This is a genomic window from Parafilimonas terrae (assembly GCF_900115755.1).
Lineage (GTDB): Bacteria > Bacteroidota > Bacteroidia > Chitinophagales > Chitinophagaceae > Parafilimonas > Parafilimonas terrae.
This window is the reverse complement of the sequence record NZ_FOXQ01000001.1, coordinates 115,344-173,014: the sequence shown is the minus strand read 5'-3', so window position 1 is coordinate 173,014 and position 57,671 is coordinate 115,344. Positions and strand designations below refer to the sequence as shown.

The 57,671-nt window shown below is 39.0% G+C and carries 50 protein-coding genes and 2 tRNA genes (2 of these 52 cut by a window edge); 11 read left to right on the top strand and 41 right to left on the bottom strand.

Features of this window, described 5'->3' with window-relative positions:
* The 3 genes from BM015_RS00685 to BM015_RS00675 form a co-directional block, all read right to left on the bottom strand.
* Positions 1 to 341, bottom strand: partial view of a VOC family protein gene (locus tag BM015_RS00685; RefSeq protein WP_090653492.1) — the 5' portion only. It extends 55 nt beyond the left edge of the window; the window shows 341 of its 396 coding nt (coding positions 1–341); the start codon lies at positions 339 to 341; its stop codon lies beyond the left edge, outside the window.
* Between the two features lie 33 nt (positions 342 to 374).
* Positions 375 to 740: a DUF2200 domain-containing protein gene (locus BM015_RS00680; protein ID WP_090653490.1), complete on the bottom strand. Its 366-nt coding sequence runs from the start codon at positions 738 to 740 to the stop codon at positions 375 to 377.
* Positions 741 to 1,046: 306 nt separating this feature from the next.
* On the bottom strand, positions 1,047 to 1,916 hold the full coding sequence (locus BM015_RS00675) for a hypothetical protein (RefSeq protein ID WP_090653488.1): 870 nt from the start codon (positions 1,914 to 1,916) through the stop codon (positions 1,047 to 1,049).
* Here BM015_RS00675 and BM015_RS00670 point away from each other — a divergent pair.
* Positions 1,910 to 2,320: an OsmC family protein gene (locus tag BM015_RS00670; protein WP_090653486.1), complete on the top strand. Its 411-nt coding sequence runs from the start codon at positions 1,910 to 1,912 to the stop codon at positions 2,318 to 2,320. The two genes, BM015_RS00675 and BM015_RS00670, sit on opposite strands and share 7 nt — an antisense overlap.
* A 247-nt stretch (positions 2,321 to 2,567) precedes the next feature.
* On the opposite strand, the gene BM015_RS00665 is transcribed toward BM015_RS00670, so the two are convergent.
* Positions 2,568 to 2,642: transfer RNA gene (locus BM015_RS00665), tRNA-Val, on the bottom strand.
* Positions 2,643 to 2,897: 255 nt separating this feature from the next.
* On the opposite strand from BM015_RS00665, the gene BM015_RS00660 reads away from it, so the two are divergent.
* The 4 genes from BM015_RS00660 to BM015_RS00645 all read left to right on the top strand — a co-directional run bounded on the left by BM015_RS00660 (position 2,898) and on the right by BM015_RS00645 (position 6,301).
* On the top strand, positions 2,898 to 3,413 hold the full coding sequence (locus BM015_RS00660) for a KdsC family phosphatase (protein WP_090653485.1): 516 nt from the start codon (positions 2,898 to 2,900) through the stop codon (positions 3,411 to 3,413).
* Complete coding sequence (locus BM015_RS00655) at positions 3,414 to 4,385, top strand: geranylgeranylglycerol-phosphate geranylgeranyltransferase (RefSeq protein ID WP_317040517.1); 972 nt, start codon at positions 3,414 to 3,416, stop codon at positions 4,383 to 4,385.
* Entirely contained in the window at positions 4,378 to 4,962 is a 585-nt protein-coding gene (locus tag BM015_RS00650) for a Maf family nucleotide pyrophosphatase (RefSeq protein ID WP_090653483.1), read from the top strand. Before BM015_RS00655 ends, BM015_RS00650 begins: the two co-directional genes overlap by 8 nt.
* A gap of 64 nt (positions 4,963 to 5,026) precedes the next feature.
* Positions 5,027 to 6,301 carry a DUF2851 family protein gene (locus BM015_RS00645; protein ID WP_090653482.1) on the top strand — a complete coding sequence of 425 codons (1,275 nt, stop codon included), beginning with the start codon at positions 5,027 to 5,029 and terminating at the stop codon, positions 6,299 to 6,301.
* Between the two features lie 957 nt (positions 6,302 to 7,258).
* On the opposite strand, the gene BM015_RS00640 is transcribed toward BM015_RS00645, so the two are convergent.
* The 24 genes from BM015_RS00640 to BM015_RS00525 all read right to left on the bottom strand — a co-directional run bounded on the left by BM015_RS00640 (position 7,259) and on the right by BM015_RS00525 (position 35,506).
* Positions 7,259 to 9,808 (bottom strand): heavy metal translocating P-type ATPase, encoded by a 2,550-nt coding sequence (locus tag BM015_RS00640; protein WP_245751157.1) that lies wholly within the window; start codon positions 9,806 to 9,808, stop codon positions 7,259 to 7,261.
* A gap of 11 nt (positions 9,809 to 9,819) precedes the next feature.
* A complete protein-coding gene (locus BM015_RS21775; protein ID WP_245751156.1) occupies positions 9,820 to 12,447 on the bottom strand; it encodes a multicopper oxidase domain-containing protein in 2,628 nt (875 codons plus the stop codon).
* Between the two features lie 183 nt (positions 12,448 to 12,630).
* The gene (locus BM015_RS21455; RefSeq protein WP_090653481.1) at positions 12,631 to 12,999 is read right to left on the bottom strand and encodes a hypothetical protein; all 369 of its coding nucleotides are present in this window, start codon (positions 12,997 to 12,999) and stop codon (positions 12,631 to 12,633) included.
* 103 nt (positions 13,000 to 13,102) lie between these two features.
* Positions 13,103 to 15,577, bottom strand: coding sequence for a heavy metal translocating P-type ATPase (locus BM015_RS00625; RefSeq protein ID WP_090653480.1), 2,475 nt, complete (start codon positions 15,575 to 15,577; stop codon positions 13,103 to 13,105).
* Positions 15,578 to 15,587: 10 nt separating this feature from the next.
* Entirely contained in the window at positions 15,588 to 16,796 is a 1,209-nt protein-coding gene (locus tag BM015_RS00620) for an efflux RND transporter periplasmic adaptor subunit (RefSeq protein ID WP_177191769.1), read from the bottom strand.
* Between the two features lie 16 nt (positions 16,797 to 16,812).
* Positions 16,813 to 18,156 carry a TolC family protein gene (locus tag BM015_RS00615; RefSeq protein ID WP_177191768.1) on the bottom strand — a complete coding sequence of 448 codons (1,344 nt, stop codon included), beginning with the start codon at positions 18,154 to 18,156 and terminating at the stop codon, positions 16,813 to 16,815.
* Positions 18,149 to 21,298 carry an efflux RND transporter permease subunit gene (locus tag BM015_RS00610; protein ID WP_090655092.1) on the bottom strand — a complete coding sequence of 1,050 codons (3,150 nt, stop codon included), beginning with the start codon at positions 21,296 to 21,298 and terminating at the stop codon, positions 18,149 to 18,151. The genes BM015_RS00615 and BM015_RS00610 overlap by 8 nt, the downstream gene beginning before the upstream one ends.
* A gap of 74 nt (positions 21,299 to 21,372) precedes the next feature.
* Positions 21,373 to 21,684: a DUF6660 family protein gene (locus tag BM015_RS22030; protein WP_090653477.1), complete on the bottom strand. Its 312-nt coding sequence runs from the start codon at positions 21,682 to 21,684 to the stop codon at positions 21,373 to 21,375.
* Positions 21,685 to 22,376: 692 nt separating this feature from the next.
* Complete coding sequence (locus BM015_RS00600) at positions 22,377 to 22,982, bottom strand: hypothetical protein (RefSeq protein WP_090653476.1); 606 nt, start codon at positions 22,980 to 22,982, stop codon at positions 22,377 to 22,379.
* Between the two features lie 36 nt (positions 22,983 to 23,018).
* Positions 23,019 to 23,957, bottom strand: a complete 939-nt coding sequence (locus BM015_RS00595; RefSeq protein WP_090653475.1) for a relaxase/mobilization nuclease domain-containing protein — start codon at positions 23,955 to 23,957, stop codon at positions 23,019 to 23,021.
* A complete protein-coding gene (locus BM015_RS00590) occupies positions 23,954 to 24,307 on the bottom strand; it encodes a plasmid mobilization protein (RefSeq protein ID WP_090653474.1) in 354 nt (117 codons plus the stop codon). The genes BM015_RS00595 and BM015_RS00590 overlap by 4 nt, the downstream gene beginning before the upstream one ends.
* Positions 24,308 to 24,504: 197 nt before the next feature.
* Positions 24,505 to 24,876, bottom strand: coding sequence for a hypothetical protein (locus BM015_RS00585; protein WP_090653473.1), 372 nt, complete (start codon positions 24,874 to 24,876; stop codon positions 24,505 to 24,507).
* A 74-nt stretch (positions 24,877 to 24,950) separates the two neighbouring features.
* Positions 24,951 to 25,268, bottom strand: a complete 318-nt coding sequence (locus BM015_RS00580) for a helix-turn-helix domain-containing protein (protein WP_090653472.1) — start codon at positions 25,266 to 25,268, stop codon at positions 24,951 to 24,953.
* A gap of 849 nt (positions 25,269 to 26,117) precedes the next feature.
* Positions 26,118 to 26,522 carry a hypothetical protein gene (locus BM015_RS00575; protein WP_090653471.1) on the bottom strand — a complete coding sequence of 135 codons (405 nt, stop codon included), beginning with the start codon at positions 26,520 to 26,522 and terminating at the stop codon, positions 26,118 to 26,120.
* 215 nt (positions 26,523 to 26,737) lie between these two features.
* Entirely contained in the window at positions 26,738 to 27,400 is a 663-nt protein-coding gene (locus tag BM015_RS00570) for an ATPase (RefSeq protein WP_090653470.1), read from the bottom strand.
* A 5-nt stretch (positions 27,401 to 27,405) separates the two neighbouring features.
* Entirely contained in the window at positions 27,406 to 27,621 is a 216-nt protein-coding gene (locus tag BM015_RS00565) for a hypothetical protein (protein WP_090653469.1), read from the bottom strand.
* Between the two features lie 31 nt (positions 27,622 to 27,652).
* Positions 27,653 to 27,901, bottom strand: coding sequence for a hypothetical protein (locus BM015_RS00560; RefSeq protein WP_090653468.1), 249 nt, complete (start codon positions 27,899 to 27,901; stop codon positions 27,653 to 27,655).
* A gap of 12 nt (positions 27,902 to 27,913) precedes the next feature.
* Positions 27,914 to 29,170 (bottom strand): site-specific integrase, encoded by a 1,257-nt coding sequence (locus BM015_RS00555; protein WP_090653467.1) that lies wholly within the window; start codon positions 29,168 to 29,170, stop codon positions 27,914 to 27,916.
* Between the two features lie 258 nt (positions 29,171 to 29,428).
* Positions 29,429 to 29,502, bottom strand: a tRNA-Pro gene (locus tag BM015_RS00550).
* Positions 29,503 to 29,619: 117 nt separating this feature from the next.
* A complete protein-coding gene (gene gap / locus BM015_RS00545; protein ID WP_090653466.1) occupies positions 29,620 to 30,633 on the bottom strand; it encodes a type I glyceraldehyde-3-phosphate dehydrogenase in 1,014 nt (337 codons plus the stop codon).
* A 145-nt stretch (positions 30,634 to 30,778) separates the two neighbouring features.
* A complete protein-coding gene (locus tag BM015_RS00540) occupies positions 30,779 to 32,659 on the bottom strand; it encodes a M1 family metallopeptidase (protein WP_090653465.1) in 1,881 nt (626 codons plus the stop codon).
* Positions 32,660 to 32,772: 113 nt separating this feature from the next.
* On the bottom strand, positions 32,773 to 33,813 hold the full coding sequence (locus BM015_RS00535; protein WP_177191767.1) for an SMP-30/gluconolactonase/LRE family protein: 1,041 nt from the start codon (positions 33,811 to 33,813) through the stop codon (positions 32,773 to 32,775).
* 22 nt (positions 33,814 to 33,835) lie between these two features.
* Positions 33,836 to 34,783, bottom strand: coding sequence for a 2-dehydro-3-deoxygalactonokinase (locus BM015_RS00530; protein WP_090653463.1), 948 nt, complete (start codon positions 34,781 to 34,783; stop codon positions 33,836 to 33,838).
* A 96-nt stretch (positions 34,784 to 34,879) separates the two neighbouring features.
* Positions 34,880 to 35,506, bottom strand: a complete 627-nt coding sequence (locus BM015_RS00525; RefSeq protein ID WP_090653462.1) for a bifunctional 4-hydroxy-2-oxoglutarate aldolase/2-dehydro-3-deoxy-phosphogluconate aldolase — start codon at positions 35,504 to 35,506, stop codon at positions 34,880 to 34,882.
* 117 nt (positions 35,507 to 35,623) lie between these two features.
* Here BM015_RS00525 and BM015_RS00520 point away from each other — a divergent pair, with 117 nt between their 5' ends.
* Positions 35,624 to 36,982, top strand: coding sequence for a M16 family metallopeptidase (locus tag BM015_RS00520; RefSeq protein ID WP_090653461.1), 1,359 nt, complete (start codon positions 35,624 to 35,626; stop codon positions 36,980 to 36,982).
* 34 nt (positions 36,983 to 37,016) lie between these two features.
* Positions 37,017 to 38,399: a M16 family metallopeptidase gene (locus tag BM015_RS00515; protein WP_090653460.1), complete on the top strand. Its 1,383-nt coding sequence runs from the start codon at positions 37,017 to 37,019 to the stop codon at positions 38,397 to 38,399.
* 76 nt (positions 38,400 to 38,475) lie between these two features.
* Here BM015_RS00515 and BM015_RS00510 read toward each other — a convergent pair whose 3' ends face one another.
* A complete protein-coding gene (locus BM015_RS00510) occupies positions 38,476 to 39,246 on the bottom strand; it encodes a pentapeptide repeat-containing protein (protein WP_090653459.1) in 771 nt (256 codons plus the stop codon).
* A 37-nt stretch (positions 39,247 to 39,283) separates the two neighbouring features.
* Here BM015_RS00510 and BM015_RS21310 point away from each other — a divergent pair, with 37 nt between their 5' ends.
* Positions 39,284 to 39,556, top strand: a complete 273-nt coding sequence (locus BM015_RS21310; protein ID WP_143075711.1) for a hypothetical protein — start codon at positions 39,284 to 39,286, stop codon at positions 39,554 to 39,556.
* A 27-nt stretch (positions 39,557 to 39,583) separates the two neighbouring features.
* Here the strand turns inward: BM015_RS21310 and BM015_RS00505 are convergent, their stop codons facing one another.
* The gene (locus BM015_RS00505) at positions 39,584 to 39,784 is read right to left on the bottom strand and encodes a hypothetical protein (protein ID WP_090653458.1); all 201 of its coding nucleotides are present in this window, start codon (positions 39,782 to 39,784) and stop codon (positions 39,584 to 39,586) included.
* A 161-nt stretch (positions 39,785 to 39,945) separates the two neighbouring features.
* Between BM015_RS00505 and BM015_RS00500 the strand changes: the two genes are divergently transcribed.
* Positions 39,946 to 45,492 (top strand): alpha-2-macroglobulin family protein, encoded by a 5,547-nt coding sequence (locus tag BM015_RS00500; RefSeq protein WP_090653457.1) that lies wholly within the window; start codon positions 39,946 to 39,948, stop codon positions 45,490 to 45,492.
* Between the two features lie 175 nt (positions 45,493 to 45,667).
* On the opposite strand, the gene BM015_RS00495 is transcribed toward BM015_RS00500, so the two are convergent.
* The 5 genes from BM015_RS00495 to BM015_RS00475 all read right to left on the bottom strand — a co-directional run bounded on the left by BM015_RS00495 (position 45,668) and on the right by BM015_RS00475 (position 49,761).
* A complete protein-coding gene (locus BM015_RS00495) occupies positions 45,668 to 46,108 on the bottom strand; it encodes a DUF3592 domain-containing protein (protein WP_090653456.1) in 441 nt (146 codons plus the stop codon).
* A 95-nt stretch (positions 46,109 to 46,203) separates the two neighbouring features.
* Positions 46,204 to 47,274 (bottom strand): 1,2-phenylacetyl-CoA epoxidase subunit PaaE, encoded by a 1,071-nt coding sequence (paaE, locus tag BM015_RS00490; protein WP_090653455.1) that lies wholly within the window; start codon positions 47,272 to 47,274, stop codon positions 46,204 to 46,206.
* A gap of 10 nt (positions 47,275 to 47,284) precedes the next feature.
* Entirely contained in the window at positions 47,285 to 47,875 is a 591-nt protein-coding gene (locus tag BM015_RS00485; protein ID WP_090653454.1) for a TetR/AcrR family transcriptional regulator, read from the bottom strand.
* Between the two features lie 126 nt (positions 47,876 to 48,001).
* Positions 48,002 to 48,643, bottom strand: a complete 642-nt coding sequence (locus BM015_RS00480) for a 3-keto-disaccharide hydrolase (protein ID WP_090653453.1) — start codon at positions 48,641 to 48,643, stop codon at positions 48,002 to 48,004.
* A gap of 149 nt (positions 48,644 to 48,792) precedes the next feature.
* Complete coding sequence (locus BM015_RS00475; RefSeq protein WP_090653452.1) at positions 48,793 to 49,761, bottom strand: 1-acyl-sn-glycerol-3-phosphate acyltransferase; 969 nt, start codon at positions 49,759 to 49,761, stop codon at positions 48,793 to 48,795.
* Between the two features lie 186 nt (positions 49,762 to 49,947).
* On the opposite strand from BM015_RS00475, the gene BM015_RS00470 reads away from it, so the two are divergent.
* Positions 49,948 to 50,820: an alpha/beta fold hydrolase gene (locus BM015_RS00470; protein WP_090653451.1), complete on the top strand. Its 873-nt coding sequence runs from the start codon at positions 49,948 to 49,950 to the stop codon at positions 50,818 to 50,820.
* A 29-nt stretch (positions 50,821 to 50,849) separates the two neighbouring features.
* Here BM015_RS00470 and BM015_RS00465 read toward each other — a convergent pair whose 3' ends face one another.
* The 6 genes from BM015_RS00465 to BM015_RS00440 all read right to left on the bottom strand — a co-directional run bounded on the left by BM015_RS00465 (position 50,850) and on the right by BM015_RS00440 (position 56,892).
* The gene (locus BM015_RS00465) at positions 50,850 to 53,096 is read right to left on the bottom strand and encodes a Tex family protein (protein ID WP_090653450.1); all 2,247 of its coding nucleotides are present in this window, start codon (positions 53,094 to 53,096) and stop codon (positions 50,850 to 50,852) included.
* 323 nt (positions 53,097 to 53,419) lie between these two features.
* Complete coding sequence (locus BM015_RS00460; RefSeq protein ID WP_090653449.1) at positions 53,420 to 53,860, bottom strand: carboxymuconolactone decarboxylase family protein; 441 nt, start codon at positions 53,858 to 53,860, stop codon at positions 53,420 to 53,422.
* An 88-nt stretch (positions 53,861 to 53,948) separates the two neighbouring features.
* The gene (locus BM015_RS00455; protein ID WP_090653448.1) at positions 53,949 to 54,524 is read right to left on the bottom strand and encodes a Crp/Fnr family transcriptional regulator; all 576 of its coding nucleotides are present in this window, start codon (positions 54,522 to 54,524) and stop codon (positions 53,949 to 53,951) included.
* 347 nt (positions 54,525 to 54,871) lie between these two features.
* Entirely contained in the window at positions 54,872 to 55,453 is a 582-nt protein-coding gene (locus BM015_RS00450; protein ID WP_090653447.1) for a hypothetical protein, read from the bottom strand.
* A 144-nt stretch (positions 55,454 to 55,597) separates the two neighbouring features.
* Entirely contained in the window at positions 55,598 to 56,143 is a 546-nt protein-coding gene (locus tag BM015_RS00445) for a lipocalin family protein (RefSeq protein WP_090653446.1), read from the bottom strand.
* Positions 56,144 to 56,265: 122 nt separating this feature from the next.
* Positions 56,266 to 56,892 carry a DUF4159 domain-containing protein gene (locus tag BM015_RS00440; protein ID WP_090653445.1) on the bottom strand — a complete coding sequence of 209 codons (627 nt, stop codon included), beginning with the start codon at positions 56,890 to 56,892 and terminating at the stop codon, positions 56,266 to 56,268.
* A 246-nt stretch (positions 56,893 to 57,138) separates the two neighbouring features.
* Between BM015_RS00440 and BM015_RS00435 the strand changes: the two genes are divergently transcribed.
* Positions 57,139 to 57,671 carry the 5' portion of an AAA family ATPase gene (locus BM015_RS00435; protein WP_090653444.1) on the top strand. It continues 472 nt past the right edge of the window, so only the first 533 of its 1,005 coding nucleotides appear in the window; it begins with the start codon at positions 57,139 to 57,141; its stop codon lies off the right edge, out of view.

The following is a 57,671-nucleotide window of genomic DNA, read 5'->3' as shown; positions in this document are numbered from 1 at the left end:
TGCCTGTATCCGTAATCATAGTCTTGTGCAGGTTTAATTTCAGTTGCTCCGGCCTGCATTGCTTTTTCCATTACTTTATCCACATCGGGAACAAATAATCCGATAACAGAAGTTACCCCTTTGGCACTTATTGGCTCCAGTGCATTAAACCAGGTCATTGTTTCATGCAAATGGAAAATGGCCCCGGCAATTTCCAGTTCCACAACGTGAATACTTCCGTCATCGTTACAAAAACGGAAATGTTCTATTGCTCCGAATTTGATGTAGAAATCAACATTGAACGTTCCTTTAGGAATGTGTAGTTCCGGTGCAAAATGTGTTGCAGCATCTTTTGCTTCCATCTTTATGTCATTTGAGTTTCAGAGAAGGTTTTTTCAGGCGGTTCTTAAAATCTTTTCCATCTTCCGGCCTTTCGCCAATTCGTCTATCAGCTTATCCAAATATCTTGCCTTTTGTGTCAGTGGATTTTCAATTTCTTCTATCCGGTAACCACATATCATACCTGTAATAAGATGGGCATTGGGGTTTAATTCTGCACGTTCAAAGAAAGTTTCAAAGGTTACTTTCTCTTCAATAAGTGCCTGCAGTTTTTTCTCATCAAAGCCGGTCAGCCATTCAATCACCTGATGCAGTTCTTCTTTTGTCCTGCCTTTGGTTTCTACTTTTTTTACATAGTGCGGATAGACCGATGCAAAAATCATTTTGGCTATCCGGTTGTTATGTTCCTCAGTAGCTTTCATACTATTGTTTTATTATTTGTTTTGCCAATCCGATTAGTAACCTCTCTGTTCCATGAATGATTTTGTCAGTTGAATATGCTTGTCACATTTATCCTGTATTTCGGTTATTTTGTAATGTTCCGGCAATGGAACAGAAGAAAGAGCGGTGCTGAGCGATGTACAAAATTCAAATGAAGCTATGGAAATGCAATTGGATTTTACCTCATTCAAATTTTTGCTTTTGCAGCATGTTTTTACTTCATCCTCAATAATGAAAAATCTCTTGGCACCTTTGTAGAACCTTGCGTTTCACCGTTCTTACCTGCTTCATTTTCGAAATCCGAATTCAATGGCTATATAGGCATTGTAAAAGAATTTCTTTGCTTCGGCATCAACCATAATAGGCATGTCTTTGGTATAAAATTCTGCGCTTACGCCAATTTCGAGTGCAGATAATAATTCATTATACCGGCCGTAATCAAAGCGCAGGCCTGCGTGGGCCACAAGGCCCGGCATAAATTTCATTTCGCCAAAACCTTTGGTTAAACCAGCACCGGAGATAGGATAGTTAAGAAATACAGTATCGGAAGGCCCCTGGTATTTTACGTCCTGTGTTTCACCGGTATTAGGATTGTACACCGTTACGTAATAGGGCTTTAATAATCCTGCAGAAAAGCCGCCGCCATAAATAGCAGAAACAGCCACGCCATTCTTGGTGCCTTTGCCGCCAATAAGCCTTTGCTGACCAATGCCAATATTTACATTGTAAAAAACATTGCGCTTGCCATAAATAAAGGAATTACCAACAGGGTAACCTGTGTATGGATCGGAAGGAGTTATTCGTTCTTCTTTATGGCTTTTGCGTTCACCTATTTCAACAAACCAGGTATTGGTTGTATTGATGGTTTTGTATTTGCCGTGTTCATATATGGCAGTCCATCCATCCGTATTCAGTTTAAAGCCAAAAAGAGATTGCTTATTATAAATTAATGCACCTTCTTCTTCGCGTTTAATAAGGTCTGCTATATGCTGCCTGCGTTCCTGTCTTTTAATATCTTTTTCACTTTCTGCTTTTTTTTCTTGTTGCTGCGCAAAAATTTGTCCTGTAACAATAAAGCAGAGTGAAAGCAAAATTATCTTGCGGTACATGTGTAAATTGATAATCGTAAATTTATAATAAATATTGTGTAATGACATCTGAAATAATTTATAAAGGCTCGTTAAGAACAGAAGCAAAACACCTGCAAAGTAATACTATAATTGAAACGGATGCGCCAACAGATAACCAGGGTAAAGGCGAAAGGTTTTCACCTACCGATTTGCTTGCTACTTCATTGGGCAGCTGCATGCTTACCATCATGGGGATTAAAGCAAGGGATATGAATATTTCGCTTGAAGGAACTGAAGTAAGCATTCAAAAAAATATGAAGTCTGAGCCAAGGCGTGTTGGCGGTATTGATGTACGTTTTAATTTTCCTGCATCGCTTACATTAGATGATAAAGAAAAGGCAATTCTTGAACGTGCGGCGCTTACCTGCCCTGTTGCTAAAAGTATTCATCCCGATATTGAAATGAATGTGGATTTTGGATGGAAAAATTAAGCTTCCAAAGTTTTTTGCACAGGAAAATAAATATCCCTGTTAGCTCAGTGTGTTCTCTGTGCGATATATTTAAATCGCTCCTAAAAATATCTGATGTATTAAAACCGGTGGTCACTGTTTTTTAAAACTGATCCGGTGTTTGTTTTCACTGAGACAAAATCTAATAAGTTGGGTTCAATTAATTATCCTATTGTTTTAATAATACCCAATAAAAAAGGCTCACTTTCCTGTGAACCTTTTTCTTTAGTGGGAGTTGACGGGATCGAACCGCCGACCCTCTGCTTGTAAGGCAGATGCTCTAAACCAGCTGAGCTAAACTCCCTTTATTCCCCTAAAGGGCTGCAAAGATAGGCGCTGTTTTTTTCCACCCAAATTTTTTAATAAAAAAATCCCGTCGGGGAACCGATGGGATTTGTTATGAGCAAGCAACCGATTGACTTTTAAAACGTCAAAAGCAAACGCAAAATATAAAGATTTTATAATCCGAACAAATGTTAGTTTGACTTTTTTTTATTTTTCTTTAACCCGCTTTCTTTTATAAAAATTTGCAGGCATAGCTTTGAACAAATTTTTTTAAATGCTAAACATCTTTAAAAGTATTAATGCATTTGTATTTGATGTTGACGGAGTTTTAACCGACGGCACTTTATTAGTTTTGGAAAACGGGCTTATGGCAAGAAAAATGCATGTGAAAGATGGTTACGCGCTGCAACTTGCTGTGAAGAAAAATTATAAGATATTCATTATTTCAGGCGGAAAATCGCCGCAGGTAAATAACAGGCTTTCAAACCTTGGCATATCAGATGTGTATATGAATGTAGAAAATAAACTGGAAAAATTAAAAGAGCTCGAAGCCGCTTTCAACCTTAAAAAAGAAGAAATCCTATACATGGGCGATGATATTCCTGATATAGATGTAATGCAATATTGCGGCCTCGCCTGCTGCCCCGCCGATGCAGTAGCCGAGGTGAAAACCATTTCAAAATATGTTTCTTCTTTTAAAGGCGGCGAAGGCTGTGTGCGCGATGTGATTGAAAAAGTAATGAAACTGCAGGGCAAATGGCGGCCCGACACTAACATACAGTCCGCTTAAATACTTTTAATTTATTTTGCAGCCAAAGCATTCATCCTGAAAAAAGTAATTGCATTTTTTCGCCTGGTAAGATGGCCTAATTTAATATTTATAGCCATTACACAATTGCTATTTATGTATTGTGTAATGCAGCCATTACTGGCTGCTGCCGGCCGCAGGCCAAGCCTTAACCCGCTGCACTTTTTTTTATTAATACTGTCGTCTGTTTTAATAGCAGCCGCCGGTTATATTATCAATGATTATTTCGATTTGAATATTGACCGCATCAATAAACCCGAAAGGCTCATTATTCAAAAAATAATCAAGCGGCGTTCAGCCATTGCCTGGCACCTGGTTTTAAGTTTTATTGGTGTTGCTATCGGTTTTTACCTCGATTTCAGTACACATGTAACCCTGCTCGGCCTTTCTAACCTAATATGTGTTTTACTGTTATTCGTTTACTCAATCTCGCTTAAAAAGAAACTGCTTTCCGGTAATATTATTATATCTGTTTTAACCGCATGGACAGTGCTTGTGGTAACCTGGTGCGAAGCCCGTTTTTTCCTTTTTAATCCCGGTGATGCAAATATTCATAAAATAATACGCGTTACTTTTTTATATACAGGTTTTGCCTTTATCATATCGCTTATCCGCGAAGCTGTTAAAGACATGGAAGATGTGGAAGGCGACATGCGCTATGGATGTAAAACCATGCCCATAGTCTGGGGCTTTAATGCCGCTAAAATTTATCTCGCTGTATGGTTCATTGTGCTGGTGCTGGCATTAATTGTGGTAATGATTTACATGCTGCAATTGCGCTGGTGGTTTGCCATTGCTTACTCTTTCGTACTTATTATACTGCCGTTGATAAACATATTTCAGAAATTATTTAAAGCATCAACGCCGCAGGATTTTCATAAGCTCAGCACCATGGTAAAACTGGTAATGTTTACCGGCATTCTTTCTATGATATTCTTTAAAATTTATGCCTGATAATAAACCGAAAATTATTCTCGCTTCCCAATCACCGCGCAGAAAGCAATTGCTTGAATGGGCCGAAGTAAAGTTTGAGGCAGTAACAAGCGATGCAGATGAAAGCTTCTCAACGAATATGCCGGTTGAAGAAATTCCCGTTTTTATTGCACGTAATAAAGCCAAAGCTGTTCAGCAAAAACTAAACAGTGATGCTATAATACTGGCAGCCGATACCATTGTTGTTTTAGACAATAAAGTAATTAACAAACCTGCCAGCCGTGATGAAGCTATTGAAATGCTGCGTTTGCTTTCAGGTAATGAACATCGGGTAATTACAGGCGTTGTATTATTAAGAGACAATAAAGAAGTAAGCTTTGCAGATGTTACGCATGTTGTTTTTCATAAGCTTACAGATGAACAGATAATTTTTTATGTTGATAAATACAAGCCTTATGATAAAGCCGGCGCGTATGCCATACAGGAATGGATCGGCGTTACCGGTATAAAATCCATTAATGGAGATTTTTATAATGTAATGGGCCTGCCTGTAAGCCGTGTATTGCAGCAATTAAAACATTTTACGGCAACATTATAATTACAAAGTTTATTTGCTTTTTGCATAATGATTTTTGTAACTTGTTCAGCCAATTGTAAACCCCATGAACGAAAGGCTGCTGCAATTCATCTGGCAATTCAGGTACTTTAATCAATCCAACCTTCAAACTGCAGATGGAAAATCATTGCAAATAATACACCCGGGCAATTTAAACAGGAATGCCGGCCCTGATTTTTCTGAAGCCAAAATAAAGATTGATAATACACTCTGGGTTGGAAACGCAGAGCTGCATGTTTGTGCATCGCACTGGCATCTTCATAATCATTCATCAGATAAGAATTACAGCAATATTATTTTGCACGTAGTATGGTTAAACGATGAAATAATTCTTGATGCCCGCAATCAACCTTTTGCTACATTGGAACTTCAATCACTTGTTCCAAAAATCACACTTCAGCGTTTTGAATATTTGATGCACAGTGCCGATGAAATTGCATGTGCATTTTCTTTACCCGTTTTAAGTGAAATGGCCTGGCTGGGATGGAAAGAAAGATTAATGACGGAACGGTTGCAACAGAAATCAAATACAATAACACATTGGCTCAGCGATAACAATAATAACTGGGAAGAAGTTTTTTGGATAAGTCTTTGCCGCAGTTTTGGAATGAAAGTGAATGCAGATGTGTTTGAGCAAATTGCAAAATCGTTACCTGTAAACTTACTGGCAAAACATAAAAATCAAATTCACCAGCTGGAAGCATTACTGCTTGGCCAGGCCGGTCTGCTGAATGGTGATTTTGAAGATGCCTATCCGGCTTTATTGCAGAAAGAATATAATTTTCTTGCAAAGAAATACAAGCTGCAGCCTGTAAATAAGACGCCTGCATTTTTAAGAATGCGGCCCTCTAATTTTCCAACATTGAGGTTGGCGCAACTGGCAATGCTCATTCATCAATCAAGCCATTTATTTTCCAAAATAAAATCAGCCAAAAAGCTTAGTGATATTTTTCAGTGGTTTGATGTTACGGCAAACGATTTCTGGCATTACCATTTTACTTTAAAAGATGAAGCTGTTTATATTAAAAAAGCGGTTGGCAAAGCTCTTATTCATCATATTGTCATCAACACTATTATACCCGTAATGTTTGCTTATGCTATCAACAAAAATGATAATGCCTGGAAAGAAAAATCACTCAACTGGCTAATGGAATTAGAGCCTGAGCAAAATACAATTACAAGGCAATGGAAAAGTTACGGTATCACTAATCAAAATGCTTTGCACAGCCAGGCGCTGCTTCATTTAAAGCATTTTTATTGCACAAAAAAGAAATGTCTCGATTGCGCTGTTGGCGTTAAATTGTTGCGCGGGGAAAACTAATGGTATTTACCTTCCGCATAAGCATTAAAATCCTGATGCGATTAAAGCAATATTGGACTTACAAATAAATTGCAGCGCAGGCTAATGATGAAGAAAAAATCCTGTACTGCTTCAGGCGATAGAAGTGAATGAGCTTGCGGGAAAATAAAAACGGGACAAAGGTAGATTTCTACACTTTGTCCCGTTCAGTCGGGATGACTGAACGTTTTTTTAATTTCTCAAAACTCTCAAAATCAATTTTTCTGAATCTTTGAAGAACTATCTCTCATTGTTTTACTCAAAATAATACTGAGTAAAGTTTGGTAAAGTTAAAAAATCTAATTTTTCAGCATAAATTTTATGCCCCATAAAACATTTTTTATTATTATATCATTTTTGAAAATCGCAGCGACAACAAAACCCAAACTAAGATCGATAAACAATATATTCAATCTCGCAATTCTTTACACCTATTAAAACTTTATCAAGTCTTATTCAGAATATAAAAAACAAAAGTGCAGATAATTTTATAGATAAACGTTTCCTAACAAATGCAATCCCTGGTTGTAAAACTTGCCGACGATAACTGAATAAACTTCAGCCTTCTTATACCAGATGTCTCCGCTTTTTATAGTAGTATATTCCTGTGTTTTTTCTTAGCCTCCTCCCATGTGAACAAAAATGGATTTCTCATAAAACAACTCATTTAAAGAATTCCATTTTTGTCTGTCAGTATTAAATAAAGATTGATTGCCTTTAGCACCTTCTTCAGATAATATCGGGTATTGCTGCTCGTCATTTTTTTCAAAAATAAGTTCATACCCATCTACGATAATATAGAATTATACACATAGCCCAAATGTTGCCAGCCTTTCTTTAAACTGTCTCTCTTCTTCATTTATAGTGACGAGCAACTCAAAATAATGTTCCATTCTATTAATTTCTGCGCCGCAATTAATCGTTCTGTCTATACATAATTTATAGGCTTGCTTGTTTTAGCCGCAGTGAATTGATAATTACCGAAACGGAGCTGAAACTCATAGCCAGTGCCGCTATCATGGGCGAAAGCAACAAACCAAAAAACGGATATAAAACACCTGCGGCAATTGGAATGCCAAGCACGTTATAACCGAGGGCAAAGAGAAGGTTTTGTTTTATGTTACCCATTACTTTATCACTTAATGAACGCGCCTTGGCAATACCTATAATATCTCCTTCAACCAATGTAATTTCAGCGCTTTCTATAGCTACATCTGTCCCTGTGCCCATGGCAATACCAATGTCAGCCTGCGAAAGTGCCGGGGCATCGTTAATGCCATCACCAGCCATAGCTACCTTTCGGCCCTCATCCTGCAGCTTTTTTACTTCCTGCAATTTGTTTTCTGGCAATAGTTGGGCTTTAAAACCATCGAGGTCAATGGCCTCACTTACTGCTTTGGCGGTATCTTCATTATCACCGGTAAACATAATTACTTTTAAACCTTCATCATGCAATCGCTGCACCGCTTCTGTAGCGGTAGACTTTATTTTATCGGAAATCATCACAAAGCCTACGGCTTCTTTTCCTAACGAGATATAAGAAACGGTTTTGCCCTGTTGCTGTGCAGCGCCTGCTTCCTGCTCCAGTTCAGGTGCAATGGTTGCGCCTACCTGTTCCATCAGCTTTTTATTGCCGAGGGCTGCCTGCTGGTTATTTACAGTACCGGTAACGCCTTTGCCCGTAACAGCTTCAAAGCCGAAAACCTGTTGCACCGGTATATTTTTTTCTTTGCCATAGTTTAAGATAGCTTGTGCCAGCGGGTGCTCACTGTTGCTGTTAAGTGCAACGATTATTGTTAAAAGGTCATTTTCTGAAAGGCCATTTTTAATACTGTTTATTTTTTCCACGGAGGGTTTGCCTTCGGTAACAGTGCCGGTTTTATCAATCACCACTACATCAATCGTATTCATTTTTTCCAGCGCTTCAGCATTCTTAATAAGCACGCCTGATTTGGCGCCTTTGCCTACACCAACCATTACCGACATGGGTGTTGCAAGGCCCAACGCACAGGGACAGGCAATAATAAGCACAGCGACCGCATTTACAAATCCATATACATACGAAGGCTGCGGGCCCCATACGGCCCAAACAATGAAGGTGGCTACCGCAATCAACACCACTATTGGTACAAAATAACCGGAAATTTTATCCGCCATTTTCTGAATGGGCGCTTTTGAGCGGCTGGCATTGTTCACCATATCTATGATCTGCGCCAGTACGGTATCGGCGCCCACTTTTTCGGCAAGCATTACAAATGTTTTATTGCCATTAATGGTGCCTGCTTTTACCTTATCGCCGGCCTTTTTTTCAACGGGAACAGGTTCTCCTGAGATCATCGATTCGTCTATCACCGTTTCTCCTTCCTTGATACTGCCATCCACCGGTATTTTTTCACCGGGTTTTACCCGCAGCAGGTCGCCGGCATGAATGCTGTCAATATCCACGTTTTCTTCTTTTCCATCTTTAATAATTGTAGCTTTATTAGGCGCCAGTTTCAATAATTCCCTGATGGCGCTGTTGGTTTTGCCATGCGCCCTCGCTTCAAGCAACTGTCCTAATAATACCAGTGTAAGTATAACGGCAGCCGCTTCGAAATATACATATACCGTTCCGTGATGGGTTTTAAATTCATCCGGGAAAATACCGGGCATCAATAAAGCAATTATACTAAACACCCACGATACACCAGCGCCAATTCCAATAAGCGTGAACATATTCAATTTCCAGGTAACGATGGAACGCCATGCCCTTTCAAAAAACATCCAGGTCGCATAAAATACTACGGGCAGTGAAAGCACGAATTGCACCCAGTTCCAGTATTTCAAAGGCATAAGCCTGAACAAAGGGTTATTTGGGATCATTTCGCTCATGGAAATAAGAAAGATCGGCAGTGTGAACAATACAGCTATCTTAAACTTTTTTAAAAGGGTCTGGTAAGTTTTATCCTCTTCTTCCACATTGCCATCCATAGGTATCAGTTCCATACCGCAGATAGGGCAGGCGCCCGGCTCATCCCTTATGATTTCAGGATGCATCGGGCAGGTATATTTTGTTTTTTGATGAAGCGATGGCTGCTGTACCAGGTTCATGCCACAAACAGGGCAGTTGCCGGGCTTATCATAAGTTTTATCGCCTTCACAATGCATGGGGCAATAATAGACACCGGAAGCATGTTGTGCTGTATTATCTGTTTTGTGCTTGTGTTCATGCGGCACAGACATTGCTTGATGGCCGTTTTCTGACTGCACGGTGTGATGATCATGCACCATACTTCCAGGCATGTCCATTTCAATAGTATAATTGCCCGCCTTTGATACTGCCTGCTGTAATTGACCCGTGGGAATATGTTTTTCCATTGAAATAATGGCCTGTGGCGGATCCAGCGTTACCTTGGCTGAAACACCGTCAATTTTGTTTAATTCACATTCAACTTTTTCCCGGCAGCCATTGCAGTGCATGCCGGTTATTTTATAAATATGTTGCATCATGATTTTTAAATTTAATAAGTAAATGTCACACCAGCTCCCCAACCCATATCGCTGTCGTAATGGGTGCTTGCAGAAAGATATTTGGTAAGAATATAACTGCCGCCAACGCTGTATTCCCTGTCTGAATTCACCATAAACGATGCCCGCAACCGTGGCGCAAGCGGAATATCTTCCCTGGATAGCTGCATCCTTACATTGCCCGTATAATCTATGCTTGCATCGGCCACAATAAGAAAGGGCAAGGTGTATTGAATACCGGCATGAAAAACTTTCCTGTTGTCTTTGGTATTCTTCTGCCCGAAAATATTTTTTTCACCGGCGGCGCCGTTCCGGTAGCGCCAGTCAATGCCAATATAGGGAAACAGCCATTGCATTTTACCGATGTATCTTCCAAAATGCGTTTCCACTTCGTAGCCGCGGTTATCATTATAACCCAGCCGCCATTCGCCCTGGAAACCCCAGCGTGTATTGGAATACAGCAGCGAGCCGTCATTGCCGTTGCTGGCAAAATCGTTCTGTGCAGTAAAATGAAACATGCGGTCGTCCATTTTCAGCATCCTGTACATCATTGCAGGATCGTGTATTTCAGGATTAGGCGGGCTGTTTTCATAACTAAATATACGGCCCATACCGCTCATCATATGGTAAAGGATATGGCAATGAAAAAACCAGTCGCCGCTTTCCGAAGCGCGGAATTCCAGAGTGTCGGTTTCCATCGGTAAAATATCCACTACGTTTTTCAGGGGTGAATATTCGCCATACTGGTTCACCAGCCTGAAATCGTGCCCATGCAAATGCATCGGGTGCCGCATCATGGAATTATTGTATAAAACAATGCGCACGTTTTCGCCTTGCTTAATCAATATTTTATCGCTTTCCGAAATGGTTTTGTTATCCAGCGTCCACACATAACGGTTCATGTTACCGGTAAGTTCAAACTTTAGCTCCTTCCATGGCCCTGCGGGAAGCGTGGTTTTTTCAGGCGCTTTCAGCATATCATAATTCAAGGTAACCATACCGCCAGCATCATGCATATCCATGCCGGCCATTGAATGTGCCATCTGCTCCTTTTTTTCCACTGCGGGTTTTTTTTCAAGCGCCATTCCGCATTTAGGGCATTTGCCGGGCTTGTTGCTGGTAACTTCCGGGTGCATAGGGCACTCATACTTTGCTGGTGCATCCATGTTTTTTTCCTGCCGGTGCATTTCATTCATTTCACTGTTATTTTCTTTCTTCACCAGCTCCATTCCGCATTTGGGGCATTTGCCGGGCTTATCGCTTGTAACTTCCGGGTGCATGGGACATGCGTATCCTGTTTGGGTGTTTGCATGTTCATGCATGCTGCCCGGTTTTACTTCAGGATACATCACCTTGTTCATATCCATCTGTTGCAAAGCCATACCTGCCATCGGTTCCATATTCCCGTTCATCTTCATCATCTTATTCATCATGCCCATGCCTTCAAAATATTTAAGGCGCGGAAGTTTAGCGGCCGGCATTTTCATACCGCGGCCCAGCCACACCGAAGCATATCCAACCCTGTCTTCCGAAGTTGCCAGGAGCTGGTATTGCATATTTTCAGGAACCGTAACTATCACATCGTACGTTTCTGATGGGCCTATAATAAACCTGTCCACATCAACCGGCATTACATCGTTGCCGTCATTTGCCACTACGGTAATTCTTCCGCCACTGTAACTCAGCCAGAAGTATGAAGATGCGCCGCCGTTAACTATCCTCAACCGTACTTTATCGCCGGCTTTAAATGCAGGAAATGATTGTGCTGTATCGCCGTTGGCAAAAAAACGTTCATAATACACGTCGCTTACGTCCATGGCATTCATACGCTTCCATTCATTGCCCAGTTTAACGCCCAGCTTTCCTGCGCCAATAGCTTCTGAATAGCTTTGTACGGAATGTTTTTTTATGGAAAACCAGTCATTGGCCGTATGCAGCCTGCGGTCTATTTGTGCTGGTTTCATATCGCTCCAATCGCTCAATACCAAAGGAATGGTTGGGATGCCGGGTTCGGTTCTTTTATTAAAAACCAATGCGCCGTATAAACCTATTTGTTCCTGTAATGAAAAATGGCTGTGGTACCAGTACGTTCCCGATTGTACCACGGGAAATTTATATACATATACGCTATGCGGCGGAATGGGATGTTGTGTAAGATAAGGCACGCCATCCATGCGGTTGGCCAATTGCACGCCATGCCAGTGCACTCCGGTAGGCTCATCAGAATTATTGTGTACAAAAATTAGCGCCGTATCACCTATTGTAAAAACAAGTGTTGGCGCAGGAATGCTGCCGTTAACAGCAATGCCTTTTCTTTTTTTGCCGGTATAATTCACTGTACTGTCTGTTATGTAAAGATCATACCTTACTGTTTTAGCGCCAGGCGTTCCCGCAGGGAAATGGATGCCGGAATTGGACGCTTCCATTTGTTTTGTTATGATGTCTTTTTCGTGGTTGGCAATTTGCTGCGGCAGCGGGGCATTTAAAAGTGTAGGTTTTGCCACCGGCGCCGCAAAGTTGTTGAATGACGTATAATTATTGTTATCGCCACGATTAAACTGCTGGGAAAAACTGTATAATCCCATCAATAATAATCCTGTTAAACAGGCTATATATTTCATGTGTTATATGCTTTAATTACGCGATACAAACAAACGGGAGTGCCATATTTTACATCGCATAATTTAAAATGACTGAAAGTTTACTGCATACCACTATTCGTTAATCTGGTATCCGTTCTCGAATGATCAAAAATTTTTAATGCAGTAAACCCGTTAAAAAAATGAAAGCTTTAATATAGAAGATCAGCCTATTTTAGGCGGCCGCCAGATGGAGCAGAAACCCGGAGTTATAGCAGCTTCAGGGAAATGATTATGTTCGTTTTTGCTTATAAACAAATCACAGTTCAATTCCTGTTTCGCAGAAATTACCACAGCAGCACTTGCCGAAATAAGATAACAGGCACAGCGGCCGCAATTATTCCCACAGTCATTTTTTTCATCTTTTTTTGAGGATGAATGATGCCTGCAGCATGGCATGTTTTGTTCACCACATATTTTAGCCATTTTATGATGAACGGAAGGTTTGGCTGTTGCACTGGCGGCCAGCGAAGCAACGGGTAAAAAACCTGCTGCATAAATGATAAGGAGTAATATGCAAAGAAATTTTTTCAAACATTACAAAGGTAAGATATTGAAAATTGAAGCCGGCCAAATTAAGATTGGTTCACCAGTAAAGCTTCGATACACTTTATTGTTTGCGAAAAATGGATATTCTTTACTTTTTATAAGCCAGCAACCTTAGTGCATTAAATACCACGATCAATGTTGAACCTTCATGCCCTATTACTGCAGGTCCGATATGTGCTATGCCCAAAATAGTAAGCGGAATAAGTATTACAACCATGCCAAGGCTGATAACAAGGTTTTGTTTTATAATGCTTTTTGCTTTTTTACTTAAACCAATTGCAAACGGAAGATTGCTTAGCTGGTCTGCCATCAGTGCTATATCTGCAGTTTCCAATGCTACATCGCTTCCGGCTACACCCATTGCAATACCGACGGTACTTTTTGCCATTGCGGGCGCATCGTTCACACCATCGCCAACCATGGCAACTTTCTTCTCACTGCTTTTTAATTTTTCTATAGCCTCAACTTTTTGTTCGGGCATTAAATTGCCCCATGCATCTGTAATGCCAATTTCTTTTGCAATAGTTTCTGCAACTTTTTGATTATCGCCGGTAAGCATTATCATCTTACGGATGCCTTCTTTATTCAATTGTGCCAATGTTTCCTTTGCATCTTTCCTTGCAACATCCATCAGTGTAACAATGCCAATGAATTTTTCATTTTGCTGAACAACCATTGTTGTGTTGCCTTTGCTCTCCAGATCTTCAACTTGTTTTTTTATATCATCCGGCAGTTGATTATTTTTTTCTGAAAACAATTCTTTGTTGCCAATATGAATAGTTGAATTATTATACTCAGCCTTAACGCCTCTGCCTTGCAATGCATTTAAGTTTGAGGCTGCCGGTACATCTTTTTTCAATTTTTCGGCACCGCCTTTTACGATAGCTGCTGCTAAAGGATGGTCGCTTAATTTTTCAACAGCAATAATTATTTCCAGAAGTTCTTCTTCTTTAATCCCATTGAGCGGATATGCGCTTGCGAGTTTTGGTTTCCCTTCTGTTAATGTTCCTGTTTTATCGAACGCAATTGCAGTAAGCGAGCCCAATTCTTCTAATGGTTTACCGCCTTTTATTAATACGCCGCCCCTTGCAGCCCTTGCCACACCGCTTAATACAGCGCTTGGCGTTGATATGGCCAGGGCGCAGGGGCTTGCTGCAACGAGCACTGCCATTGCCCTGTAAAAACTCGCACTGAATGGCTCATCAATTACAATAAAAGCAAATAAAAAGATCACCACTAATATCAACACCGAAGGCACATAATATTTCTCCAGCTTATCCGTAAAATTTTGTGTGGGTGATTTTTGCGTTTGTGCTTCGTTCACCATTTTCACCAACCTTGAAATAGTACTGTCTGCCGCAGCCCTTGTAACTTTTATTTCCAGGTTTTCGCTGCCGTTTATTGAGCCGGCAAACACTTTATATTTTGCATCTAACTTACCGGCTTTTGAAATATCCATACTCAAATCTTCAACAGGCATTTTATCAACCGGCACACTTTCACCGGTAATAGGCGCCTGGTTAACGCTGCTGGTTCCTTTTACAACAAATCCGTCTGCTGCTATTTTTGAATTTGGTTTTACAACAATTATATCACCCTGTTTTAATGCTTCAATCTTTACTTCCTTTATATCATTACCGTTTTTAAGCAAGGCGGTTTTAGGTGCTAATTCTGTTAGGGCGGCAATTGATTTTTTTGCTTTTTCCATAGCATAATGTTCGAGCGAATGGCCAAGGCTGAATAAGAAAAGCAGCAGAGCGCCTTCTGCCCACTGGCCTAATGCTGCTGCGCCAATGGCCGCAACGAGCATTAAAAAATCTATTTCAAATTCCCCTTTGCTAATGCCTTCAACAGCTTCTTTTGTTGTATAAAATCCACCAAAAAAATAAGCAGCTATGTAGCAACTTATCGAAATATATTTCGATAAGCTTTCAATGAATGATAAACCAAAACCAAGTGCTAAAAAAGTGCCGCATATAATCGCAAAAATTAATTCTGTTTTTTCACCAAACATGCTACCATGTGAGTGTTCATGTGCCTGTGTTTCATGTTCGTGTTCATCATGTGTATGCCCATTTTTTGAAACCGATTCATGTTTATGTGCATGAAAGTCTTCAACATTATTTATGTGTAAGCCAATTCTTTTAACCTGTTCAATCACCTTTTCCTGTGATGTATTTTCTTTATTAAATTCTAATTCTATAAAACCTGTACCAGATACAGAAACATTTTGAACACCTTTTTGTTTTCGTAATTGTGCTTCTATAATTCTTGCATGTCGCGGATGCCTAACACCTGATGTTTCAATCAATAAATGACCATAATGTTCTGTAATTTCTGCACCCGCCTGTTTAGCTAACTGTTCAACTTTATTTATTGAGATAATGGAAGGGTCGTAGTGAAAACAGAGCTGCACTTTTTTATTTCCGTCTTCCGGAAGTACATGCACTTTTTCTATGCCGCGTTTATATTCAAGTGATTTAATAATTCGCACTACACATTCATCTCTTTCGCCCGGTACTTCCGGCAATAGTATATCTAAATTGATTCTTGTCTTTTTCATAATTTATATTTTATTCCTGTTCCTCACTGCCTGCCTGTGTTTTAGATAAAATATAAAATGCGCCCTTCGTTACAATCTTTGCATTAGCGGCAAGAGAATCTAATAAAGTTATTTGCGTATAACCTAATTCTGTTACACCGGTTACTACTTCTGTTTGTTTAAAATGTGTTTCTGCAGAATCACTCTTTGCTTCATCTACTGCATAGATGTAATCTTTATTGGCTGAACGAACAATCGCATCAACAGGTGCGGCAGGTGTTAACTGGCTGCCCACATCAATCAAAGCCGTTACATACATGCCTTGTATAAGATTATATTTTGATGCGTTTTCAATAATTGCATGCACAATAATACCTTTGCTTTCATCCTCAAAAGATTTATTAATACCATAAATCCTGCCTTCAATTTCTGCATTGTTTTGATTGGTGAGCATAAAATTTACTTTTTGGCCAACATGCACTTTAAACAAATCTTTTTCATACACAATCAGGTCGCAATGAATTTGTGAGTTGTCAACAATTTCCATCAGTGGTTTTGATGTTTCTGCATACGTGCCTGTATTTACAGCTATGTGCCCAATCGTTCCGCTGATGGGTGCAGTAATTGTTATCTGCGATACAATGTTTCCGTTTGCTACTGATGTTGGATTAATACCTAATTGCTGCAATTGTTTTGCAAGTGTTGCAATCTTTGATTTTTCTGCATTGTAAGTTGATTGTGCCTGCTGTAAATTTTTTCCAACACCAGCATTGGCATCATTCAAATCTTTTTGTCGTTGCAATTCATCCTGTGTATAACTAAAATGATTAATGGTAGTTAAATAATCTTGCTGCAGTTGTATTAACTCAGGATTTTCTATTACAACTAATGCTGCACCTTTTTTTATATGCTGACCTTCGAGCACAAATATTTTTTTAATGATGCCGCCCATTAAAACATTTACATCTGCCATGTTTTGCGGTGGTACTGCTAATTGTCCGCTTGCTTTTACAACGGCATTCAAATTTTTTTGTTCGATGTTGCTAATGGTAATACCAACTGCATTCATTTGCTGTTGTGTTAATGCAAGACCTTCATGTTCTTCTGGTTCTTCTTTACTAATTGTTGTTGAATCTTCTTTTTTTATTTCGGTTGACGTACTGCTTTTGCATGCACTCAATATAAAAATGGATGCAAGCATTAAAGCAATAAGAAACGATGTATGTTGTATTGATTTCATGCTGAAAAATTTATAATTATTGGTTATTTCCCTGCAGGTATTGAAGGTTAATAACAGCATCATTAAATAAATTTATTGTTGAGAGATAATCGAGTTTTGTTTGTGTTGCAAGCGATAAATTCTGAATAAACTCTACATAACCAATCTCGCCTTTGCTGAACGAAAATTGTGCAACACGCATTTGTTCATTTGCCAGTTGCAAACCGGATGATTGGTAATAATCCAGTGATTGTTTATATTTTAAATATTCCTGTAATGCCTGTTGCCATTGCGTTTTCAACTTTTGTTGCGTAGCGGCTGCCTGCGTTTGTGCAACAGTTAAACCAATTTTTTCGGCATTAATTCTTTCTTTATAAGCACGGCCAATCAAAGGAAAGCTTACACCTACCTGGAAACCGGCAATGCTTGTTCCGTTGAAATAATCACGGTGAATTTTTGCAGGATCAAAACCCTTGATCACTAATTGCTGGCTATAACCAACAGTAAACTCAGGTAAGCGCCTTACTTTTTCCAGGTTAATTTTTGCGTTGGAAATATTAATCGCTTGTTTGTAGTAATCAACCATCGGATTATTGCTTACAACTGATGTATCAAAAGCATTAGCAAAGGCAATTGCCGTTAACGTGTCCTCAGCAACGTCAATACTTTCGGCCGTATTTAATAATTGCTGAAGATTATATAAACGCACCTGTTTATCTGCCAATGCTTCTTTTTGCTGCAACTGTATTTCCTGATATTTGCTTTGCGCTGAAAGCTTTTCAAGGTTAGATGTTTCACCCGTTCTCTGCCTTACTTCTGCTTTTTTGGTAAAATCATTATAAATGCTATCCAGATATTTAAGCACTTTGATTTTTTCCTGTAGGTACAATAAATCATAGTATGCTTCTTTTACATTCTTTACAATTTCTGTCTGCGTTATGGATTTGCTTTTTTCCGCCAGCATGGTTTGCTGCTGTAAAACATTTTTTTGATTTTTATAAACACCCGGCAATGAAATATTTTGTGTAATACCTAACGCATTATCCATATTGCCACCGCTCGTTGGGTCTTGTGTAAGATTAATGTTGGTCTTTGGCGGATCGAACGAAGTTTTCTCCAACGTTTTATTTTGCTCGATTTCAAGCAAAACTGTTTTTACAGAAAGATTATTACTAACAGCGATGTTGATGCAATCCTGTAACGATAATTTTTTTGTTTGTGCATTGATGTTAGCTGATAAAAATATTGTAACGCTAATACATGCTGCATAGCGAACCGAACGTACAGGGAGCAATCTTGCGTGACGAAGCAGCGAGATTGGAAACAACAAAAGCTTTATAGCAGTACGAAGCCGGTCAACAAAAAATATATATTTATTCATGAGTGGTTGTTGCATGTTGAGTAGGTTTTTCTTTTCCTGAAAACAAAATGTATAAGCATGGCAATACAAAAAGCGTAAGCATGGTAGCTGTAATGAGTCCGCCGATAACAACCGTTGCCAACGGTTTTTGTACTTCCGCACCGGCGGTTGCTGATAAAGCCATTGGTAAGAAACCAAGCGATGCAACAGAAGCCGTCATAATAACGGGGCGTAACCGCACCTTCGTTCCTTCCAATACGCGTTCATAAATATTGGTGATGCCTTGCTCTTTTAACTGGTTGAAATAGCTGATAAGCACAATGCCATTTAATACCGCAACGCCAAACAATGCAATGAAACCCACACCTGCTGAAATACTGAAAGGCATGCCGCGGATGAGCAATGCAAACACACCGCCGATTGCCGACAATGGAACGGCTGTAAAAATGAGCAGCGAATATTTTACTGAACGGAATGTGATATACAACAAGAAAAGTATCAGCAGCAATGCAACAGGTACAGCAACCGATAATCTTTGTTTCGCTTGTTGCAGGTTTTGAAATTGCCCCCCATAAGTTGTATAATAGCCTGCAGGCAGTTTTATCTTATTATTGATTAATTGCTGTATTTCTGTTACCGTGCTTTCAACATCGCGGTCACGCACATTAAAGCCAACATAGATTCTGCGCCTGCCATCTTCCCTTGAAATTTGTGCAGGCGCTTCTTTAAATTGTATAGCGGCAACCTGGTTTAACGGTACCCGGTTACCGGAGGGCAACGGGATAAAAAGATTGTTTACTTCGTCAATATTATCTCTTTCATCCCGCTGTAACCGTACCACCATATCAAAACGTTTCTCGCCTTCAAATACAACACCGGCAACATTTCCGGCGAACGCCGTTTTCAAAATCATATTTACATCGCTGATAGAAAGACCATATTGCGCCATCTTATCGCGATTGTATTCTACGGTTATTTGCGGCAGGCCAGTTACCTTTTCAACGTAAGGCGTTTCAACACCTTTTACTTTAGCGATTTGCTTTGCAATGTTGTTAGCCTGCTGTGTGAGCACATCCAAATCATCACCAAAAATTTTAATAGCAACATCCTGCCTTATGCCTGTCATCAGCTCATTAAACCGCATTTGCATGGGTTGTGTAACCTCAACGCTGATACCCGGAATAACCGACAGCGCTTCTTCCATTTGTTCACTCATTGCTTCGCGGGTTGATGCGCTTGTCCATTTTTCTTTTGGCTGCATTGCAATCATCATATCGCCGCGTTCCATCGGCATCGGGTCTGTTGGAATTTCAGAGCTTCCGATTCTTGTTACCACCTGTTTTACTTCAGGAAATTTTTCTTTTATAATCTTTTCAGCTTTGCCAAATGTTTCTACCACCTGTGATAAGGATGATCCCTGCATCATAGAAATTTCTACAGTCAGGTCACCTTCTTCCAGCGTTGGTAAAAATTCACCGCCAAGATTATTGAAGAGGATAATACAGATAATAAATAAGGCAATTGCAATGCCTACGGTTATGATTTTAAATTGTAAAAGCACCTGCAGCATGCGCCTGTATATGCGTTGCAGAAAATCAATGATCCTGTCTGATATATTTTGCCTCTGTGTTGTTTTTTTACTCAGCATCCAAGTACTCATGACAGGCACATAAGTAAGTGAAAGAATGAATGCACCAAGAATGGCAAAGGCAACAGTCTTCGCCATTGGCGTGAACATTTTCCCTTCAATGCCAACGAGGGTTAATAAGGGCAGGTAAACAATAAGAATAATTAACTGGCCGAATGAAGCAGAGCTCATCATAGTGCTGGCGCTTGCATATACTTCATCATTCATTTGTGTTTGCGATAGTTTTACAATGCCCGCATATTTATTCCTGTTTGCATACAGACTGTGAATCACCGCTTCAACAATGATCACGGCGCCGTCAACGATCAACCCAAAATCAATAGCGCCTAAACTCATTAAATTGCCTGATACGCCGAACGTGTTCATCATTCCAAAAGCAAACAACATGGCCAGTGGAATAACTGAGGCAACGAGCAAACCTGCACGAAGGTTTCCAAGCAATAACACAAGTACAAAAATTACAATCAATGCACCTTCAATTAAGTTACGTTCAACAGTGCTCATGGCGCGGTTCACTAATTCAGTCCTGTCAATGAAAGGTTCAATCACTACACCTTCAGGCAGGCTCTTTTGTATTTGCTCCATGCGTTGTTTTACACGGGCAATTACCTTACTGAAGTTTTCACCTTTCAGCATCAGCACAACACCGGCAACCACTTCGCCTTCGCCATTTCTTGTTACCGCCCCATAACGCGTTGCGCTTCCATATTGCACGGCAGCAACATCCCTGATTAAAATTGGAACGCTATTGACATTTTTTACAACAATCTTTTCTATGTCTGATAAGCTTTTTACCTGCCCTAACCCGCGAATGAAATATGCATTGCTGCGTTGTTCAATGTAAGAGCCACCGGTGTTGGCATTATTATCTTCAAGAGCCTTATATATTTCAGGAATGGTGACGTTTTGTGCATTGAGTTTTTCATTGTCAACTGCAATTTCATATTGCTTTACATAACCGCCCCACCCGCTTACTTCAGCCACACCTTCTGTGCCTGCAAGCTGAGTTCGTACAATCCAATCCTGTATTGTTCTTAAATCAGTTGCAGAATATTTTTTTTCATAACCGGGCTTTGTATGAATCACATACTGATATATTTCGCCCAAACCTGTTGTGATGGGAGCGAGTGATGTTTCGCCCAAACCTTCCGGAATATTTTTTTCTGCTTCTGTTAGTTGTTCGCTCACCTGTTGACGTGCCCAATACACATCAACATCATCTTTAAAAACAAGTGTAATAACAGAAATTCCTGAACGGGAAATAGAACGTCTTTCAATGATGTTGGGAATATTTGCCATTGATAATTCAATGGGCGCTGTTACATATTGCTCCACTTCCTGTGCACCGAGTGTAGGCGCCTGCGTAATAATCTGAACCTGGTTATTTGTAATATCCGGCACTGCATCTATGGGCAAATTTGACAGTGAATAGACACCCCAGATAATAAGCGCTATTGTAAATACGGCAACAACCAGTTTATTTTTTATGGAGAACTGAATGATTTTATCAAACATTTTATAACCTTCTTGATGAATAAATAAGCACACTTTGCCCTTGAAGGGAATGTGCAATAACAAAAAGCAAAAGGTTATATTAATTGTGGCGGCTGCCAGATGGGCAAGGCTATTTTTTGAATAGCAGGAGAAATATATTCAGCATTAAAATTAACTATGCTGAAAACCTGTATGTAAGTATGGGATACAAAAGAAAGGTTTGATGAAAAACTGCTGCAGCAAGTGCAACTGCATAGTGGGGGGCATTCGTCTGTTGCATTTTTTTGCTGATGCCCTGCCTGGGCTATTAATGTTTTGCCCTTATTTTCTGTGCATGCCTTATCGGCACAAGGCATAAGGCTTTGTGTCAGCAAAACGACAGTCATTATAAAGGCAAAAAACTTCATTGGCTGCAAAAGTAGCTGATGATAAATATATGAGACAAATAAAAGATTGAAATGCAGTTGCAAAGATTGCATTCTGATCTTATGTTGATGCCATTATATATTCAACGCAATAAATGCTGCATAGTATTATGGAGGTTAAAATAAAAAATCTCAAATTATTGGAATTTTAAAACGGCATCCTGTATATCTTCCTTTATAAATCCCCAATACTTTCCTTTCAGACATTAGTAAAAACTCTAAACAATTTATGGCGGGGCAAAATAGATTTTTGGGTAGGCAACAATGCTGATAGGTATTTCAAAAACCTTTTTATAAAAAGATATTAGCTACCATTGGCGAGGCTAGCATTATTTAAATTATTATTCCATAAGAGTGTCATCCTTGTGTATTTGATATTAATAGATCATGTCTCAAAACTTCCTGTCAAACACATATTCGATACTCAGATAGCACTTCGTTTGAATGCATGTATCAAAAACTGATTTTTTTACAAAGCCGTTGCTTCTCTGAATCAATGATGAGAAATCCGCAAACAGGTTAGTATATGGCAATTACCAGTACCATACATTCATAAAATCGTCTGATACCACTATCAGATTTACTAACTTGAATATATCTGATATAGTAGTTAATACTTTTAGGAATAAATGGATGACGTAGATATTTACTTTAAAGTCTGAGAAGCTCATTCTTTATTTTTTCCCAGCATCTCTTTCCAATTTTTTTGCTTCTTCTTTCAACCGCAATGCTTTTTGTATCCGGTAAAAATTGGTTTGATATTCTTTCTCTTTCTGTATAACAGTCTTTCGCATATCCGGGCTTTTAATATAGGCAGAATCGATATGATCAAGATATTGCTGAAGTGATTTGTGTGCAGTGTCAAGCCTTATCGCCCGGTATTTGGTATCGTTAGCAATAAAGCTGTTTAACTTTTTTCCGGTATTAAACCATCCGGCGCAAACGGTGCAAAGCGTGATCATCAAAATGGCTGCAGCCCAAATTATTTTAGGCAGATGGTGATGGTGTTCTACTTTCTGAACAGGGGCTGTGTTAAGTTTATCAAGCAGTATATCTATTTGCATGCTAAGCGCTGACATTTTCTTTTCAGATAAACCTGCATTATGAACATTCTCTTTTAATGATCCGATGGTAGCAACCAATTGTTTTATTTCGGCATTATTGTCTGTTTGCTTTTTTATAAATGCTTCTATGTTTTCAATCCGCTTATCCTGCTTTCCCATTTTATTAATGGCTACTTCCATAAAAGCATGGCTGCCATAATTTGTTTCACTCTCCATAATGCTACATTTTAAAACTTGTTTGAATATTGTTTCTTAATGACCAAATGATGGCCTTTGCCTTCTCTTTTTTTTCCGCCTTTGTTCTTCCAGGAGTTCTTGTGGAAGACCTTTTTCTTCTTTCACAGGTTCCAGAACTGCTTTCCACACGTCTGGCATGTTTTTATTTATTTCCTTTTTTATATCCGGGTGGTTTTGTTTTAACTGCCTGTTCACCTTTTCAGCAAGCGCTTGTTTCTCTGATAACCTTTGCTGTAATCCCAGCTTTTTTGTAAGAGATATGTAAGAGAACTTCCGGTCAACCTGGCTCCCCTTAAAGGAATAATCCCCCATCTTAAAACTGATGCCTTGTTTCTCCTGTGTATGGCCTTTGTATTTATATATTGTTTCAATACCGTGCTTATTGAGTTTGTTTTCCAGTTCTTCCACCGTTTTACATCCAGGTAGTTGTTCTGAAATAGTTATAAAAATTTTATACCGTGCTGCTTCATATGCATTGAGTGATTCCAGGTGTGTTAGCTTCAGGTTCTTTTCTATGGCCTGAACAAGCTGGTGCTTTATGGTAAGCGCCTGCGCAATTTTCTTTCCCCTTAAGCCAATCCAGCTATTGCTGATGGCCTTACCATCATTGTTTACCATGTTAGCAACAATATGCAGGTGAAGATGTGACCTGTCGGTATGTTTACTGATAGCAACTTGCGTATTTACAATATTTAACTGCTCTAAATATTCCAGCGCTATCGTTTTCATTTTTTCATCTCCCGGTTTTTCTCCCGGATAAAAACTTAAAATAGCATGCATACAGGCCAGTTTTTTTTCGGGGCGTAGTGCTTGCTGCAGGGCAAAATCTTCTGTCATCAATTTAAAATCATAACCCCTTACACCTTCTGCTACGAGTAGCTCTGCGCCGGGTTTATTGGTAATATACCGGCAGGTATGATAGAAAGAATGTGCGGTAAGATGCTTGCTGATCATGGTTTTAATTTTTGCATGACACCATCAAGCTGCTTTCTGTACACCTCAAAATATTGCATGGCTTCAAAAAGCCCTTCCCTGTGGCAAACCCTGGCTACCTGGTTGATGTTGACGGCCATGCCGGCAAGCTGCCGGAAGAGTTGCATCTCTTCAACCGAAATTTTGCTAGTAATCTTTGCTTTTATAACAACCTGCCTGATATAGGCTGAAGGTTTTATTCCGGCTGAATTTGCTTTTTCTTTGAGGATAAAATATTCCTGCCGGTTAAACCGTACAGATATTTTAATATCCTTTTTGAGTGATTGCAAAGGCCTTCCGCCTTTTGATTTTTTCACCGGCACATTTTCCATACACCTCATTTTTTCATCAACATTTACTTAAGCGTATCAGCCATAATTCCTTTTGCGACCAACGGGAGAAAAAGGCGAGCGTGGTTGGCCAAAAGGGTTTTTGCAGGACAACAACACCGCTCGCCTTACAAAACTTACAGTCAGCAAAATATATTCGTAAGCATACCTCATTATATCATTTCAGTAGTTTTATTAAATCAACTTCTCAGCGCTTCGCTGTTAAATAGCTGCGGGCTGTTGATGCCATGTTTACGGATGCTGTCTTTCAGGTCAAGCCAAAGCCGGATATTATAATCAGCTATCTCCATCAAATCGGTTTCTGATAGCCTGAATGGATTGGATACTATAGCTACCTGTTTTGAAACAGTTTTTTCTTTGGAGCCTTCGTTTAAAGGTTTTACAGTACTGCCAGGTTTTGTTACATCAGCTTCCTGCTGAAGACAGGAAAGAATATTGGGGGCATAGCCTTCACCAATTTCAAGGCTTTTGCTGATAGCCACACTGTTACCAAAAAGTTTTACCTGTTTGCCGCTTGATAGAAAAAGCGTTCTTCTTTTAAATTCTGCCATGATTGATTTGTTTAATAGTTGTAATTGAATAAAGGGGCGAGTGAAAGAAAAAGTTAACCGGGAGAATGATCCGGTTATAATTGCAACAACTCCTGCAGGTCTTTCCACCGGAAATATACCCTTGACCTAATCTTGCAGGGCTTCAATTTCCCATGCCTGATCCAGTCATAAATGGTTGGCCTAGTTACCTGGAGTATCTGGCATACTTCCTGGGTTTTGTAGAGTGGCTTATATGTTAAGCCAGACGTTTGATATTCCGGAGGTTTAGCTGCTTTGTTGGCATTACTAACCTCTTCCTTAATAATTTCCCTTATTTGCCTCCAGAAATAAGCTGGTTCATACGGGAACAACATCGGCGTTACAGCCGGTTCATTTTGCACATTTCTTTCCATCACATTTTGTTTAGAAGTGCAAAATGTAAAAACCTGAAACTTTTATCAAGCTAACTATAGATAATCTTACAGTAGTTGACGATTTAAGTTCACATCGGTTGGAAAAGGCCAGATTGTTGGTTTGATTTGCCACCTTAAAGCACCTTGCGCTTCTTATTAAAATGTATTTTCGGTGCGGTGGGGATCATTATAGAAATCCACTTTAAACCGCTTGCCATCAACGACTTAAATAGCCATCTGACACTTTTGAGATAATAAAACCGTGTTGATTTTTGCTTTAATGACGGTAATAGGTGTATTAACTTCATATCAGTTTAGTATAACAATATTGATTGGACGCAACTGAAAGGAGCCGGAATACTAAACAAATGATTTAAATTATTTGAACTTTTTCATATGGCAAGCAATCGTTAGAGGTCAGTCCGTTTCCACGGAAGGACCATTTTTTTTATCGGCCACCGCGTGCTTCTACAACTTGAATTTTACCAATAAAGAAATCGATCTAATTACTATAAAACTGATGTGTAACATACCAGGGTAAAACAATCCGGTTATGCTAATCCTTTTTCGAAAAGCATTTTATTTCCAAACCTTTTAAAATTGAAATTGCCTTTTCAAAATGCAGGCTTTCAAAAAAACGATAAGCTTCAAAAAACCTGTTTTCAATCTCCGTTCTTGCCCGGCCCTGGAGTTTATTTCTTCTGTGTGCACTACCCCAAAACAAATCGATGGCGCTTTTAATACTGCGCTGGTCAACACCATATAGCTGGGTCAGCAGCTCCGTATAAGCATCATCATTCTTTAAGGAATCAATGCCTGCTGTTTTATCCAGTACATACCAGATTAATACTAGCGTTGGATTGGGCAGTTGCGCTTTCCTGCATTTTTCAAGCTCATAACAACGACTATCGTTTTCTTTCTGTTGTATTTTATATAACTCCGGATAAATGTTCCGGCGAACAAAGGAAGGTATAAGAAGAAGATTAGCAACAGGAAAATCACAGCCGCCGAAATAACTAATGCTGCAGTTGATGATAAGTTATAAGGATTAATAAGTGCAACACCTAACAAAGCGAGAAAACTAATTGCGCCAAAATGGAACGGAACTTTTCTAAACCAATAATCATAAATCAATAGCCAACGGTTTAGAGGATAGTTAATTGCAGTGCTGCCGTCATTAATTTGACCGGAGACAATTATTTTACTAAAATCAAATAACAGTAAGGAAAACCCTTTTCGCATCAGTTCTTTCATCACACTTCGTTTTAATAAAGATATAAATATGGATTTAGAAAAAAATCCTTAAACTAAAATAGTAATACTTGATTTTAATTATGCATCGAAAATTTAAAATCGTTCCACATAATATTTATTCATGTTTTTTTCCTGACAATCCCCTCGTACAAACCGAAAAGGGGTTGACAGGAAAAAACTTTGCTTTGATAAGGGTAATCTATTTTTCTTATGGCTTAAGGTTTATGCCGAAGCTTTCTATAAGCTTTTTTTACTTCATCAATATTCTTCATGTCTTTTACATTAATATCCTGATTAGATTTTTGTTGAAGATGTTCGCCTAAATATTTTGTAACCCACTCTGCTAATTTCTGAGCAACGTGAATTATTTCTCCTTTACGGACATCAGCAATCAATTGTACTTTACTTGAATTATCTATCAACTGAAGCCTGTCAGGATAAGAGAAATAATGATTTAAAAGTTTAAGTCCGTTAATATAACGTTGTTCCACTACTGATGGTGTTACAAAGTGATCGCCAAGCAAAACCCGCTCTTTTATACGTTGGTTTAGAATGTCTGTATTGTCAGTGGACATATACAAAATATGAAGCTCATAACCTGTTTTTTGTATTTCAAGCAAAAACTTCCAGGTATCGCTATCTGCAAGGTTGGTTTCAATAGCAAAAGAATTATTTAACCTTCTCTGCTCTTCCATAAGCCGGATGGCCTCACGGTTACTATATTCCTGGGTATTACCAGATAAAATAATCCCGGCGCTTCTTACTTCCTTTGCAATTTCATCTGAGTTGATAATTGGGATATTTGAAGGAATAAGATCGTATGAGGAAGTTGTTTTACCAATCCCGTTTGGCCCTGCAATAACATATAAAATCGGCATGATACTTACTTGACCACTTCCGCAATATTGCCATCAGCATATTCTGCATAAACCTTTCCATCCTTGCTAAAATAGATGGGTCGTCCTTTAGAAAAAGCTTTTTCTTTCGCCCTGCGGACGATTGAAATGGCTGCTGCCTGAAATTCATCCTGACTCATCTCGAAGGACGATTTGTGTGCCCCGCCATATCTTAATAATATTGGTTCTGACTGTAGTTCCATACTATAAAGTTAGATTTCAAAATTACTAATTTTAAATTTTGTAGTATTCGCCTATTATAAGCCCCTGTATAGTTTTGTCTCCTTTAATGGTCAATTTATAAAGCTGGCGATCCAGGTATTTAAATTCCGTTTTCCAATTAAACCGCCAGCCAGATTTTTTCAAAACGGTCTTTAAATCTTTTGATGTTACAGAAAGCACTTCTGTTTCATAACTATGGCCGTTAGCTGCGCCCTCTATGCTTTCTGTTATTTTGTCTATTACAAAATTTTGTTTTTGCATATCCTGGCTTCCTTATCGGCTAATTATTTTTGTTGCTGGATGATTAGAGCCTTCAAGTTTTTGCCTCAGCATTTTCATATCATCACTGATTCTTTGTTTTACAATATGAACATACACCTGTGTAGTACTGAGTTTGGTATGCCCCAGCATCTTGCTAACAGTTTCAACAGGAACACCATTGGTTAATGTTACAGTGGTGGCAAACGTGTGCCTTGCTGTATGAAAGCTTAGTTCTTTTTTGATACCACATAATTGAGCAATTTCTTTGATGTATTTGTTTAGCCTTTGATTGGACATAAATGGCAGCAAGCGTCCGCGATAGAATACCCTTGGTTCATCCTTATATTTTTGAATAATAAAATAGGCCTTTGGTAATAAGGGCATGTTGACAGGAATGTCTGTTTTCTGCCTTTTGGTATTGATCCAATATTCACCATCAATTCCAATACATATATTATTACTGCGCAATTTATCAAGGTCTATATAAGACAGACCGGTATAACAGCAGAATACAAATAAATCCCTGGCGCGGCTAACAATTTTCTTAGATAGTTCAATATGCTCGAATTTTTCAAGTTCCTCAGCCGTAAGAAAGAACATCTCTTTTCTTTTAAACTTCAGCTTGTACTGCGCAAAAGGGTCTTTGGGAACCCACTCCATCTTATAAGCAAGCGTCACCATTTTCCTTAACCTTTCCATGTGTTTCATGACACCATTATTGGTTAATGGATTGCTCGCATCCAATGGCTTGCAGGTTCTTAAGAAAAATTCAAATTCTGTTATGAATTGATAGTTGAGCGATGAAAGAAATATGTCTGCATTCTTATATTTCTGTTTAAGAAAAAGCCGCACATATTTTTCGGTTGTAATATAATTTTTCAAAGTGCCCCAGGCGAGCACCTGCTTCATATTGGTGTTATGATACTTTATCAATCCGAGCAAAGTGTTTTCAACTTTTGTTTCGCCGAGATAAAGTTCCTTAATGGCATGAGGGGACACAACTTTATGTTCCAACAATAGTTGCTGATAACATTCCATCAACCGGTAACGGGTATCGTCGATAAACTTATTGATTTGTTTGGCTTCGGGTGTTCTGCAAATAATACATTCCCTTTTTGAATCCCATAAGGCAATAGATATTGTTTTCTTTAAAGAGATATCCATTACTTTTTTGGAAATAGTAATTCTTGCAACAATAAAGGCTTTTTCAGCATTACCTTTTTTCCGGATGGCGATAAAACGCACGCAAAATGTTTGGGTAGTCTTCATACAACACAATTTTTAGGTTTAAAAATTTTCTTACTCCTCGGTACTACCTGGATAAAACAATGTGAAATGTCTTAAAAAGGATGGTCCACCCTTCAAAAGTAGCGCTTAAGAAAGCGCATAGATGTCTCATTGTTTTACTCATAAAACCTATGAGTAAAATGATGAGAGATGGTGTAAAATGGGGTAAAGTGTAAAAATTACAAAGCCCGCAACTTATTGATTTTGCGGGCTTTAAGTAAAAGTTAATAAAATGGTTCGTCGGGATGACTGGATTCGAACCAGCGGCCTCTTCGTCCCGAACGAAGCGCGCTACCGGGCTGCGCTACATCCCGAAATTGGACGGCAAAAATATTCTTATAACATTAATCGCCCAACACAAAAATTTGTTTAACCGCATAAAAAAAACCATCGAAGAACAACGATGGCTTTTTATATTTTGTTTTTGCAGTTTATTTTGAAATTAATCCTGCAAAATATTTTACAGTGCGTACTAACTGACTTACATAGCTCATTTCATTATCGTACCAGCTAACGGTTTTTACCAGTTGCTGATCACCAATAGTTAACACTTTTGTTTGGGTCGCATCAAACAAAGAGCCATAATGCATGCCAACAATATCACTGCTTACAATTTCATCTTCGGTATAACCATAGCTTTCATTGGCTGCAGCTTTCATGGCAGCATTAATTTCTTCCGCACTAACCTTTTTACCAAGAATAGTTGTAAGCTCGGTTACTGATCCTGTTAAAACCGGCACACGCTGTGCAGTTCCATCGAGCTTGCCTTTTAAATTAGGTAAAACCAGGCCGATTGCTTTTGCAGCGCCGGTGCTGTTCGGAACAATATTCTGTGCGGCAGCCCTGGCCCTTCTTAAATCGCCTTTTGCATGAGGTGCATCTTGTGTATTCTGATCGTTAGTATAAGCATGTATAGTTGTCATTAGGCCCATTACAATGCCATAACTATCATCAAGCACTTTTGCCATTGGTGCAAGGCAATTGGTGGTGCAGGATGCACAGCTGATTATTGTTTCAGAACCATCAAGAATATCGTGGTTTACATTAAATACAATGGTTTTAAGATCGCCTGTGGCCGGAGCGGAGATAACAACGCGTTTTGCGCCTGCTTTTAAATGTGCTTCTGCTTTTGTTTTGTCGGCGAAAAAGCCAGTACATTCTAAAACCACATCCACATCATGCTCGCCCCAGGGAATTTGGGAAGGATCTTTTTGTGCGTATATTTTTATTTCATCGCCTTCAACTATAATTGAATTTTCTGTAGCCTTCACTTCTTTTCCAAAACCACCTTGTGCGCTGTCGTATTTTAATAAATGAGCCAATACTTTCGGGCTTGTAAGATCGTTGATAGCAACAACATCTATTCCATCCATATTGTAAATCTGGCGATAAACCAGACGGCCAATTCTGCCAAATCCATTTATGGCAACTTTAACTGTACTCATAACTTTTTTATTTTTTGAGACCGCAAATTTACGCCTTTATGTCAAGAAAAATTAAAGTTTTTAAAAGGCTTTAAGGTTGTTGAAAGCGAAATGCAATCATCATTTAACGTTAAGGCTTCTGTAGCTTGCCGCTTAACCCGGTTTTCTATTTATTCAACCATACATTGTTTCTCTTGTCAACATCAACGTCAAAAAAATCGCCTAATTCTATCCTGGAAACGGGTGAGGCGTTGGTATAGCTGAGGATAACCGTTTTATTACCGTTTTTCCAGGCGTCTATTGTTTTATGTATTTTTTCGGTAGCGCCATTCTCAAAATAAATAGTAAGGTCAACAGGTGTTGGTTTATTGCCTTTGGATAATATAACAACCTGTTTCTTCGCCGGTTTCACTTCCGCAATGGCAAGGTCGGGATAACCTTTATCAAAGAACCATATCTTCCAAAACCAATTCATGTTTATGCCTGCTCCTTCATTCATGCAATTAAAAAAATCGTATGGCAGCGGATGTTTGCCATTCCATGTTTTTATATAATGATGAAGGGCCTTAAAAAATATTTCATCACCCAGCATATCTTTTATATATAAATAACCTAAGCCAGGTTTTGGATAAGAATTAATGGAAAACGCCGATTCATGCTCAAAATAAATGCCCTGCATTTGTGTGCTTGGCGTAATTACGGGCAAATCTATTTCGTTGCCTGCAACGGCTTCATAATCTGCTACGGCAAAACTGTCAACCCTGCCGGGCAGGTACATAGGCGTAAAAAGCCATTCTGCAAGCGTGGCCCAGCCTTCATCCATCCATCCGTATTTTGTTTCATTAATACCCATATAAAAAGGAAACATGGTATGAAATATTTCATGGCTGGTGAGCGAAAAACTTTCCACCGCGCCATGTTGCGGAATGTCATTCACCATCATCGGGTATTCCATTTTATCAAGGCCGTCAAAAATAGTTTCATGATTATAGGGATATGGCCATTTTGGAAAACGAAAACTCATGTATTCAACCGTGCTTCTTGCTTCTTTTATAACATCAGCATAATCTGTATGCAATGGGTTATATACTGCATCAACACGTGTTCTGCGCCCGGTTGCTGAATCCACAATAAGGCTTGAGGCTTTCCATATATAATGATCGCTTATGGCAAAAACAAAATCCGTAACATGCTTTGCATTAAAGCGAAAAGTGTTTACTGCATTATTGTTTGTAAAGCTTTTTGAAGCAAGGTCTGTGCTGTCGATTATGGTTATATATTCATTATTGTTCTCTGCGCTTTTCAGGCGCTGGCAAACTTTACTGCTATATACTTCATCGCAATTAATGAGATCGCCTGTTGCCCAAACTGCAAAGCTGTTTGGAACAGTGATGGCAGCATTAAAGTTGCAGAAGTCGTTATAGAATTCATAAGTGCCGGTGTATTGGCTCATGTTCCATCCATCCACATCATCATACACGGTTATGCGCGGAAAACTATAGGCAATAAAATAAGCGCCTTCTTCCACTTCACCTGTTCTTATATGCGAAGTTTTATTAAGCGTATAAGAATATTGAATGCTGAAATGTATTGTTTGCAATGGCAATAACGTTGCAGGCACTATCATATTAGTGCCTTGTATAACAATTTTTGTTGGATCAAACTGCTGATTGTTCACAGCTATTTTTTCAATAGCCATGCCCTTGCTTACATCCTGTTCTTCCACGGGATAACCGCGCATAGCGCCGGCTTTATAAAAATCAGTGTAAAGCTTAAATACAATTTTATTAAGCGTGTCGGGGCTGTTGTTTATATAATCAATATCAACGGTACCGCTTATTAATCTTGTTGCAGGATTAACATTGATGCTGATATCATACGAAGCTGTGTTTTGCCAGTATTTTTCACCTGGCTGGCCGCTTGTATTTCTTGTATTTTTATCAAAAGCAGCCTGTATATTCCTGGCAACAGGCAAACTTATTTGTGCATGTAGCTGAAATAAAGCAAGACAATAAATAACAGTTGTAAGAATGGCTTTTTTTATCATATAATTTTGGTTGTAGATTTTGGTAAACAGCCCGGCCGGCCTGCAATAGCGGTCTCACCGAAGGACAAAAGAGCATGAATGTGAACTGAGGGATAACAATCTTTCAAAGGTTGTCATCCCTGGTTGTGCAGCTTTATCTTTATCACTACATCATCGGCTGTTATAAACAAAATATCTTTTGTTTCATTAAAAGCACAATTGGAAGTTGGCCTGTTATACACTTTAATTAAACCAATCAATTTTCCTTCGGGGGAAATAATATTAATGCCATCCGGCCCGGCGCTAAAAATATTTCCATGCTTATCAACTTTAAAACCATCGGCGCCTTGCTTAACAGTTGCGTTTGCTTTCATTACAGTTGCATCCAGTAAAATATGACCGTTTTTGAGGTTGCCGTCTTCATCAAGATCGTAAGCATACCATTTTGGATGTTCATCATCACTGCTGGCAATGTATAAAGTTTTTTCATCGTTGGATAATGCAATGCCATTAGGCTTTTTAATAGAATCAATTAATAACGATAATTTGCCATCAGCCGTTATTTTATACACGCCTTCAATATCTAATTCTCTTGTTGAATCTTTGTCACGCTGCGGCAAACCATAAACCGGGTCGGTAAAATAAATATTGTTATCGCTGTCTGTAACAAGATCGTTCGGGCTGTTGAATTTTTTGCCATTATAGCTGGATGCAAGCACTGTAAATTCAGGCTGCGGCGCATCCAAGCCTGAATTTAATTTTACAACCTGCCTGTTGCCGGATTGGCATAACAACAGGTTGCCATTTTTATCTAATGTTAAGCCATTGGAACCATCCTCTCCGCCAATGCGTTTTACAGCACCTGTGTAACCTGAAGGTGTTAAATATAATTTGGCTGTATCGCCTTCTTTCCATTGGTAAATTTTATTCTCAATTACATCGGAAAATAACAGTATTTGTTTGGCTGGCACCCAAACCGGGCCTTCGCTCCAGGTATAACCTTTGGCTATAATTTCAATTGCTGCGTTGCTGTCAATTGCCTGCAATGCAGCCGCATCATATATTTCAATTTTACCAATTGCTGTATCTGATTTTTGCGCCGGTGACTGATGTGTGTTTTCACCGCATGAACTTATTAATATGTATAGCAGCAATGCAGGTATAAATCTTTTCATAATGGCTATTTCAATTTTAAATTTATTGATAATGATTAAATAAAACGGTTTGCGCATTTATTAATGCCTTGTCAGCATCTTCTGTTAAAACCCTTAAATTTTTATTTAAAAATGACAGGGCTGTATGATATAATTGTAATAAATTCCCAGAAGAAACAATGGTTACAGCATCAATATCTTCCCTTAAAACCTGTTTTAATTCTTCGCCTATAAGCAGGCCGCTTAAATAATGATAGTTTTCTTTTTTGTTCATTGCATTAAACAATGCGTTGATGCGAACATGAAAAATGTTGTTTAATAAAGATGATGCCGTAGCATCGTGTATGCCTTTTAAAAAAGCATCGTTAGTTTCAATACCTGTATTATCTTTTTCTACCGAATTTGATAAAATGCTTTTCGTTGACAGCAGTTGAAACAACTCGCCGGTCATATAGGTTTTAATTTCCGTAAGTATATTATTTCCAGTTAAAACATGTTTTGAATGCGTGCCCGGTAATATGAATAATTGTTTGTTGAATGATGAATTTATAGCGCAGCCTGCGAGTATTGTTTCTTCGCCGCGCATTACATCTGTTGGTGAACAGGCGCCGGAAATTAATATTGTTGTATGCTGAAAAGAAGGAGTTGGTTCAATAACATCAGCCAATAAATTTTGTGGTTGAATAACAAACGGAATTTTTTTGTAAGGCAATTCTTTCATGCCGATGGCAGATGATGCCATGCCGGCAATTATTAGCGGCACATTATTAAGCGATGTATTTATTTGCTGTTCCAGCACCGGTATTCGTTCTTTTATATAACGGCTGTAAAATGAAAACCTGCTGATATTTTGTTCCTTCTTCCACGCCTCATGAGTGGCCGAAATGCCTTGCTGTGTAAGCGTTTCAGCCAATACTGTTTTTGCTGCTGCATCAATTAAACGCAGCCGGAATGAACTTGTTCCCCAATCGCAGCTTAAGAAGGTTTGCATATTTGTTTTGAACCTGATTTATTGCTGAATAATGTATCAATTGTACAAGCCCTGCCCGGCTGACACCGGTCAGAAGGGGTTGCGACGCAACAGCAGCTAAATTGCCTGCAACGCTGTAACCAATTGTTTTGCTTTTGTAGTTATCGTTTCAAGATATGTTTTATTAACTGTTGCTTTGCTGCTCACCAATGCGCTTCCAATACCAAAAGCCACGGCGCCGGCTTCTGCAAATGTTTGAATATTTGATGCATCAATACCGCCGGTTGGCATAACCTTTATAAAATTAAGCGGCGCTAATATATTCTTCACATAATCCGCATTAAGGCAGGGAAATATTTTAATGATATCCGCGCCGTTTTTATGTGCAGCCACAATTTCTGTTGGCGTAAATGCGCCGGGAATACTTACGATGCCTGCATCTTTTGCTGCTTTAATTACCTGCATATCAAGCGATGGCGAAATAAGAAATGCAGCGCCTGCAGCAATAGCATTTTTTGCATCCGTTTCATCAATTACGGTGCCTGCACCAATAAGCATTTTGTTTTTGAATTGATGGTTCAGCTGTTCAATGGCGGGCAAGGCATCATCTGAATTTAAAGTAATTTCCAGCAGGCGGATACCGCCATCATATAAAGCATTTGCAATGTTTGTTATTTCTGCTGGTGGCATGCCGCGTAAAATGGCTACAATTTTATGTTCAAATATTTGCGATAAACTTGTCATGCCATAAAGATAAAGTTATCAGGCACTGCTGCACATCAAAAACTTTTACCGAATATCCATATTTACTTCCCGGATAAGTATAAACGCTTATATTAGGCGCTTTGTAAAATTCATTTCATGAAAAAAAATTATCATTTTAAAGCTTTGCTGGTAGTGCTGTTGTTATCAGCATGGTGTACCCGGTTAATGGCGCAACAGTTAAAGGTGCCGGTTGAATATTATAAACTGAAAAATGGTTTAAAGGTTGTTTTATCGCCCGATAAAACAGCGCCCATTGTTGACATTGGCGTTTATTATAACATTGGTTTTCGCATTGAACCAAAAGACCGTACAGGGTTTGCGCATTTGTTTGAGCATATGATGTTCCAGGGGTCGCAAAATCTTGGCAAGATGGAATTTATAAAACTGGTGCAGCAAAACGGTGGCATACTAAATGGCTCAACCCGTTTTGATTTTACCAATTATTTTGAAGTGTTGCCTGCACATAAACTTGAAACCGGTTTATGGGCAGAAGCTGACCGCATGAGAGGCCTTGCTATTACGCAGGATAATTTAACCAATCAGCAGGGTGTTGTGAAGAATGAAGTGAAAGTGAATGTGCTTAACCAGCCTTACGGCGGTTTTCCCTGGCTTGATATGCCGCAGTATGCCAACAAAAACTGGTATAATGCACATAATTTTTATGGCGACCTGAAAGACCTTGATTCAGCTAACCTTGATGATGTTCAAAGCTTTTTTAAAACATATTACGCACCTGACAATGCTGTAATAGTTGTGGTGGGCGACTTTGAACCTGCTGAAGCAAAGAAGTGGATAGACCAGTATTTTGCTGCTATTCCATCTGCCACATTACCTCCAAAACCTGACATAAGCGAACCAAGGCAGGAACAGGAACAACGTTTTGTAAAAGAAGATAAACTTGCCAGTAAACCTGCTATTGCCGTTGCTTATAAAATGCCCGACAGGAATACGCCGGAATATTATGCAATGGGATTGATTGACCAGATACTGCTGCAGGGTAAAGACAGCAAGCTGTATCAATACCTCGTGCAGGATAAAGGTTATACTTCAAACATAAGCGGTGGCATAAATTATCTCGGGAATATGTTTAACTATAACGGCCCCATGTTTTGGATGGCTGATTGTATTTATGATTCAACGGTAAATGCAGATTCAATTGTTGCGCAGTTTGATAAAGCAGTAAGCGATGTTTCAAAAGTTACACAGGCCGACCTTAACCTTGCATTGATTAAAATGCGTTCTGATTTATATGATGCTTTGGGCGGGCAGTTTGGCCTTGGCAAGGTTGACCTGCTGGCATCATTCGCTTTGTTTGATGACAATCCGGGCCGCATCAATACGCTGGAAGAAGAATTTAAAAAAGTTACGCCTGAATTAATAAAGAAAACAGCACAGGAATACCTGCGTTCCACCAACAGGACTATTTTAATTGTTGATCCGAAAGCCGGTAAATAAACATGAACCCATCATTAGCTTAAAAAAATAAGAGATGAAAAAAATTACATTATATATGTTATCCGCAACGCTCTTATGCAGCGTTGCATTTACAGCAAAAGCGCAAAAGCAGGCACCGCCGGAAGGTGGCACTCCTAAAGATTTTGTATTGCCTTCCAAGAAGCAAAACACATTACCCAATGGCATGCGCACTACGATGGTTGAGTATGGCACTTTGCCAAAAGTATATGTAAACCTTATTATTAAAACAGGTAATGTGCAGGAAGCCTCAAACCAGGTTTGGCTTTCAGATTTATTAGGAAGGTTAATGAATGAAGGCACAACTTCGCTCAGCGCTACAGCGCTTGCTAAAAAAGCTGCCGGCATGGGTGGCCAGGTTGGTGTGAGCGTTGGCTCTGATCAATTTACAATTTATGGTTCTGCCTTATCTGAATATGCGCCGGAATTGGTAAAGCTGATTGCCGATGTTGCTATTAATCCCTTGCTGCCTGCAAGTGAAATTGACCGTTTAAGGGCTGATTTAAAACGCCAGCTTGCATTAAATAAAAGTGTACCGCAGTCTATTGCACAGGAAAAATTCTTTAATGTAATGTGGGGTGATACGCCTTATGGAACATTGTATCCAACAGAAACAATGCTGGATAGCTATACCATTGATGACGTTAAGAAGTTTTTTAACGATAACCTCGGTGCAAAGCGCTCTGTGCTGTATGTTGCCGGGAAATTTGACGAAGCTGCCACTGCAAAAGCTGCCACTGCAAGCTTCAGCAAATGGAAAGCGGGTCCGGAACCTTCTTACCCTTCTATAAGCCCGAATGCTGCGGCGGGTGTAAGTGTTATTGACCGCAAGGGTGCGCCGCAAACAACGGTGATCATTGGCTTGCCGGTGATCAATCCAAAGAACCCTGATTATCTGCCATTGACAATAATGAATTCTTTGCTTGGCGGTTCTTTTGCTTCAAGAATCACAAGTAACATCAGGGAGAATAAAGGATATACATATTCACCGTCCAGTTCTATATCATCTCATCCTTCCGGCGCGGTTTGGTATGAGGCAGCAGATATAACCAGCGAACATACCATTGATGCTATTACTGAAATAAAAAAAGAAGTTGTGCGCCTGCAAACAGAAGCGCCATCTGCAGATGAGCTTGGTGGCATTCAACGGTATAACGCAGGAATATTTGTGTTGCAAAACTCAACACCAACGGGCATTATAAGCCAGTTGAATTTTCTTGACATCTATGGCCTTGACGACAGTTATTTAACCAACCGTGTTAAAAACATTTATGCCGTAACACCACAGCAGGTTTCTGATCTTACGAAGAAATATTTGCCAACAGATAAAATGGCGATTGTTATGGTAGGCGATGAAACTTCCATTAAAGAACAGCAATCTAAAGCAGGAAATAATTAAGATTATATTGTTATTGAATACAAAAAGGGTAAGCAATTTGCTTACCCTTTTTATTTTATAAATGAATTAATGAAGATTACTTATTTACAAGCTCATGCATATTTGTTTGACGGTTATCAAGCGTAGTATATTTAAAATCGTTTGAGCCGGAAAAGTTTGCGCCTTTTAAATTAACAGCGCTTACAAAAGCTGCATATTTAAAATCCGTGTCGTCTTTAAATGATGCACCTGCAAAACTGCCTGAGTGTTTAAACTGTGCGTATTTAAAGTCTGCATCACCTTCAAAAACGGCATTGCTGAAATCAAAATTTGAAGGGAAATCAACATACTTAAAAACGGCTTCATCTTTAAATAATACCGATTTAAAAACGGGCCCTTTTTTAAAGCTGGTGTATTTAAATTCAGCTTCTTCATTAAACCGGCTGCCCGAAAAAGATATTTTATTACTGAATACAGAATATTTAAAAGAAACATCGTCCTCAAAACTGCAGTTTTCAAAATTTACATCTGCATTAAAGTTGGCATTATTTACAGTGCTGTTGTTTATAAAAGATTTACCATTATCAGGATTGTAATAGCCCAGCACTTTGCCCATGAATTTACAATTGCTGAAAGTAACCGGAACATTAACCGTGCTGATATATGTTTTATCGTTTGAATTGCTTCTTTCAAGCCTTTTATTATTGAGGCTTGTAAAATCAAGCGTGCCTGTTATTTCTGCATCGTTTATTAATACAGGCTGATTATTGTTAATGCTTTCAATTACCGATGCTGCACTTACTGTTTTCTGGGCAAAGCTTATTGCCGGAATTACCAACAGTAACAAGGCTGAAATAATAGTTCTCATTTTATTTTTTTCTTGAAAAATAGATTTTTAAATATAAATGCAGAAAGGCTTATGGAGATGCGGCATTATCAGTATTTCAGCGGCAGGAGTTGATTATTCAGATGTGTCTTCCGGATTGTTGCCGGTAGCATTTTTCTTCAAGTGTCTTTTTGATTTTTTCGAGATAAATTACATCAACCTGGTCTTTAGGGCGGTTAACTGTTATGCAATGGCTGTTCGCGCTGATTTAGAAGGCGTCATAATTCCTTTCCTTCACATCAACCATGATATAAAGAACATTGTTTTTATTAAGCGCTTTCCAGAAGCGTAAAAGTTCCTCGTCAAGCACATCCATCAGCTATTTATTTAAGATTACAGCCTTTTTAAACAATGCTTCCCTTTTGAGCATTTTAGTAAAGAGTTGTAGTTTTTCAATTGGTGAACGCATCATATCATCCCGCAATTTCTCACCTTCAGATTTGTTTATAAACCCATTATATACAGGCTCATCTTCATTAACCTGGTTTACTTCTGCCTGAATGTTATTTGGGTTATTCATTTGCCAAGGCTTTAAACACGCAATTTACTTAAAATAACCTGCACCCTCAGTGCAAACATTGCAAGGGCTAACAAACATTTTCTTTTTGTTATTACACTGCTTCTTTTAATTTAGATTAAGTTATTACAGCTATCACATAACATGTTACTTAAACCTGCAGTATGAAAAAAATAATTTCGGTAACAAATGTTGGTTATATTATTTTATGGATAACGATTGTTCTCTCCGCGTGCAAAACAACGCCAAAGCTTATAGACGTTGATCCTGCTTTCAGCCAATACATTGATGCTTATACTTCGGGCGTTATTTCAAAGAAAAACGCTATCAGGATACAACTGGCTTCCGATGTATCAACAACACACACGTTAAATGAAGAAGTGAAAGGAAACCTGTTTTCTTTTTCACCTTCGGTTGATGGAAAAGCCTACTGGATTGATGCCCGCACCATAGAATTTAAACCCGGCAATGATCTCGCTCCCGACCAGTTATACGAAGTGAATTTTAAGTTGGGTAATGTAATAAAAGTGCCCTCGAAGTTTGATGATTTTAAATTTAATGTGCAGGTTGTAAAACCATCATTTGAAGTAAATGAATACGGGCTTCGCAGCAACAATAAAACTTCGATGAACTTATCGGGAAAAATTTTAACTGCCGATGTGGAAACTTCGGCCAATATTGAAAAATTGTTAACGGCTTCAATTGCAGGTAAGACAATACCTGTTACCTGGCAACATAATGAATCTGCAAAAGAACATCAATTTGCGCTTAATGATATTTCGCGCACAAACAATGCACAAAAACTATTATTGCAATGGAAAGGCGATGCCATTAACAGCAAACAACAAGGCGATAAGGAAATTGATATACCTGCTCTTGGTGATTTTAAATTATTGAATGTGCGTGCTTCGGAAGAAGATGAACAATATGCATTGGTGCAGTTTAGCGATCCTATTTCTGCCGGCCAGGATTTGAATGGTTTGATAACAATTAACAATGTTGAAAATCCCGCTTATACAATTTTAGGCAGCGAAGTAAAAGTGTATGTAAATGATGACCTGGATGGTAACCACACTGTAAATGTTTTGCCCGGTATTGAAAATATAAGTGGCGATAAACTGCAGAAGAATTATTCATCCAACGTATTTTTTGAAAACCGGTTGCCGCATGTAACCATTAAAGGCAAGGGAAATATTCTGCCCAACAGTACCGGCAAACTGGTGCTGCCGTTTGAAGCCGTTAATTTAAAAGCAGTTGATGTTTCCATTATTAAAATTTATGAAAACAACATTGCGCAGTTCTTACAGGTAAACGACATGAATGGCGAACAGGACTTGCGCCGTGTGGGCAACCCGGTTAAAGAAGCAACCGTACGACTGGATGATGACAAATCACTCAACCTTCATCATAAAAATGCATTTTCTCTTGATCTTGATAAATTCATACGCACAGAGCCTGGCGCTATTTACCGCGTTACAATTGGCTTTCGCCCCGATTATTCTTTATATACATGCGACAGCCTGCAAAAAGATGAAGATGATGAATGGGGTTATTATAATGCAAGCAACGAATATGCGCTGGATGATAATGAAGATTTCTGGAGCCGTTACGATAATTATTATCCTTATGGTTATAATTGGCGACAAAGAAATAACCCCTGTTTCAGTTCTTACTATAGCAAAGAAAAATTTGCCACAAGAAATATTTTAGCGAGCAATATTGGTTTAACTGCAAAGTATTCAACCAATAAAAATTTGTTTGTTGCAGTGAATGACCTTATCTCAACAGAACCGATGAAAGGTGTTGAACTGCAGGTGCTCGATTACCAGCAGCAGGTTATTGCCAAAGCAAACAGCGATGCTGATGGTTTGGCCATGATTGAATTAAAACGTAAGCCTTATTTATTGATTGCAAAGCAAGGCAGCCAGTCAGGTTATTTAAAATTGGATGATGGCAGCAGTTTGCCGCTAAGCCGTTTTGATGTTGGCGGCGATGAAGTAAAGAATGGAATTAAAGGTTACATATTTGGTGAACGCGGCGTTTGGCGGCCCGGCGATAGTTTATTTTTGAGTTGTATCATCAATGATAAAAATAATCCGCTGCCGGATGATTATCCTTTGGAAATGGAAATGATATCACCACGCGGGCAATTATATAAAAGGCTGGTGCAAACCAATGCTGCTGATGGTTTCAACGTTTTCAGAACAGTAACAGATGTGGATGCGCCAACGGGAAATTGGATATGCAGGGTGAAAGCCGGCGGTGCAATATTTGAAAAGAAACTGAAGATTGAAACCGTAATGCCAAACCGTTTAAAAATCAATCTTGATTTTGGCAATGTAACTGCACTTGGAAAAAATACAACCATCAACGGTACACTTACTGCAAAATGGTTGTTCGGTGCAACGGCTCAAAATTTAAAAGCAAGGGTTGATGCGCAGTTATATAAAAAGAAAACAAAATTTCCCAAGCTGGATAATTATGTGTTTGACAATCCAACATCAAATTTTACATCACAATCCAAAACCATTTATGATGGAACATTAAGCTCTGATGGAACAGCGGCTGTTAATCCAACATTTGAAGCAGGTGATGATGCACCGGGTCAACTGCTTACAAACCTTGTGGTAAAAGTGTTTGAACCAGGCGGCAATTTCAGCATTGATAATTTCTCCATGTCTTTTAATCCATATTCATCTTATGTTGGCGTGCAGGTGCCTGAAGGTGATAAAACCTGGGGTTTTTTGCAATCAGGCCAATCACATCGTTTCAATATTGTTGATGTGGATACAAAAGGAAAATTTTTACAGGGCAATTCTTCTGTGCAAATTCAATTGTATAGAATTCAATGGCGCTGGTGGTGGGATGAAGATGATGACCTATCCAATTTCACGCAGAATGAATACAATAAATTTATTAAAAAAGATACGGTTCAGTTAACCAATGGCAAAGGCTTTTACGATATTAAAATGGATGAAGATGAATGGGGCCGTTATTTGATTTTAGTGAAAGATATGCGTAGCGGCCATATAACCGGCAGCACATTTTTTGTTGATGATTATAGCTGGCAAACCCGCGCCGGTGGCAGCGATCCGTCTGCGGCAGCTATGCTTTCCTTCACTTCAGATAAAGAAAAATATAATGTGGGCGATGATGTGAATTTAACCATTCCTTCCGGCAAAGGCGGGCGTGCATTAATAAGCATTGAAAGCGGCAGCAAAGTTTTAAAAACATATTGGGTAAATACAGAACAGGGGCAAACAAAATTTTCTTTCAAAGCGGATGCAGCATACAGCCCGAATGTATATGTGAATGTGAGTTTGATTCAACCGCATGCACAAACGGTGAATGATCTGCCGATAAGAATGTATGGCGTTCTGCCCATTATGATTGATGATAAGAATACGATTTTAAAACCTGTTATTAAAATGGCTGATGTTATCCGGCCTGAAGTAAAAAATACCATCACTGTTTCAGAAACGTCCAATAAAAAAATGACGTACGTAATTGCATTGGTGGATGATGGTTTACTTGATCTCACTCATTTTAAAACGCCCAACCCGCATGATGCATTTTATGCACGTGAAGCATTAGGTGTAAAGAGCTGGGATTTATATGATGATGTGATTGGTGCATTTGGTTCACAAATTCAGCGCATACTTACCATTGGCGGCGATGCAGAAGCAGAGATTGCGAGCAATACAAGACGGGCTAATCGCTTTAAACCTGTTGTTGAATTTATGGGGCCGTTCACTTTAAAAGGCGGAAGCAAAACGCACAGTTTTGTTTTGCCCTCTTATATGGGCAGTGTGCGGGCTATGGTAATTGCAGCGGGCGATGATGCGTATGGTTATGCTGATAAAGATGTTACTGTAAAGAAACCATTGATGATATTGCCAACGCTGCCGAGAGTTCTTGGCCCGGGCGAAGAAGTGAAAATTCCTGTTACGGTTTTTGCAACGAACAGCAATATCAAAAATGTTTCATTAAGCATTCAGTCAAACCCCTATATAACAGCAACCGGCAATCAAACAATCAGCTTTGATAAACCCGGAGAGCAGCAGGCTTATTTTACCGCTAAGGTGAATAACACAACAGGCATCGGCGATATTAAAATTGTTGCTGCAAGCGGCAGCGAACAATCAGCATATCAAACCGAGATTGATGTAAGAAATCCCAATCCTTATACAACACAGGTTACGGAAACAACATTGCAACCGGGTAAAAGCTGGAATTCAGCCGTGGCAATGATTGGCGATGCGCAAAGCAGTAAAGCCACGCTGGAAATATCAAGTATCCCCGCAATGGACCTGCAAAAAAGATTGACCTATTTAATCATGTATCCGCATGGCTGCATTGAACAAACAACATCGGCTGTTTTTCCTCAACTGGTATTAAACCAGTTAATGGATTTAAGCGATAAACAAAAGGCAGAAGTTGACCGGAATATAAAAGTGGTTTTACAGCGTTATAATAATTTTCAGCAGGGTGATGGCGGTTTCAGCTACTGGCCAAACGGCAGCAGCAGCGATGAATGGGGCAGTAATTATGCAGGCCATTTTTTATTGGTTGCGCAATCAAAAGGATATAATATTTCGCAAAGTATGTTGCAGCAATGGAAGCAATATGAACGCAGCAAAGCGCTTGCATGGAATGTAACTTCAGCGCCATGGTATGGAACTGATTTAATGCAATCATACAGATTATATTTATTAGCATTAGCAGGCTCGCCTGAATTGGGCGCCATGAACCGTTTAAAGGAATGGAAGTTTTTAACGCCTGAAGGTAAGTGGAGATTAGCAGCCGCTTATCAGTTGGTTGGTCAAACAAAGGTGGCGTTGCAATTAATAAGCGGTTTGCCCACTTCATTTCCTGAAAGAAAAAATCCGGGTTATACGTATGGCAGCGATCTGCGCGACCAGGCTATGGTGTTGGAAACATTGGTGTTGATGAAACGCAATGCGGAAGCTAACCAATTGGTGAAAACAGTTGCTTCAAAGCTATCGCAGGATTATTGGTACAGCACACAAACAACTGCATACAGCTTAATTGCAATTGCTGAATATGCAGGCAGCAATACTTCAGGTCAAAAAATAATTGCAAATGGTAAATCAGGTAATCAAACTATCAATATCAACTCATCATCTGTAATTGCTCAAAATACATTGCAATGGCAGAACGGAAAAGCTGATATTCAATTGCAAAACAAGGGCAATAATGTTTTGTTTGTAAGAGTTATTAATGAAGGCAAGCCGATAAGTGGTGAAAATATTTCCGTAACCAACAACCCGGATATTTTAAAAGTGAATGTGAGCTTTGTAAGCATGAATAATACTGCTGTTAATATTGATTCTGTAAAGCAGGGAACTGATTTTGTTGCGAAGGTTGTGGTTACCAATCCGGGTAAAAGAGATGCATACAGTAATCTTGCGCTGAGCGAAATATTCCCGGGCGGATGGGAAATATTAAATACAAGGTTGTATAACAGCGAAGGAAGTTTTCAATCATCACCAAGTGATTATATGGACATTCGCGATGACCGCGTTTATTATTACTTCGATTTGAAGCCTTACGAAACAAAGGTTTATTATGTGCAGTTAAATGCGGCTTATCTTGGTAAGTATTACTGGCCGGGCATTTATTGCGAAGCTATGTATGATCATGCCATAAGCGGCGGCGAAAAAGGCAAATGGGTGAAAGTGGTGGAGTGATGAGTATTAATTGTAAGCAAAGTTGTTTACTCAAAGAAAAATATTCAATATTCAACAATACAATAATCAATGCTCAATTGTGAAACTGGTGCAAATTGAACATTGATTATTGAATATTCTTGCTGAAATAACGAAATTGAATATCGGGCTTTAAGCAATCTTTCCAAATCCAGGTTCAGACATCATCATCATTTTTTCTCTTTCTCGGCTTGCGCATTTCCATTTCTTCCAACAAGGCTTCTGCTGTTGGGCGTGCTGTAATTTCTTTTGCTATAAATAAAAAAACAACAGGGATTAATATAGAACCGAGCAATTCATCCCATTGCAGCCAGTATCCCCACCAACTATATACAGCCGCTTTGGAAGGATCGGAAGTTTCATAAATTACCTGCACCGCCTGGCCTTCTTTCAAATTACGGAAAACATAACCGGCATTAACCACGTATTCATCTTTGCCAATACTGAATACAGCTTTTGGGACTTTTTTATTAGTGCTGTCGGTTATATAATGAATATTGCCTGTTGTTATCTCACCATCCTGGTAATCTGGTTTGCGGCTGAATAAAATATATAAACCAACGCAAATAATATAAAACGGAATGATAGATTTAATCAAGCGATGAATTTTACGCGAATTTAATGGGTTGATATTTTATACAGTCAGGTTAATCGTGAGCACTCACAAACTAACAACTCACCATCAGCATAACATTACTTTACATCAAAATCAATTATCACTTCCTTCGTTCGGGGATGGCTTTGGCAGGTGAGGATAAAACCCTGTTCCACTTCTTCCGGCACGAGGCCATAATTTACATCCATCTCAACCTCGCCTTTTACCAATTTTGCCTTGCAGGTGGTGCAAACACCACCTTTACAGGAATAGGGCAAATCTGTACCTTGCTGCAATGCAGCATCTAAAATACTCATGCCATTATATGCAACATCAAAGCCGGAACTAATGCCATCAAGCTGCATGGTAATGTGTGCTATATTTTCTTCTTCAAACTTTTCCGGCTGGTTCTTTTTTGTTGTATTAACAGGCGTTGTATTGAACAATTCAAAATAAACTTTCTTTTCATCAATGCCTTTTGACAGCAGCCAGTCTTTTATAGAAAATATCATTGCTTCCGGCCCGCAAATAAAAAAGGCACCTGCTTTTAAGGAAGCAACACTGCTGAATATCTGTTCACATTTTGAAATATCAATCCTGCCTTCATTTAATGGCGCTTCTGTATGTTCACGGCTTAAAATATGTATAAGCTGGAAACGGCTCATAAACCTGTTTTTCAGCGCTTCAACCTCTTCTTTAAAAATAATAGATTGCCTTGTACGGTTGCCATAAATCAAAGTGAAATGGCTATGCGGCTGCTGCGCCAGCCCTGTTTTAATAATGGATAGAACAGGTGTAATGCCGCTGCCTGCAGCAAAGCATACATAGTGTTTTGCATCGTTTGTTTCCGGTAAAATAAAATGCCCCATTGGCGGCATTAGTTCAATGGTATCACCGGCTTTCAAAATGCTGTTGGCAAATTCAGAAAAAATGCCGCCGTCAACTTTTTTCACAGCAATGCGCCATTCTTTATGCAAAGGCGAACTGCAAAGTGAATAAGACCTTCTTATTTCTTCATTGTTAATAAAGGTTCGCAGTGTTATATGCTGGCCGGGCTGGTAGGCAAATTTTTCGTGCAGGTTTTGAGGAATTTCCAGTAAAACCGAAACACAATCTTCTGTTTCACGCCGCACTTCTTTTACAAGCAGCTTCTCAAAATGTGTTGACATGCATGCCCCGTTATTTTTTTAAACCATCTATTAAAATGGTGATCATGTTTTCTTCCAGTTCTTCACCGCTTACTTTTATTTTACTGCGGTGCCAGCTTTCAATGCCGCTCACAGCATGCAAAACTATAAGCACCGCTGTGGATGCATCTATCTTATTGATCTCACCGTTTTCAATGCCCTGCTCAATAATGGCGGCAAAACGCTTGCGGTAAGTGCGGCGCTGGTTTTGATAATTTGAAAGATAAGGGTCGATAAGGTAACGCCATTCCCTGTCGCTTATATAAACTTCCTGGAAGTTTTCAATCATTTGTTTTATGTGAAAACGCAGCAGCGTTTCAAGCTTTTCAATGGGCCTGGCATCGGAGAGTTCAACCTTATTCAAATGCTCCCAAAAAACGTTGGCCACATTAAAACATATATCGTGCAGCAATTCTGTTTTAGAACGTATATGGTTGTATAAACTTGCTGCTTCAACGCCCACCATTTCGGCAAGGTCGCGCATGCTGGCTGCTTTATATCCTTTTGCATGAAAAAGCGCAGCCGCAGCTTTTAATATCACTTCTTTACGTGATACATCTTTTGCAGTTCTTATTCTTGCCATGCGCAAATTTATTTTTAATATTTTAAATAATAACTTCTATAAAATTAAAAGCACTACCTCAGCTTAAATAAATATTAATCTTCAGTAGTGCTTTAGTAAAATTATAAAAGAATGGCAATGCACCACTTAATCGGCAAGTGGCTTTACCATTATGTTTTTAAAGTAAACTGTGCTTCCGGGATCGTGGCCCTGCAGCGCAAAAGTTCCGTTTGAAATGAACCTGCCTATGCCGTTTGCCGGTTTTTCAATATTGTCAGGTTCGGTATAATCAACTACTGTTTTATCATTAATTTTTATTGTAATGTGCTTGCCCTGCACTTTTATGTATTCTGTAAACCAAACATCATCAGGCGCTATTACTTCTTTCACATCATCAATGCCGTATAAGCTCCCTGTCCTGCGCCAGTCTGTGTGCGAGTTATTTACCTGCACTTCATAGCCTTTTGCCGGCCAGCCGCCCTGCTGAAATTGTGTATGAAAATAAATGCCTGAATTGGAGTGCGCCCTCGTCATCACCTCTGCTTTAAACTCAAAATTTTTAAAGTTGTGGTTGTTTACAGGCCCTTCATAAAATAAATGGGCTGTTTTACCATTCACTTTTATCCTGCCGCTGTCAACGCTGAATGTTGAAGCATTATCACCCACTTTCCAGCCGTCTAAAGATTTGCCATCAAATAAAGAAACCCAGCCATTTTGTGCATGCACATGCAGGTTGAATAAAAACATAATCAATAAAATGCCTGTGCAATTTTTCAGGAAGTATTTCATGAGCTTATAAATTTTTGGGCCTTAAAAGTATTCATAAACGGCTGAAGCTGTTCAATTTATTTAAACAGTCAGTCAGCATTGCAAATTCCCACAACATTTAAGGGGGCATGCAATGGCATATTCAGTTTAATAAAGATGAATTGCCCGGATTACTGCTTATCCATTTGTTTTTTCAACTGAACATAGCTCCATGCGGTAAAAGGCAGAATTAGCAGTAAAAGAAAAACCCATGCGCTCTGTGTAAAAGCAAAAGTTATTAAAGTAATCATTAACAAATAAACCGGGTAAGTAAAAATCAGGATACCGATAAGCACAGAATCGTAATGATCGCTGTTGGCAAACCTTTTCAATACATAATTTTTTGCGGGCATATACAACGGCAAATGAATAAGCAGGCCCGCAATGGCAGGGATGGCTAAAATAATTTTTTTGAGTTGTGATGGTTGCTGTTGCAGCATAACAACCTGTTTGGCCTTATCATTTTTATCAATTTCAAAAACCAGTTGTTCCAATTGATTACGCAGTATGTTATTAAATAAAAAATGGCGTGTTCCATCTGTGCTGTTCCAGTCAATAATATCTGCTGTAAATATTTCACCAAAGTTGATGAACACGTTTTTGCCAAACCTTCTGAATGAACTGTAATTAATACCGGCGGGCAATACTTTCAGCGGAATATTTTCTTCCCATGCTTTTATGGCAAGCCGCGCCGTTCCTTTTTTCAGTGGCCGTAAATGCCATTCATTAATGCATTTGCCTTCACTATAAATATGCACCAGGCCGTTTCGCCTGAAAATGTTTAGGCATGCTTCAAAAGTTTTATAATTCCCGGAAAGGTTTTCAACGCCTTCGCTGGCGCGGTAAACCGGCAGCATGCGCACCGATTTAAAAAAGCGGCTTACTTTTTTGCTGATGAATGCATCGCCGCGTGCCAGCGACCATAAAGGCTGCTCAAATAATATATCTAATATTACAGAATCCAGGAAGGAGTTAGGATGATTGCAGGCAATTAATAATGGCCCTTTTTCTTTTAATATCTTTCTGTTGTTAATGATAATCTTACGGCAAAAAATATGGGCGGCAAGTCTTACCCATATTTTTAAAACGTTGTACAGCATGACGTGTAATAATACAACAAATTATGGCGCTTGCATTTAAGAATTTATATAGGTTGAATAACCGGCCGGCGGGTGTGCGGCAAGCCTTTTTGGCGTAATTCATGCCCTAAGTTGTCGCTGTTACACCGTATCGAATCCCGGAGTGAATTTTAGTTTTGCCTTATCAATAAAATTCAAACAAGCATTATGAAAAATTTATACAAAACAAATAACCTCCTTAAATCAATATTGCTGATTACAGTTCTGTTTACAGCATTTCGGTCAAACGGGCAACAAATCAAGCCTTCCGGCAGCGGCTATGCACCTGTTAATGGCATCAAAGTTTATTATGAAATATATGGGGAAGGCAGGCCCATCGTTTTACTGCATGGCGCTTTTATGACAATTAACGGGAACTGGGGCGAATTAATTCCTGAACTGTCAAAAACCCGGAAGGTAATTGCCATTGAATTGCAGGGACATGGACATACACAGTATTCAGAAACGCCATTATCTCATACTGCTTTGGCAAGTGATGTGAAGGGCGTAATGGATTACCTGAAAATTGACAGCGCTGACCTGGTAGGATATAGCATGGGTGGTTCTATAGCTTATGCATTTGCCATACAAAATCCTGAGCGGTTAAGAAAATTAGTGATCATTTCTTCTGTTTATAAAAGCAGCGGCTGGCTGCCTGAAATAAACGATGCATTTAAAACATGGAAGCCTGAATTCTTTTTGAATACTCCTATGAAAACCGCATACGATGCAGTGGCGCCTGATACAACAAAGTGGGCAAATTTCATAGAGCAGATGATTGCCTTTGCAAAGACGCCGTTTGACCTGGGTGATTCTAATATTGCGAAAATTGCTGCACCGGTATTAATCATTGCAGGAGACAATGATGGCATGGATAAAATTGAATTGGCGAAGACCTATAAATTATTGGGCGGTAGCATTGCTGCTGATTTTCAGCCAATGCCAAAATCGCAATTGGCTATTGTTCCTGCGCAAAGCCATGTGAGCCTGATGATGCAGACAGCAACAATTTTGAGCTACCTAAATAATTTTTTAAAGTAACATCAGTACGGGATAATTTTTGCCCGTTCCTATTTCCCAAATTTCTTTTTCAATGCAGCCAATGCATCGTTTACATTCATTGAAGAAAGATCTTCCTGCCTGCGGTTATGCTGTGAGCGGTTGCTATTTTGATGCGGGCGCTGCGGCCTTGGCGGTGCTTCCTGCGTTTGTTTGATGGAGAGTGCAATACGGCTGCGTGGAATATCCACTTCCAGCACTTTCACCATTACCTTATCGTTGAGCTTTAAAATCTCAGCAGGGTCGCTGATATATTTATGCGCTATCTCGCTCACATGCACAAGGCCATCCTGCTTTACGCCAATATCCACAAATGCGCCGAAGCGCGTAAGATTAGTTACAACACCTGGTACTACCATTCCTGTATGCACATCTTCAATTTTATAAATCTGTGCAAATTCAAATTGTTCCAGTTCACTGCGCGGATCGAGGCCGGGTTTATTAAGTTCTTTTAAAATATCCTGAATAGTTAGCTCGCCAATTTCTTCCGTAGCATATTTTTTAGGCTGAATATGTTTAAGCAAAGCCTCATTACCTATAAGCGACTGCACATCCACTTTTAAATCTGATGCAATGTGTTCAACAATTTTATACGCTTCGGGATGCACCGTGCTTGCATCAAGCGGGTTGCTGCCGTTTTGCACTTTCAAAAAACCAGCACATTGTTCAAATGCTTTGCTGCCAAGGCGCGGTACTTTTAATAATTCGTTGCGGTTATTAAAACGCCCGATTTCGTTTCTGTATTGAACAATATTTTCCGCAAGTGAACCGCCAATGCCGCTTACATAACCCAGCAAATGTTTGGAAGCCGTATTAAGGTTTACGCCAACAGTATTTACACAACTTACAACAGTGGCATCAAGTTTTTCTTTTAAACGAAACTGGTTTACATCGTGCTGGTACTGGCCAACGCCAATGCTTTTGGGATCGATCTTTACCAGCTCTGCCAGCGGATCCATTAACCTTCTTCCAATGCTCACAGCGCCACGAACAGTTACATCATAATCCGGAAATTCCTCACGCGCTGTTTCGCTGGCGGAATAAACAGAAGCGCCATCTTCATTCACTAAAAATATTGGAAGGTTTAAATTGAGTTGCTTAATGAATTGTTCTGTTTCGCGGCCGGCGGTGCCATCGCCAATAGCAAATACCTGTATGTTATATTTTTCAACCAGCGACCTTATTTTATTACTGCTGTCATTTAAACGGTTAGGCTCATGCACATAAATAAGATCGTTATGCAATAATGTTCCTTTTTCATCCAGGCAAACTACTTTACAGCCTGTGCGGTAACCGGGATCAATCGCCAGTATTCTTTTACTGCCAAGCGGTGCGCTTAACAATAACTGCCGCAGGTTTTCTGCAAACACATTAATGGCTTCTTCATCAGCCTTTGTTTTTAATGCGGTGCGAAACTCTGATTCAAGGCTTGGCTGCAATAAACGGCGGTATGCATCTTTGATGGCTTTTTTCACCTGCTCAACAGAACTGTTTAAACTATTCTTTATATACAAATCTTCTATTAAGTATAAAGCTTTCTCTTCATCAGGTGTGATGCTCATTCTTAAAAAGCCTTCGAGAAAACCGCGCAACACAGCGAGTATTCTATGTGATGGAACTTTGTGAATTGGCTCGCTAAAATCGAAATAGTCTTTATACTTCGCCGCTTCTGTTTTCTTATCTTCCAAAACCTTGCTTTGCAGCGTTGCTGTATCTTCAAACAGTTTGCGCATTTTAGCACGCACTTTATCGTCTTCATTAATTGTTTCGGCTATAATATCCCTTGCGCCCTGCAAGGCTGCATCAGCGTCTTTCACATTATCATTAATATATTTTGCTGCTTCTGCGGCAAGATCATTTTCTTTCTGTTCAAGTATAAGCTGAGACAGCGGTTCAAGCCCATTCTCCCTTGCGGTTTGCGCTTTTGTTTTACGCTTTGGTTTATAAGGAAGGTAAATGTCTTCCAGTTCAGCCAGCGTTGTTGCTTTATTAAGTTTATCCTGAAGGGCATCCGTCATCTTGCCCTGTTCGGTGATGGTTTTTTCTATGAATGTTTTGCGCTCGGTAAATTCTTTTAAGGCTTTGGCTTCGTCCTGTATCTTTTGAATCTGCACTTCATCCAATCCGCCGGTTTTATCTTTCCTGTACCGTGCAATAAACGGTATGGTTGCGCCTTCTTCAAATAAACTTAATACGGCTTCAACTTGCCCGGGCTTTACGTTTAATGTGGCTGCTATCTGTTGACTGAATTCTTTCATCACAAAACTTTTAAGGGCGGCGAATATAGACGAGAATGGAGAAAGAAAAAATGTAAATTATAAAGAAATTAACCTAATTGTTTTCCAACTAAGTTATGTTACTTTTTTTGCCTTTATGCAAAGAATGTAACATGAGAAAGTCAAGAAAAAAATGATATTGCTCAATACTATATTTTTTTTTTAATTGCCTTCGCATTTGTATTTGGTCTTTGATTATTGAACATTGAATATTGAGTGTTTCAACTTTCTTTTTGATATATAAAATAAGCGACAATCTTACTCAATATTCAATGTTTTTCTATTTTATTTTCAATAATTGTTTTTTAATCAGCAATTGGCACCAATGTGCTTACACTGATGCGGTTCCATGCATTGATTATTACAACCGCCATTATAATATGCGCTATTTGTTCATCACTGAAATATTGCTGCGCTTCTTTATAAACAGCATCTGAAACACCATGCTGGCTTATGAGCGTTACTTCTTCCGTTAATGCCAGCATGGCCTTTTCTTCAGGTGTAAATAAATCTGTTTCACGCCATGCATCCAGCAGGAAAATACGCTGCTGCGTTTCGCCATATTTCAATGCATCTTTTGTATGCATATTCAAACAAAATGCGCAATGGTTTATTTGTGATGATCGTATTTTAATTAACTCTTTTTGTATAGGTGTTAATGCAGTTTTATTCAAAGCCGCAGATAATGCATACATGCCTTTATATGCTTCCGGATAAATTGTTGCAATGTTTAATCTTTGTTCCATGATATTTATTTTTTGTTGAGGCAAAGCTATAAAAGCCGGTAATGGCAATTGCTTAAACTGGTTTAAGAAATTGTTCACATACTTATTTCTAAGAAATTGTTTTGCGTCTTATTTCGCTTAAATATTCTGGCGTGAAGCCAAGAAAAGACGCTAATAAATATTGCGGGATGCGTTGCACGAATTCGGGATGAGCGCTGCTGAAAATATTATATAATTCTTCTCTTGAAAGACTGTATAAACTTTTTATCCTGAACTGTGCTGCAGCATGGGCGCGTTGATGCATAAGCCGGAAATATCTTTCCATAACAGGATGCTGCTGCAGTAATTTTTCCTGGCCGGTATAACTTAAGGCCAGCACATCGCTTTTTTCAACAGCCTGTATATTATATGATGACGGCTGCTGTTTTTCAAAAGAAGTATAATCGGCCAGCCACCAGTTTTCTATGGCAAACTGCGTGGTTTGTTCAATGCCTTTTTCATTAATAAAGAAAAGGCGGAGGCAGCCTTTAGCTGTAAAATAATTGTGTTTGCAGATGCTTCCTTCAGTTAAAAGGTTTTGTTTCTTTTTGAGTTGTAAAGGCCTGAAATATTGCAGTACTTCATTAAGTTCTTCGCTGCTGATAGTGATGAAGTGGTTAATATGTTGCTGAAGTTCCTGATGCATGCTGTAATGCTGTAAATATAAGTTGATTGGCGGATGGTAATGGGTAATGCTGCATGCTGTTCAACCAGCCAATTAGCTGCCTGCTAATATTTTCTTTTTGCACCCAGTGAAACCAGCAGCCATCCAAAAGCTATGCAGCACCATAATACACGAACGAAAATAAGTGAATTCATAGTTATAAATTTTATGGCTGCAAGCTATTTGTTGTCATAAAAAAGGAAAACAACCAGTCGGTTAATTATCTAAAAAAATAGGTGAATGAAAGCATTATCGCGATAAAGCGGAACCTGTTTATACAACAAAGCCACTTATGAAAGTGGCTTCGCAATTATTGTATAAAGGCCTTATTATTTTAAATATTTACCAAGGGCTTTGCCTGCATCAGCATAGGCTTCTGCAATCCTTCCGCCTGTGTCAAAATCATAACCGCCAAAAGTTCTGCCCAAAGCTTTATCAACAGAAATTTTTGCAATTACGTTGGCAGGATTTGCTGTTTCCACAATTAATACAATAGCATTAATCTGGGCGTTTTTGCGCATTACGCCAACGTTATATCCCGGCTCTGTAAAAACGGTTTTAAAGATTAAAGTGTATTTAGCTTTTTTGCTATTTGATTTATCACTGTACTCAGTAAAAAGCTCTTCAAATTTTGGTTCAAAGCGGTTTTTCCTGTCATCCACCCAGGCTTTGGCCCAGGTATCGCCCCTGCCTGCTTCTTTGTTATTGTAGTCTTCTTTTTTCTTGGCTATATAATCTTCTTCTTTGTCAAATTTGCCTACGCTCATGTTATCGTAAGTATATTCTAAATTGAGGCTTGATTCGGTTTTAACAGCATCAATGCTTCCTTCCAATACTTTAATTTTTTGTGCTTTAAGGTTACCTGAAAAAGCAAACAATGCAATGGCTGCAAGTGCTAACAGTTTTTTCATTTTGGTTGTTTTAATGGTTTTTAGATGTTTTTTATTAAAGGGTAAAAGAAATAAATACTATTCAATTAGAAAATAAATTTATGATGAATTGTTATTTCCGGGGTATGAACTGTGCTCCGTTTTTTCCCGAATGGCAGTAATTGGTCAGCTTTGCCTTGTCCAAACCAGGTCTTCAATCGGGAAGCCGGCAGTTTGTGCAATGAACAAATATTCGCTGGTGATATTTTCAGGCATTGTTTTTTCCCTTGAAAGCAGCCATAAATAATTTAAGTTGTGCCCTGCCACCAGCGCATATTTATATGCTTTATCAATGGCAATAATATTATAACCGGAATAAAAAGGCCCGAAGAATGAAACTTTTAACTGGCCTGTGGCTTCATCACTAACAAACTTTGCTTTACCTGTTGAGATTTTTCTTTTATTACTTTTAAAATCATAACCGGTGTTTACAACTTTTACAGAGCCATTTTTGTTTAAGGAATATTCGGCGGTAACATTATACAGGCCTCTTTCCCAATAATAATCAAGCCTTGCAATCTCATACCATTTGCCCATATATTTTTCTTTATTAAAGCCCGTTATTGCATTGAAGCCCGAAGGAAGTGTTTTTTTAGAACGAAGTATTATATAAGCAATGCCGGCCGCCGCCAATGCCGCACCTGCCGCGACTAAATATTTTTTTTGCTTCATAGTTTGTTTAAATTAATCCAAAGCATAAGCATATATCGTTCCATGTTTGCAGAAGTTATGGGTTATTTGATTAAGGTTATGAATAACGGCCCGGTGCTTCAGTGAAAGCACCTGATTTGTTATTATGCCGCATTCATCGCATACATAATAATGTTCACGCCAAATTTTGTATTGTCTTCTGATAAAAATCGTTTGTTCCGGTAATCGTAATCCCACTCGCAGCCATAATCTTTATTGCTGTATAATAAACCTATGCGGCCATTAATTTCAATGGCTTTCAGGTAATCATGCACCAGGTCATCGCCCCAGCCATTCAGTTCAAAAGAAGTTGAGGGAGGCCCTTTTTCAAATGAGAAGAAAGAATGATAAATTTCGTGGGTATTGGGAATTTTTTTCAACGCATTTTTTCCGAAAAGACTTGCTATTTGCGCTTCAAACGATTTTGCAAACAAACCGTCGATATCGTGATTGCAATCGTCTGCAAAAATAAAACCGCCGTTCTCAACATACTGTTTAAAATTAGCGGCTTCTTTTTTATCAAACTGCACCAGTTTATGCCCGCTTATATAACAAAAAGGATATTGAAAAATTTCATCGCTTGAAAGGTCAATTACCTTTTCCGTCATGTTAATGAGAACAGTGGTGTACTCGAGTAAAGAGTTGAGTATATTGGCAGGCATACGCTGGTCTGTATCCCAGTCGCCTGAGCGATAACGAAGCCTTACAAAAGTGAATGTAGCGTTATGCATTGCCCAATTATACAAACAAAAAATATGCTTGCATATTTTTTTATTTATTTGGTTGCCTCAACCGGCTTGCAGGATTTATGGATTAATATGCCTGCAAAACATTTGTGCGACGTGTCAATTAAATAATTTAAAAAAGTATAAACAACTTCTATCTTAAAAACCAGTCATGTAATTTTTTTCGATATACAATGTTTTTGTTCAATTTATTTTTACTTATGCAATAAATTGAACCCCATTCAAATAAACATGCAGGAAATAACAGAAAATACGGTGCGGGAATTAACAGCTAAAACTGCGCAGCTTAAGCAGGAAATCCAAAAAGTAATTGTTGGCCAGGAGAATGTAATTGATGAAATATTGGTTACACTTTTTGCGGGCGGCCATTGCCTTTTGGAAGGTGTGCCCGGTCTTGCCAAAACATTAATGGTGCGCACCATTGCACAGGCGCTGCATTTATCATTCAGAAGAATACAATTCACCCCGGATTTAATGCCCACTGATATTCTCGGTACAGAAATTTTGGAAGAAGACCATACTACCGGCAAGCGTTTTTTTAAATTCAATAAGGGCCCTTTGTTTGCCAACATTGTATTGGCCGATGAAATAAACCGTACGCCGCCAAAAACGCAATCGGCATTGCTTGAAGCCATGCAGGAATTTGAAATAACTTATGGCGGGCAAACTTATAAATTAGATAAGCCTTTCTTTATTCTTGCTACCCAAAACCCCATTGAACAGGCAGGCACTTATCCTTTGCCTGAAGCGCAGCTCGACAGGTT

Coding starts and splice junctions, on each gene's coding strand:
- BM015_RS21775 (WP_245751156.1), bottom strand. CDS start 12,447: ATGAAATATATAGCCTGTTTAACAGGATTATTATTGATGGGATTATAC.
- BM015_RS00505 (WP_090653458.1), bottom strand. CDS start 39,784: ATGAATAACCCAAATAACATTCAGGCAGAAGTAAACCAGGTTAATGAA.
- BM015_RS00455 (WP_090653448.1), bottom strand. CDS start 54,524: ATGCATCAGGAACTTCAGCAACATATTAACCACTTCATCACTATCAGC.
- BM015_RS00610 (WP_090655092.1), bottom strand. CDS start 21,298: ATGTTTGATAAAATCATTCAGTTCTCCATAAAAAATAAACTGGTTGTT.
- BM015_RS00535 (WP_177191767.1), bottom strand. CDS start 33,813: ATGAAAAGATTTATACCTGCATTGCTGCTATACATATTAATAAGTTCA.
- BM015_RS00445 (WP_090653446.1), bottom strand. CDS start 56,143: ATGAAGCAAAAAAAATATTTAGTCGCGGCAGGTGCGGCATTGGCGGCG.
- BM015_RS00590 (WP_090653474.1), bottom strand. CDS start 24,307: ATGGAAAATGTGCCGGTGAAAAAATCAAAAGGCGGAAGGCCTTTGCAA.
- BM015_RS00500 (WP_090653457.1), top strand. CDS start 39,946: ATGAAAAAAATAATTTCGGTAACAAATGTTGGTTATATTATTTTATGG.
- BM015_RS00555 (WP_090653467.1), bottom strand. CDS start 29,170: ATGAAGACTACCCAAACATTTTGCGTGCGTTTTATCGCCATCCGGAAA.
- BM015_RS00450 (WP_090653447.1), bottom strand. CDS start 55,453: ATGAAAAAACTGTTAGCACTTGCAGCCATTGCATTGTTTGCTTTTTCA.
- BM015_RS00675 (WP_090653488.1), bottom strand. CDS start 1,916: ATGTCATTACACAATATTTATTATAAATTTACGATTATCAATTTACAC.
- BM015_RS00530 (WP_090653463.1), bottom strand. CDS start 34,783: ATGCAAACCTTCTTAAGCTGCGATTGGGGAACAAGTTCATTCCGGCTG.
- BM015_RS00560 (WP_090653468.1), bottom strand. CDS start 27,901: ATGCAAAAACAAAATTTTGTAATAGACAAAATAACAGAAAGCATAGAG.
- BM015_RS22030 (WP_090653477.1), bottom strand. CDS start 21,684: ATGAAGTTTTTTGCCTTTATAATGACTGTCGTTTTGCTGACACAAAGC.
- BM015_RS00480 (WP_090653453.1), bottom strand. CDS start 48,643: ATGAAATACTTCCTGAAAAATTGCACAGGCATTTTATTGATTATGTTT.
- BM015_RS00650 (WP_090653483.1), top strand. CDS start 4,378: ATGCCTGATAATAAACCGAAAATTATTCTCGCTTCCCAATCACCGCGC.
- BM015_RS00575 (WP_090653471.1), bottom strand. CDS start 26,522: ATGAAAGAACTGATGCGAAAAGGGTTTTCCTTACTGTTATTTGATTTT.
- BM015_RS00520 (WP_090653461.1), top strand. CDS start 35,624: ATGAAAAAAAATTATCATTTTAAAGCTTTGCTGGTAGTGCTGTTGTTA.
- BM015_RS00680 (WP_090653490.1), bottom strand. CDS start 740: ATGAAAGCTACTGAGGAACATAACAACCGGATAGCCAAAATGATTTTT.
- gap (WP_090653466.1), bottom strand. CDS start 30,633: ATGAGTACAGTTAAAGTTGCCATAAATGGATTTGGCAGAATTGGCCGT.
- BM015_RS00440 (WP_090653445.1), bottom strand. CDS start 56,892: ATGCATAACGCTACATTCACTTTTGTAAGGCTTCGTTATCGCTCAGGC.
- BM015_RS00600 (WP_090653476.1), bottom strand. CDS start 22,982: ATGGAGAGTGAAACAAATTATGGCAGCCATGCTTTTATGGAAGTAGCC.
- paaE (WP_090653455.1), bottom strand. CDS start 47,274: ATGTCAACACATTTTGAGAAGCTGCTTGTAAAAGAAGTGCGGCGTGAA.
- BM015_RS00645 (WP_090653482.1), top strand. CDS start 5,027: ATGAACGAAAGGCTGCTGCAATTCATCTGGCAATTCAGGTACTTTAAT.
- BM015_RS00525 (WP_090653462.1), bottom strand. CDS start 35,506: ATGACAAGTTTATCGCAAATATTTGAACATAAAATTGTAGCCATTTTA.
- BM015_RS00570 (WP_090653470.1), bottom strand. CDS start 27,400: ATGCCGATTTTATATGTTATTGCAGGGCCAAACGGGATTGGTAAAACA.
- BM015_RS00515 (WP_090653460.1), top strand. CDS start 37,017: ATGAAAAAAATTACATTATATATGTTATCCGCAACGCTCTTATGCAGC.
- BM015_RS00540 (WP_090653465.1), bottom strand. CDS start 32,659: ATGATAAAAAAAGCCATTCTTACAACTGTTATTTATTGTCTTGCTTTA.
- BM015_RS21310 (WP_143075711.1), top strand. CDS start 39,284: ATGCAGAAAGGCTTATGGAGATGCGGCATTATCAGTATTTCAGCGGCA.
- BM015_RS00640 (WP_245751157.1), bottom strand. CDS start 9,808: ATGATGCAACATATTTATAAAATAACCGGCATGCACTGCAATGGCTGC.
- BM015_RS00465 (WP_090653450.1), bottom strand. CDS start 53,096: ATGAAAGAATTCAGTCAACAGATAGCAGCCACATTAAACGTAAAGCCC.
- BM015_RS00660 (WP_090653485.1), top strand. CDS start 2,898: ATGCTAAACATCTTTAAAAGTATTAATGCATTTGTATTTGATGTTGAC.
- BM015_RS00510 (WP_090653459.1), bottom strand. CDS start 39,246: ATGAGAACTATTATTTCAGCCTTGTTACTGTTGGTAATTCCGGCAATA.
- BM015_RS00585 (WP_090653473.1), bottom strand. CDS start 24,876: ATGGCAGAATTTAAAAGAAGAACGCTTTTTCTATCAAGCGGCAAACAG.
- BM015_RS00625 (WP_090653480.1), bottom strand. CDS start 15,577: ATGAAAAAGACAAGAATCAATTTAGATATACTATTGCCGGAAGTACCG.
- BM015_RS00565 (WP_090653469.1), bottom strand. CDS start 27,621: ATGGAACTACAGTCAGAACCAATATTATTAAGATATGGCGGGGCACAC.
- BM015_RS00595 (WP_090653475.1), bottom strand. CDS start 23,957: ATGATCAGCAAGCATCTTACCGCACATTCTTTCTATCATACCTGCCGG.
- BM015_RS00615 (WP_177191768.1), bottom strand. CDS start 18,156: ATGAATAAATATATATTTTTTGTTGACCGGCTTCGTACTGCTATAAAG.
- BM015_RS00620 (WP_177191769.1), bottom strand. CDS start 16,796: ATGAAATCAATACAACATACATCGTTTCTTATTGCTTTAATGCTTGCA.
- BM015_RS00475 (WP_090653452.1), bottom strand. CDS start 49,761: ATGCTGTACAACGTTTTAAAAATATGGGTAAGACTTGCCGCCCATATT.
- BM015_RS00485 (WP_090653454.1), bottom strand. CDS start 47,875: ATGGCAAGAATAAGAACTGCAAAAGATGTATCACGTAAAGAAGTGATA.
- BM015_RS00460 (WP_090653449.1), bottom strand. CDS start 53,860: ATGGAACAAAGATTAAACATTGCAACAATTTATCCGGAAGCATATAAA.
- BM015_RS00580 (WP_090653472.1), bottom strand. CDS start 25,268: ATGGAAAGAAATGTGCAAAATGAACCGGCTGTAACGCCGATGTTGTTC.
- BM015_RS00670 (WP_090653486.1), top strand. CDS start 1,910: ATGACATCTGAAATAATTTATAAAGGCTCGTTAAGAACAGAAGCAAAA.
- BM015_RS00470 (WP_090653451.1), top strand. CDS start 49,948: ATGAAAAATTTATACAAAACAAATAACCTCCTTAAATCAATATTGCTG.